Here is a 56,599-nt window from a genome sequence, read left to right on the forward strand (position 1 = left end):
CGACTACGTGCTCGCGGCCAAGGCGCTCGGGGTGTCGCGATTCCGGATCCTGGTGCGGCACATCATCCCCAACGCGCTCGGACCGGTCATCGTGGTGACCACCATCTGGCTGGGCGTCTTCATCGTCACCGAGGCCACCCTGTCGTTCCTCGGCGTCGGACTGCCGCCCACCGAAGTGTCCTGGGGCGCGGACATCGCGGCCGGCCAGCGGCAACTGCGCGCCGGATCGCTCATCCTGTTCTACCCGGCCACCGCACTGGCGCTGACCGTGCTCGGCTTCATCATGCTCGGCGACGCGCTGCGCGACGCACTCGACCCCAAGGAGCGGCGATGACCGAGCCCGTGCTCGACATCCGGGACCTGCGAGTGTGTTTCGGATCCGGGGACAACCGGGTCGAGGCGGTGCGCGGGGTGAACCTCACCGTGTACCCCGGCCAGACCGTGGCCATCGTGGGGGAGTCCGGGTCCGGGAAATCCACCACCGCGCACGCCGTCATCGGACTGCTGCCCGGCGGCGGGCGCGTCGAATCCGGCAGCATCCTGTTCCAGGGGCGGGATCTCGCGGGAGCATCCGACTCGGAGCTGGTCGCGGTGCGCGGCAATGGGATCGGATTCGTGCCGCAGGACCCCATGTCCAACCTCGACCCGGTGTGGAAAGTCGGATTCCAGATCTCGGAAACCCTGGCCGCCAACGGCATCGCGCGCGGACGGGCCGCACGGCAGCGAGCCGTGGAACTGCTCGCCGAGGCGGGGATCAAGGAACCCGAACGGCGCGCCGGCCAGTACCCGCACGAATACTCCGGCGGGATGCGGCAGCGCGCGCTCATCGCCATCGGGCTCTCGGCGCGGCCGAAACTGCTCATCGCCGACGAACCGACCTCCGCGCTCGACGTCACCGTGCAACGCCAGATCCTCGACCACATCGACGAACTGACCCGCGAACTCGGCACCGCGCTGCTGCTCATCACCCACGACCTCGGGCTCGCCGCCGAACGCGCCGAACACCTGGTGGTCATGTACCGCGGGCGGGTGGTGGAATCCGGACCGGCCGCGGAGATCCTGCGCGATCCCCGCCACGAATACACCCGGCGACTGGTGGCCGCGGCGCCCTCGCTGGCGGCTCGGCGCAGCGCCACCACCACCGAACGCGCCGCCTACCGGGACCTCGCCATCGATGTGGCCGACGCCGAAGCGGCCGACGTACCCGACGACATCGTGGTCGCCGAGGGGCTCACCAAGCAGTATCGGGTGCGCGGGTCGGTGCCGTGGAAGCACACGGAATTCACCGCGGCCGAAGACGTCTCGTTCCGGCTGCGGCGGGGGACCACCACCGCGCTGGTCGGGGAATCGGGCTCCGGCAAGACGACGGTGGCGTCGCTGGTGCTCGGATTGGACACGCCCACAGCGGGTTCGGTGCATTTCGACGGCAAGGACGTCGCCGAGCTCGCCCGCCGGACGCCGCTCGCCTTCCGGCGGCGGATCCAGCCGATCTTCCAGAACCCGTACGGGTCACTGGATCCCACCTACTCGATCCATCGCGCCATCGCCGAACCGCTGCGCACCCACCGCATCGGCACCCGGGAGTCGCGCGACGCCCGCGTCCGGGAACTCCTGGACCTGGTGGCCCTGCCGTCCGCCGTGGCCGCCCGCTATCCGCGCGAATTGTCCGGCGGCCAAAGGCAACGCGTCGCCATCGCCCGCGCGCTGGCGCTGGAACCCGAGCTGATCGTGTGCGACGAGGCGGTGTCCGCGCTCGACGTCCTGGTGCAGGACCAGATCCTCGAGCTGCTCAACACGCTGCAGGCCGAATTCGGGCTCTCCTACCTGTTCATCACCCACGACCTCGCGGTGGTGCGGCAGATCGCCGATTCGGTCCTGGTCATGCAGGACGGCAAGGTGGCCGAATCGGCGTCCACCACCGACCTGTTCGCGAACCCGCGGTCGCCGTATACCCAGCGCCTGCTCGAAGCCATCCCCGGCCGCGATCTGCACGTGAGCTGACGGGGCCGGGGCGCGAGGTGGTGGCCGGGGCGCTGGTGACCAGCCAGTAGCCTCGTATCTCGTGACCGACCCGCTGCAGCCCCTCGTCGACCTGCCCGGCGTGCGCGACGCCGCCGACAAGGCCCGTGACGCCCTCGCCGAGGTGCACCGCCACCGGGCGAACCGGCGCGGCTGGCCTACCACCGCCGCCGAGGCCGCCGTCCGCGCGGCCCGCTCGTCGGCCGCCATCGAGGGCGGCACCATCGACCTGCCCGCCGACGGCAATGTCGAGGACCCGATTCTCGCCGGCTCGCTGCGCGTCGGGCAGGCGCTGGACGCGGAAGCCCTCACCAACCTGGTCGGCGTCTGGCAGCGCGCACCTCTCCAGGCCCTGGCCCGCCTGCACCTGCTCGCCGCGGCCGACATGGTCGAGGACCAGCAGCAGCTGGGCCGCCCGCGCAACGTGCCCGGAGTCGCCGAGCGCCTGGACCTGCTCGCCCAGACCGTCACCACGACCAAAGCCCCCGCGCCGGTCATCGCGGCCGTCGTCCACGGTGAGCTGCTCTCACTGCGGCCTTTCGGCACCGCCGACGGGATCGTCGCCCGTGCCGCCTCCCGGCTCGTCGCGGTGTCCAGCGGTCTTGACCCCCACAGCCTCGGCGTTCCCGAGGTTTTCTGGCTCCGCCGCCGTCAGGCGTATCTGGACGCGGCGGCCTCCTTCGGCATGGGCACCCCCGACGGGGTCGGCGGCTGGGTGATCTTCACCTGCGGCGCGCTCGAGGACGGCGCGCGCGAAGCCCGGTCGATCGCGGACGCGGCCTCGGGATAAACACCCCCGACATCGAAAATGCGTGTGCACCACTGTGATTCGAGGTTCCACACGCATTAAGAGCGGGCGGCGTTGTCGCGATTGCGACCTCACCGCCCGCTAGCACGGACTACCCGGTTACCAAGCGTGCTTTTCGGGATGTGTTCTCTTCGGCCTCGGCGAGCTCTCCGGGATCCGGTGGTTCATCCCCGCATTGGATGCGAGGCCCTCGCCCTCGAAATCCCGGATAACGCAGGCCCACAACTATCCGTGCCCTTGTCGCGGCGTGCTCCGCGTGGGTGCCTGGTGTCCGTGCTGGGAAGGGTGGGATGGGAGGTCGAATCTTCTCTTCCGATCCGATCTTGGCCTTCCGTCCTTCCGTGCCTCCATTGTTACCCCGTGACCGCCGTCACATCAAGACCTGCGGAAACTTTCCAATCCCGGCGCGTCCGCCTCGTTTCATACCCGGCGTTTCGGACGAATGACCGGGTCAGCGTCGCCGGCGCAGCAGCCGGTAGCTCAGTGCTCCGGCCGCCACGGCGCTCAAGCCGACCGCGACCGTCGCGGCCACCGTGGTGGTCGTCGGCGCCGGGATCCGGGCCCACAGCGACACCGGGTTCGAGAAGGCCAGCACCGGCCAGCCGCGGGCGGCGGCCTCGCGCCGCAGACCCCGGTCCGGGTTCACCGCGGTCGGGTGGCCGACCACCTCCAGCATCGGCAGGTCGGTCACCGAGTCGGAGTAGGCGTAGCAGCGGTCCAGGTCGTAATCGTAGTGCGCGGCAAGCTTTTCGATCGCCTCGACCTTGCCGGGGCCATAACAGTAGAACTCCACCTCGCCCGCGTACCGGCCGTCTTCGATCACCATGCGGGTGGCGGCGAAATGATCCGCGCCCAGGGCGGCCGCGATCGGGGCCACCACCTCCTCGCCGGAGGCGGAGACGATCACCACGTCGTGTCCCCGAATCCGGTGGTCCGCAATGAGATCCGCGGCTTCGGCGTAGATCAGCGGGTCCACGATGTCGTGCAGGGTCTCGGCGACGATCGAGCGCACCTGGTCGACATCCCAGCCGGCGCACATCTTGGTGAGGTGCTCGCGCATGCGCTCCATCTGGTCGTGATCAGCGCCGGACAACAGGAACAGGAAGTGCGCGTAGCTGCTCTCCAACACCGCGCGCCGGCTGAGCAGCCCCTGGTCCAGGAACGGCTTGCTGAAGACGAAGGCGCTCGACCGGGCGATCACTGTCTTGTCGAGATCGAAGAAGGCGGCGACTCGTCCGCGTTCGGCTGTCACGGGTCCAGGATATGGTTCCGTGCCGCGCGGCGGGCGTCATGGGTCGTCCCGCGCGGGTCCCCGATGCGCCGGGGTCCTTCATGTGACTCGGTCGGCGACCATGGTCGACGTCACGTTCGAACCGGGGTTCGCCGGGGTTAGCCAGCTGGAAGCCGGGCGGTCAGGACGGGAAAAAGACTCGCCGGGCGGACTTGCAATACGGCCGGGGCTTGGGTGTAGTATCGCAGTTACCTGGACATGGTCCAGGCGCGTTCAGCCCGACCCCCCGGGGCTGAACCCGACGGCCCCAGCCTCCTCCCCCCCCGGCTGGGGCCGTCCTCTATTTCAGGCGGTTTCGGATCCGCCCACGCTTCCCGAATTGTGCACAGGCCGCGTGTTATCCACACTCGCCGTCGGGCCGCTGTCGCCGCTTCGTCAATCAGGCGACGCTGACCTGCATGAACTCCGATGTCGCCACCCCACCCGCGCTCGCGCTGGTCGCCGATCCCCGTCTGCGCGAGGAGATCCGCCGCATCGCCGCCGCGGCCGACCGCCCGCTCGACGAACGCGTGCCACCCCCGGGTCGACACCCCTGGACAGCCGCGTCCGTCATCATCCTCGACACCGCCGCCGCGCATAGCTGCGTATCCGCCGGGCACCCCCGCCGCCCGGGGATCCTCCTGGTGACCGACGGCGAGCCGAGTTTGCTCGACTGGCAAGCAGCCACCGCGGCGGGCGCCGAACAAGTCCTTCCCCTGCCGGCCGCGGCCGACGCCTTGATCGCCGCCTTCGCCGCCCACGACGGCCGCCGTCCCGGCGACGGCGCGGTCCTCGCGGTCGCGGGCGCGGGCGCCGGTGCGGGCGCCTCGGTGCTCGCCGCCGCCGTAGCCCTCACCGCCGCAGGGCGTTTCCGCGACCGCACGCTGCTCGTCGACTGCGCGCCCTACGGCGGCGGCCTCGATCTGCTGCTCGGTCTGGAGAAGCACGCGGGCCTGCGCTGGCCCGACCTCACCATCGAACACGGCCGTGTCGCCGCATCGGCGCTGCACGAGGCCCTGCCCAGCGCCTTCGGGCTGGCGGTCCTCTCGTGTGGAAGAGCCACTCCCGCAGGGGAACTCGATGCGGAGGGCTGCGAGATCGATCGCGGCGAGATGACCGGGTGCTCCGGAATCTCCGGAGTGGCAACCGAACTCGGCTCCGGATCGAAGGCGTCGGGCGGCGCGTGGGCGGATGGCGGTCGGGCGAATTCGCCGCTGGCGCCGACGGCGGTGCGCGCCGTCCTGGAGGGCGGTCGCGCGGCCGGTGATCTGGTGGTCGCCGACCTGTCCAGCGATCATGGTCCGCACACGGATCAGGTTCTCGATCTGGCGGATCTGGTGGTGCTGGTGACGCCGGCGCGGCTGCGTTCGATCGCGGCGGCGGAGTCCGCGGCGGCCTACCTGAAGGCTCGAAACCCGCATGTGCGCTTGATCATCCGCGGACCGGCCCCCGGCGGCCTCACGCCCACCGAAATCGCGGAGACCCTCGCGCTGCCACTGCTGTCGGCCGTTCCCTCCCAGCCGGGGCTGACCGAACGCCTGGAACGGGGTGGCCTCACCGTGCGCCGTCGCGGTCCGCTCCGCACCGCCGCCGAGTCCGCGCTGACGGCCTTGTTCGCCGGTGGCCCCGGCCATGACCGCGCAGCGCGCCACCCGGGCCCGTTCTGGTGGAGTCTCGCCCGGGCCCGTGGCACCCACGCGGGGGCACAGGCGTCAGCGCAGGTGGGCCGATGATGCCGGGGTGCGGGCGCTGCCGGTTGCAGCGGGTGCTCGTGGGCATCTGGCCGGATGCGCGCACCTCACGGGCAGCGGGCGGGGGTCCGCTGTCACACGCGCGATCGACCGCCGGGCGATTGACCTACTGCCGTATCGGGTCCGGGCCCGGCTGCCGGTGGCTCGCGTTCGATGTGGAGGTGCGCGATGAGTGAGCTGGTGACGGCCGAACTGCTGGAGCGCGTGCGGGAGCGGCTGGCCGACGGGGCCGCCGATCCGGATCCGGCTCGCGTGGCGGCGGCCATCCGGACCGAGGCCGGCGGGGTGCTGGCCGACGCGGATCTGTTGCGCGCCTTGCGAATGCTGCAGACCGAGATGACCGGAGCCGGGGTGCTGGAACCGCTGCTGCGCGATCCCGAGGTGGCTGATGTGCTGGTCACCGGACCGGAGTCGGTGTGGGTGGATCGCGGGCGGGGGCTGCGACGCACGTCGATCCGATTCCCGGACGAAGCGGCGGTGCGGCGCCTGGCCCAGCGGCTCGCACTGGCGGCCGGACGCAGGCTGGACGACGCGCAGCCGTGGGTGGACGGTAGGCTGCCGGGAATCGGTGCGGCACAAGGGGATTCGTTCGGCGTCCGATTGCACGCGGTGCTCTCGCCGATCGCGCACGGCGGCACCTGCCTGTCCCTGCGGGTGCTGCGGCCCGCCACCCTGGGCCTGGATGCCCTCGCGGCGGCCGGGGCGGTGAACTCCGACGCGAAGTCGCTGCTGGAGCGCATCATTCGCGCTCGGCTCGCGTTCCTGGTGGTGGGCGGGACCGGATCGGGCAAGACAACCCTGCTGTCGAGCTTGCTGGCCATGGTCGATCCGGCCGAGCGCATCGTCTGTGTCGAGGACGCGGCCGAGCTCGCGCCGCCGCATCCGCACGTGGTCCGCCTGGTGGCCCGGCCCGCCAATGTCGAAGGCGCGGGCCAGGTCACGATGCGCGACCTGGTCCGCCAGGCGCTCCGCATGCGGCCCGACCGCATCGTCGTCGGGGAGGTCCGCGGCGCGGAGGTGGTGGACCTCCTGACGGCCCTGAACACCGGACACGACGGCGGGGCGGGCACGGTGCACGCGAACTCGCCCGGCGAGGTCCCGGCCCGCCTGGAGGCGTTGGCCGCCCTCGGCGGCCTGCCCGCGGCCGCCCTGCACAGCCAGCTGGCGGCGGCGATCCAGGTGGTCCTGCACGTTCACCGCCATCCCGACGGCCGCCGCACGCTTCGCGAGATCGGCCTGGTGACGGCCGACAGCGGCCGGGTGCGGCTCGTCCCCGCGTGGACCGCCGACGATCGTCCAGCCCCGGCGGCATCCGCCCTGCTGACCCTGCTCGAGGAAAGGACTCCTGATGATTCCCGCGAGTGACGAGTGCTCGGGTTCGTGCGGGTGCCCGGGGCCCGGAGCGGTCCCGCGCGTCCGCCTGGAGAAGACCTACCCGGTTCCGGTCGGTAATGCGCCGTGCTGCAATCCATTCGGGGTGCATGGGTCGCGGTTTCCGGGTCTCGGGCTGGCCTGGCCCGCTGGATGTGGTCGCCATACGAGCGGTGATTCGACTGGGGCACAGGAAGAGTCGCCCACCTCGCTGAGCGAAGGAAACTGATGCCGACCTGCGTCGGCCAGCCGGTTTCCGTGCTGGTGTGCGTCGCGATCGCGCTCTTCTTGTTGCCGCCGCCCATCGCCCGACGGCGGTTGCGCAGGTTGTTCGATCAACCTGCGGGTGCGCGAAAGGCTCAGCGCACCTCGATTGTTCGCACACTTCCGTTCGCTGCCGCACCTCTGCTGCTGTTCGCCGGTCCGGGACCTGTGCTGGCCGGCTTGCTGGTGTCCGCGACGCTCGTGGTCCGCTATCGCCGGGCCCGCCGTGAGCGGTCGCGGATCGACGCCACGGCACAGCTGCTGGAGGGGTTGGAGGCGGTGATCGGTGAACTGCGCATCGGGGCTCATCCGAGTGCGGCGGCCGCGGTGGCCGCGGTCGAGACCGAGGGCGAGGTGGCCAGGGCTTTCGCGGTCAGCGCCGCGCGCAGCCGACTGGGCGGGTCGGGTGCGGAGGGCCTGCGCCGCCCCGATTCGGTGGTGGCACGGGAACTGTCCCGGGTGTCCGGTGCCTGGCGGGTGGCGGAGCGGCACGGCCTCGCGTTGGCCGAGCTGTTGACGGCCGCCCGTCTGGATCTGCTGGGCCGCAAACGCTTCCGGGACCGCACGGCCGCGGCACTGGCCGGAGCCCGGGCGACAGCGGTGGTTTTGGCCCTGCTTCCGGTCCTCGGCATCGGCCTGGGGCAGCTGATGGGCGCGGCCCCACTGCGGGTGCTGTTCCTGTCCCCGGCGGGAACAGCCTTGCTGCCGTTGGGTTCCGCCCTCACCTGTGCCGGTCTGCTGTGGTCCGACGCCATCGCGGGCAAGGTGCTGCGATGAGTCCCGCTGTCGCCGTGCTGGCGGCCCTCGCCCTGCTGGTCCTGCCGGGCCGGGTCGGCGCGATGCGCAGGCTGCGCTGGATGCGTGACTCCACGTCGGCGGAACCGCCGATGCCATCGGCTTTTCCGGCCGATCCGGACGTGCTGGGCGTCGCCTCGGCGCTCGATCTGCTCGCGGCCTGCCTGCGATCCGGACTGCCCACCGCACGGGCAGCCGCCGCGGTGGCCGCCGAATCGCCCGAGCCGTTGGCGTCGGTCCTGTCCCGGGTCTCGGATCTGCTGGTGTTGGGCGCGGATCCGGCGAGCGCCTGGGCGCAGGCCACCGAGGGTGTCGCCGACGACGCGGTGGCGGCGCTGGCCCGGATGGCCCGCCGGTCGGCGCGCTCGGGAACCGGATTGGCCACCGCCGTCACCGAATTGGCGGAACGCCGCCGCGGGGAGCTCGAGGATGCCGCCGCCGCCCGCGCCGAGCGGGCCGGAGTGCTCATCGGCGGCCCGCTCGGCCTCTGCTTCCTGCCCGCCTTCGTATGCCTGGGCATCGTCCCGGTGGTACTGGGTCTGGCGGGCCGGGTACTGGACGGCGGTCTGCTGTGACCGCCGACGACTGTGCCGGCGCGGAACGGCCGCGCGGCGACGAGGGAGGGAGAAACCATGGGAACGACCATCCGACACCTGTGCTGGGAACTGCGCGCCCGACTGCTGTGCGCCCTGACCGCCGACTCCGGCATGAGCACCGCCGAGTACGCGATCGGCACCATCGCGGCCGCGGCCTTCGGCGCGGTGCTCTACACCGTGGTCACCGGGAACAGCATCGTGAGCGCGCTGACGGCCATCATCGACCGAGCCCTGAAGACTCCCGTCAAGTGACGTATGCCACACCACCTGATCATGCCGAGGCGGGGATGGCGACCGTTGAGGCGGCGATCGCGCTGGCCACGCTGGTCGCGGTGGTGATTCTCGGTGTCGGCGCCCTGCTGGCGGTGTCGGCGCAGGTGCGTTGTGTCGACGCCGCCCGTGAGGCGGCCCGGCTCGCGGCCCGCGGCGAGACCGACGCCGGCGTCGCGACTGCCCGGCGGCTGGCGCCGGCCGATGCCCGGATCGTCGTCCGGTCCGAGGGGGAGCTCGTGGTGGCCGAGGTGAGCGCCCACGCCGCGCTGGTCCCGGTCACGCTGCACGCGGCGGCGGTCGCGGCTCGGGAACCGGGGGAGTCGCCATGACCCGCCCGCGGCGGGATTCGGGCGGGGTGACGGTGACCGCGTGCCTGGCGCTGATCGGCCTGTTCGCGGTGACGATCCTGGTCGCGCAGGTCGGGGTGGCGGTCGCGGCGCGGCATCGGGTGCAGGCCGCCGCGGATCTGGGCGCGCTCGCGGCGGCGGGTGCCCTGGACGGCGGTGTGGATGCCGCGTGTCGCCGGGCCGCCGAGATCGCGGACCGCATGGGTGTCCGGTCCGTCGGGTGCGAAGCGCTGGGGTGGGACGTGACGGTGACCGTCGTCGGGCGGGTGTCGCTCGGGCCGCTCGGGGACCGGGATGTCCGGGCGGCCGCTCGGGCGGGCTTGGGGGATGACCTGGGGTTGCGAGGGGATATCTCGTACCGATCGGTTGGTTAAAATTGTGATGGCGCGGGCCACATCGGTGGTCGATCAATGCGGAAATTCGATGAAAGCTTTAGCCGAATTGAAGAGGTGTCGATTGCATTGCAATTCGTCGCCCGAGACTCATTCGAATGAATGCACAGGTAAATCCACGGGTGACATATTCGAGTGGAGCAACCCCTCAGTTAACAGGATCACATCCCTTTTTAATCGACTCGAGGCCTCGGCGTGTCGTCCCACCCTCCAGCATCCGGATTCGGCCCGATATCTGCCAGTTGACGACGCCGACCGGTTGGTCGGATGGCGCTCCGGTCTCACCGCGGCGACGGCGGCGTCACGGTTCGGGAGTGCCGTCGTCACCTTCGCCGAGATCGGCCAGAACCGCCCAGAGGAGCCGGGCGGCCCCGGCCTTGTCCAGGGGATTGTTGCCGTTCCCGCACTTGGGTGACTGCACGCAGGACGGGCACCCGGCGGCGCAGCCGCAGGAGTCGATCACGCCCAGCGTGGCGGTCAGCCAGTGGCGTAGTCGCAGGAACCCACGTTCGGCGAATCCGGCCCCGCCGGGATGTCCGTCGTAGACGAATACTGTCGGCAGGCCGGTGTCGGCATGTTCGGCCGTCGACACTCCGCCGATGTCCCACCGATCGCAGGTCGCGACCAGCGGCAGCATGCCGATGGCGGCGTGTTCGGCCGCGTGCAGCGCGCCCGCGGCGTGTCGCGCGTCGATCCCGGCCCGGGCCAGCAGGTCCGGCGTGACGGTGTAGTACACCGCCCGGGTGGGCAGGGTCTGGGCGGGCATGTCCAGCGGGATCAGGTCCAGCACCTCGCCGCTGGGCAGTCTGCGCAGGTAGGCGACGACCTGCCGGGTGACCAGCACCTGGGCCAAACCCGTGGTGACCGAGCCGTACCGCCGTTCCTCGGTGACCGCCTCGATCTCCAGCGTGGTGACCGCCCGCGCGCTGGTGCTCCACCCCGGCGTGTCGGCGCGGACCAGGGCGACACCCTCGTCCAGGTCCAGCTCGTCGACCACGTAGCTCTCGCCCTGATGCAGGTGCACCGCGCCCGGGTGCAGGGTCGCGGGGGCGCGTCCGGCGTCGGTGGTGCCCAGCATGCGCCCCGATTCGACGTCCACCACCGCGATCGCGGTGCCGATGCCGCCGCGCACGTCCACCGCGTCGTGCGGGTGCGCGTCGGCCGTCACGAACCAGCGCGCCGACCCGTCCCGCGCCACGCCCGCCCGCCGCCGGATCAGACCCTGTTCGGCCAGGTCGGAGAGCAGTTCCCAGGCTTCGAAGGCGTGCACTTCGGCATCGCTGAGCGGCTGTTCCAGCGCGGCGCACAGCAGGTGCGGCCCAAGCACGTACGGATTGTGCGGATCGGTGATGGTCGCTTCCAGCGGCCGCCCGAGCAGCGCTTCCGGGTGGTGCACGAGGTAGGTGTCCAGCGGGTCGTCACGGGCGATGAGCAGCACCAACGACCCCTGTGTGCGGCGTCCGGCCCGTCCGGCCTGCTGCCAGAACGAGGCGACCGTCCCCGGATATCCCGCCACCACGACGGCGTCCAGTCCGGCGATGTCCACGCCCAGTTCCAGGGCATTCGTGGTGGCGGCCCCCAGCAGTGTGCCCTCCGACAGGGCCGCTTCCAGGGCGCGCCGGTCCTCGGCCAGATATCCGGCCCGATAGGCCGCGACACGCCCGGGCAGTCCCGCATCCACATCGGCGAGCAGCCGCCGGGTGTCCATGGCGATGAGTTCCGCGCCGCGCCGGGACCGCACGAAGGTCAGGGTGCGGGCGCCCTCGGCGACCAGGTCGGCCATCACGGTGGCCGCTTCCGCTCCCGCCGAACGCCGCAGCGCCGCACCGTTTTCCCCGGTCACTCCGCTCCCGACGAGCGGCGGCTCCCACAGCGCCACGGTCCGCGCGCCCTGTGGCGACCCGTCCTCGGTGACCGCGACACACGGTGCCCCGATGAGTTTCTCGGCGGTGGCGGCGGGGTCGGCGGCCGTCGCGGAGCACAGCACGAAGACCGGATCGGCCCCGTACCGCTCGGCGAGTCGCCGGAGTCGGCGCAGCACCAGCGCCACGTGCGACCCGAAAACCCCGCGGTAGATATGGCATTCGTCGACGACGATGTACCTGAGCTGGCGAAACAGCCGCGCCCACCGCTGATGCGACCGCAACATGCCGACATGCAGCATGTCCGGATTCGTGAAGACCCAGCGCGCGTGCGCCCGCACCCACTGCCGGATCTCCGCCGGCGTGTCGCCGTCGTAGGGTGCGGGATGGATGCTCCGCAGCGGATCTTCGCTGGTCAGCTCATTGACCATGCGTAGCTGGTCGGCTCCCAGCGCTTTGGTCGGCGCGAGATACAACGCGGTGGCCCGCGGATCCTCCTGCAGCGCGGTCAGCACCGGCAGCTGATACGCCAGCGACTTTCCAGACGCCGTTCCGGTCGACACCACTACGTGCCGGCCCGCCGCGGCGAGGTCCGCGGCCCGGCTCTGGTGGCTCCACGGCTCCGTGACCCCGGCCGCCTGAACTGCGGCGATGACGTCGGGAGATATCCATTCGGGCCATTTCGTGACCTGCGCCGCGCGCGGTGGTAGCTCGCGAACATGAGTGAGTCGGGGGTCACCTGAAACAGGGCCGTTTAGGACACGATTCAGCAACGATCTCCCGTAGCTGATGTCGCTCGCATCTCCGGATCGCGGCGCTGGATCTCGATCAATCATCGAAGCGCCATCGCGACACGCCGAAGGGGTGCGAAACGTGTGTGCGTCCGCCGCTCTACCTGCCATTTCACTACAGGGTAGCGACCTGCCTCACACCCTGTTTGCCAGATGCTCGCTCTGTTATCCGGAAGCAAACCAACTTCAAGTACGGATTTGGGCATTATGCCCCTCACCTGCGCATTCGCAAGATCAACTTTTTTGCAAATTGTGGGTAACTCCGCTGTTGAATTGCCCGAAGACATGGTTCACTGGTCCCTGGTCGCAAGCTTCTGTGTTCGAGGGAACGGATCTAAAGTCCAAACCATCAGCAGGATCGATGTTGCGAACGGTGTACTAGGTGCTTTCCTGCAGGGGGAACAGAGTACAGCGGTCTCAACGGACCCGGTGGATGAACCCAGTTGTCCGCCGTTCCGGTATGGAAAGAGAAGGAACAGAATGGCACAGGGAACTGTGAAGTGGTTCAACGCGGAGAAGGGGTTCGGCTTCATCGCGCCCGAGGACGGCTCAGCTGACGTCTTCGTCCACTACTCCGAGATCCAGGGGTCGGGCTTCCGCACCCTCGAGGAGAACCAGAAGGTCGAGTTCGAGGTTGGTCAGGGCACCAAGGGCCCGCAGGCCACCGGTGTTCGCGCGCTCTGAGCGAGCCAACCCCTAAGGTTCCGTCCCCCATCGCCCCCGGCGGTGGGGGACGACCCATATCTTGACCCATTACACTCGATCACGATCAGGGGCTACATCGTCGCCGCGCACCAGCCGCGGCCTTTGAACACGGTATAAACGTTGCTGGCAGCGATATCGGACATCGCAGCCGCTTTGCCCCAGCCGCGTAGAGCGCGTACACCAAGCTCCGGCGCGGATCGAGACGAAAGGTGTGTTCGCCGGTGGCAACACGAGACCGCGGTGCAGCGCCGAACCCCGAGGCAGCGCCCGACCAGGGCCGTTCCCTGCGTCGTCTCGTGATCGTCGAGTCGCCGACGAAGGCCAAGAAGATCGCCCCGTATCTGGGCCGCGGTTATGTGGTGGAGGCGTCGGTCGGCCACATTCGGGACCTGCCGCGTGGTGCGGCGGATGTGCCCGCCAAATACAAAGGACAACAGTGGGCGCGGCTCGGCGTCGACGTCGATCATGATTTCGAGCCCATCTATGTTGTCAGCCCCGAAAAGAAGGGGAAGGTCAGCGAGCTGAAGAGCCTGCTGGCCGACGCCGACGAGCTCTACCTCGCCACCGACCCCGACCGCGAGGGCGAGGCCATCGCCTGGCATCTGCTCGAAACCCTCAAGCCCAAGGTGCCGGTCCGGCGCATGGTGTTCCACGAGATCACCGAGCCCGCGATCCGCGCGGCCGCCGCCGACACCCGGGAACTGGACCAGGATCTGGTCGACGCGCAGGAGACGCGGCGCATCCTGGACCGGCTCTACGGCTATGAAGTGTCGCCGGTGCTGTGGAAGAAGGTCATGCCGCGTTTGTCGGCGGGCCGCGTGCAGTCGGTGGCGACCCGAGTCATCGTGCAGCGCGAGCGGGAGCGCATGGCGTTCCGGTCCGCGGAGTACTGGGACATCGCGGCCAAGCTGGACGCCGGCGGCAAGGAGGACGGCGGGAATCCGCGGGTCTTCGGCGCGCGCCTGGTCAGCGTCGACGGTCTGCGGGTCGCGACCGGTCGAGATTTCGGCGCCGACGGGCAGCTGAAGTCGCAGGCCGACGCACCGACCGTTCGGGTGCTGAACGCGGCGGCCGCCCAGCATCTGGCCGAGTCGCTGCACGGCGTGAATCTCTCTGTCACCTCGGTGGAGTCCAAGCCGTACACGCGAAAGCCGTACGCGCCGTTCATGACCTCGACGCTGCAGCAGGAGGCGGCACGCAAGCTGCGTTTCACCTCCGAGCGCACCATGCGGGTGGCGCAGCGGTTGTACGAGAACGGTTACATCACCTATATGCGTACCGACTCGACGACGTTGTCGGAGTCGGCGATTCAGGCGGCCCGGTCGCAGGCCACCCAGTTGTACGGCGCGGAGTACGTGAGCCCCACGCCCCGGCAGTACACGCGCAAGGTCAAGAACGCGCAGGAAGCGCACGAGGCGATTCGTCCCGCGGGTGACACCTTCGCCACGCCGGGCCAGTTGCACAACAAGGTCGACAACGACGAATTCCGTTTGTACGAGCTGATCTGGCAGCGCACCGTGGCGTCGCAGATGCAGGACGCGCGCGGCACCACGCTGACCGTCCGCATCACCGGTGTCGCGAATTCCGGTGAGGAGTGCGTGTTCTCGGCGTCGGGCCGGACCATCACCTTCGCGGGCTTCCTCAAGGCGTACGTGGAGAGTGTCGACGAGGAGGCGGGCGGCCAGTCCGATGACGCCGAATCGCGGCTGCCCGCGCTGACCGAGGGCCAGGGCGTCACCGCCATCGAGCTGCTGCCGGACGGGCACACCACCAATCCGCCCGCGCGATTCACCGAAGCCTCGCTGATCAAGGCGCTGGAAGACCTCGGCATCGGCCGTCCGTCCACCTACTCCTCGATCATCAAGACCATTCTCGACCGCGGTTACGTGTACAAGCGCGGTAGCGCGCTGGTGCCGTCGTGGGTGGCGTTCGCGGTGATCGGGCTGCTGGAGGAACACTTCGGGCGGCTGGTGGACTTCGACTTCACCGCGGCCATGGAAGATGACCTCGACGCCATCGCCGGCGGCCGCGAGCAGCGCGGAAACTGGTTGTCCTCCTTCTATTTCGGTGGCGATCACGGCGCGCAGGGTTCGGTCGCGCGCGAGGGTGGCCTGAAAAAGATGGTGGGCGAACGGCTCGACGGCATCGACGCGCGAGAAGTCAACTCCATCAAGCTCTTCGCCGACGAGGAGGGCCGCGATGTGGTGGTCCGGGTCGGCAAGTTCGGGCCGTACCTGGAGCGCATGGTCGTCAATCCCGATGACCCGGACGGGGATCCGGTCTCGCAGCGCGCCAACCTGCCTGACGATCTGCCGCCGGACGAGCTGACCCCGGAGGTCGCGGAGAAGCTGTTCGCGACGCCGCAGGAGGGTCGCTCGCTGGGCGTGGATCCGGAGTCGGGACACGAAATCGTCGCCAAGGAAGGACGTTTCGGCCCGTACGTCACCGAGGTCCTGCCCGAGCCGGTCGAGGAAGCCGACACCGGCGCGAAGAAGACCAAGAAGGCGGCCGACAAGCCGAAGCCGCGCACCGGCTCGCTGTTCAAGTCCATGAGCGTGGAGACGGTGACGCTGGACGAGGCGCTGCGGCTGCTGTCGCTGCCGCGCGTGGTCGGTGTCGACCCGGCTTCCGGGGACGAGATCACCTCGCAGAACGGTCGTTACGGGCCGTATCTGAAGAAGGGCACCGATTCGCGGTCGCTCACCAGTGAGGACCAGATCTTCACGGTGACCCTCGAGGAGGCGCTCAAGATCTACGCCGAGCCCAAGCGGCGCGGCGGGCAGGCGGCGAGCGCGCCGCCGCTGCGAGAACTGGGCGTCGACCCGGTGTCGGAGAAGCCGATGGTGATCAAGGACGGGCGTTTCGGCCCGTACGTCACCGACGGCGAGACCAATGCCAGCCTGCGCAAGGGCGACGAGGTCGAATCCATCACCGACGCCCGGGCTTCGGAGCTGCTGGCGGACCGGCGGGCCCGCGGCCCGGTGAAGAAGGCCGCGAAGAAGACGGCCAAGAAGGCGGCGGCGAAGAAGACCCCGGCCAAGAAGACGGCGGTGGCCAAGACCGTGGTCAAGAAGGCGGCGGCGAAGAAGGCGGCGGCCAAGACGGCCGACGGCGTCACCACCAAGAAGGCCGCGGCGGCGAAGAAGGCCCCGGTCAAGAAGGCCGCGACGAAGAGCGCCGCGTCGGCGCAATCCTGACGATTGTCGATGCCCTGCCGTAGCGTGCTGTTCTGAACACGCACCAGCGGAAGGGCATTCGAGGATGGTCGACCACGAGCGGGAAGAGCTGATCAAGGTTCTCGCGAGCCAGCGGGACCTGTTCCGGATCACTGTCCGGGGAATCGACGACGAGCAGGCGCGTCAGCGCAGCACGATCAGTGAACTCACCCTCGGCGGGCTGCTCAGTCATTGCGTGAATGTCGAGCGGCACTGGACCACCATCCTGGCCGAGCGGGACCCGAACTCCGAATTCGACATCTCCCGAATGGATTCCGAGTACCGGCTGGACGCGGACCAGACGGTCGCGGGGTTGCTCGCCGAGTGGGAGGCGGTGGCCGAGCACACCGCGAAGCTGATCCGCGAACTACCGAACCTCGAGGATTCGGTGCCGACGCCGACCGCCCCGTGGGCGCCGGAGCGGGAGTGGCTGACCGTGCGCTACATCCTGCTGCACATCCTGCGGGAGATCGCGCACCATTCCGGTCACGCGGACATCATCCGCGAGGCGCTGGACGGCGCGAACACGACATATCAGCGCGCGAACTGACACTCGGCGGCGCTGTCGGAGGTGGCCGCTAAGGTGGTCGGCGTGGCGGGTGTCTTCGATCGGCTGGTCGGCCAGGGTGCGGTCGAGTCCGAGTTGACGGCTGCGGCGGTGGCGGCGCGGGGTGGGGCCGGATCGTCGTCGGCCATGACGCATTCCTGGTTGTTCACCGGTCCGCCCGGTTCGGGGCGGTCGGTGGCGGCGCTGTGTTTCGCGGCCGCTCTGCAGTGCACGGACGAGGGGATGCCCGGCTGCGGCCGCTGCCACGCCTGCACCACCACCATGGCCGGCACCCACGGCGATGTGCGCCGGGTGGTGCCGGAGGGTTTGAGCATCGGCACCAAGGAGATGCGCGAGATCGTGCAGGTGGCGTCGCGGCGGCCGAGTACCGGCCGCTGGCAGGTCGTGGTGGTGGAGGATGCGGACCGGCTGACCGAGGCGGCGGGCAATGTGCTGCTGAAGGTGGTCGAGGAGCCGCCGGCCCGTACGGTCTTCCTGCTCTGCGCGCCGTCGGTGGATCCGGAGGACATCTCGGTGACGCTGCGATCCCGCTGCCGCCACGTGCATTTGGCGACGCCGTCGGTGGAATCGATCGCCCGGGTGCTGCGTGAGCGGGACGGGTTGGACGACAAGGTCGCCGGTTGGGCGGCCTCGGTGAGCGGCGGCCACGTCGGTCGCGCCCGCCGGCTGGCCACCGATGACGACGCCCGTGCGCGTCGTCGCCGGGCCCTGGCCCTGGTCGCGGCGACCGCTCGCCCCGCTCAGGCCTATGCGGCCGCCGATGAGCTGGTGAAGTCCGCCGACGACGAGGCCAAGCTGGTCAGCGCCGACCGCGATGAGAAGGAACGCGACGCCCTGGCCACCGCGCTGGGCGCGGGCGGCACCGGCAAGGGCACCGCCTCGGCGACCCGGGGGTCCGCGGGAGCATTGAAAGACCTGGAAAAACGCCAGAAATCACGCGCCACCCGCACCGGCCGCGACGCCTTGGACCGGTCCCTGATCGATGTGGCGGGCCTCTACCGCGACGCCCTGGCCGTCCGTTTCGGCGCGGCCGCCGCCGATTCTTCGTCCGGCGTCACCCTCACCCACCCCGATATGGCCGACCAGATCCGCGAACTGGCCACCGACGTCCGCCCCGAAGGTCTGCTCCTCTCCATCCAGGCGGTCCTCGACTGCCGCGAGGCCCTCGAAACCAACGTGAAGCCCCGCTTCGCCCTCGCCGCCATGGTCGCCGCCCTGATGGCAGCCCGTTCCGCTTGACCGCCGAGTGTGGTTGGTCACCGTGAACACACGTTTTCGCGATTCGGGCACGAGACGATAGACTCGCAGCGCCGGAAGGCACGCCGCCTTAGCTCAGTCGGTAGAGCGCTTCACTCGTAATGAAAAGGTCGGGGGTTCGATTCCCCCAGGCGGCTCCAAACAAGCAGGTGGAGAGCGATCGTCGCTCTCCACCTGTTGTCGTTTCGGGATCATCCGCCGCTACTTCCCGATCACCAGGGGCGTGCTTGTGGCGTCGTGGATTCCGCGGGCTTCGGCAACGCCTGGTCCACCTCCGGTCCCGCCGTGTTCGCCGTTGTCGGTGCAGCCGTTCCCGGTCTCGCTGGGATCGGTGCAGGTCTTCTCGCCCCCGTCGCTCTCCCCGCAGTTTTCGTTGTCGCAGCCATGGGGCGGGACGGGCGGAGGTGGCGGAACCGGCTCGGCGAGATTACCGGACCACCCCCCAGCCCGATCGACCTGCACGACGCCGGACACCGCATCAGACGCGGCCACGGCTGGAACCGCCGCTGTCGCGGGAAACGCCATCACCACCCCTGCCAACACGAACGGGGTGAACAGCTGACGTGTGACATTTCGGTAAGTCTCGTTGGTCATGATCATTGCCTCTCCGGCGGACTCGGTGCCGACTACTGCGACTGATCGATCTCGTCACCTCGCACATCTCGTTCGGGCAACTACTACGTCGTCGTGACCATCCGGGGGCATATGTCCAGGGGCGCCGTCCAGGAGATACCCCCATCTGCGATCGCCCTGATCAGAATCCTACTCAGGTGATCAACGGCGCTGAAGCGTGTGGCGCAGTCGTGACCTGCCGTTATGAAAGATCGGGGGTCATTCCCCCGGGCGGCTCAAACGACAAAGGTGAGGACCATCGTGGCCCTCACCGTGTCGTTGGTGGGTCAGGAGACCAGGCCGCGGCCGGTGGTCAGGGGGAGGTCCATGGCTGTCAGGAGGCCGGGGCGGGCTTGGACTACGGCGGGGATGGTGCTGACCAGGCGGGCGGCGGTGCCGACCACTCCGGCTTCGGCGTGGTCGCCGTTGCTGTAGAGCTGGAGGTCGAGCAGGTAGTCGGGTTCGCCCTTGATTTCCACTCGGTAGCAACCCGATCCGGCTGGCTGGGGCCAGTCGGGGGCCAGGTCGGGGTGGAGGCGGGTGACGTGTTCGAGGGTGAGGATTTCGCGGCCGTCGCGGATGCCGTGGATCTGGAAGCGGAGGGCCGCGGCGGTGCCTTCCTCGATGGTGTGGGCGCCGATGCGGATCGGTTCCGTCGCGGGGAGACGCTCGAAATGCTGTGTCACCGAGTCGAGTTCGATGTCGAGGGCGGCGGCGAGCTGACGGATGACGCTGCCCCAGGCGAGGGTGAGAATGCCGGGCTGCAGGAGCAGGGGGAGGTCGTCGAGCTTGCTGCCGAAGCCCATGATGTCGAAGACGACCTTCGGGTTGTCGTAGGTCGAATAGTCCATGATCTCCGAGCAGATGACCCGGTCGATGCGTTCGGAGCCGCTGGACAGGAGCAGCGGCAGCCAGTCGTTGGCCCAGCCGGGGTCGATGCCGTTGACCCACAGGGACGCGCCGCCCTCCTCCGCGGCCTCGACGATGGGGGCGATGGCCTCGTCGGGGAGGGTGCCGTAAGGGAATTGGAGGAAGACGGGACTGCTGGAGACGACATTGATGCCGGCGCGGAGGAAGGTCTTCAGGTCCTCGACGGCCTCCATCAGGCGGTCGTCGGCCATGGCGGTGTGGACGATGCAGTCGGGCTTCAGGGCCAGCAGGGCCTCGGCGTCCCGGGTGGCCAGGACACCGGTCTCGCGGTCGAGACCGGCCAGTTCACCGGCATCCTTGCCGGCCTTCTCGGCGCTGGACACCCAGACTCCGACCAGTTCGAGTTCGGGGCGGTTGATGATGGAGCGCAGGGCGCGGCGGCCGACATTGCCTGTGCTCCACTGGACTACGCGGTAGGTCATGGAAAACTCCTGGGGCGCGGCGGATTACAGGTCGGGGATGGGGAGGGTCAGGTTGGGGGCGTCGATGCCGCCGTCCACCTCGAGCACCTTGCCGGTGATGTAGCCGCCCGCACGGGAGCTCAGGTAGACGATGGCGGCGGCGATCTCCCACGGTTCGCCGAGGCGATGCAGCGGGGTGGCGTCCTCCATCTGCTGCTTGATCTCCGGCTGCTGCGCAACGACTTCCAGCGCCGAGGTGAGCACCGAGCCGACCGCGATGGCGTTCACCCGGATGCGCGGGGACAGGTCGGCGGCGGCCAGCTTGGTCCAGTGCGCGAGCGCGGCCTTGGCGGTGCCGTAGGCCAGGAAGCCGCGGCCCGCGCTGATGCCCATGCGCGAGGAGATGTTCACGACCGAGCCGCCGCCGCTCTTCAGCATGTACGGCACCGCGGCCTGGGTGAGGGCGTGCGCGGTCGACACGTTGAACCGGAACGCCTCCTCCAGGAACTCGGGGGTGCTGGTGAGGAAGGTGTTGGGCATGGTGCCGCCGACATTGTTGACCACGATGTCGATGCCGCCCAGCTCGGCGGCGGCGGTCTCGGCCAGCGCGGTCACGGCCGAGAGGTCCGACAGGTCCGCGGGGACGGTGACGCAACGGCGGCCCAGCGCGCGGATCTTGCCGGCGACCTCGTCGAGCTGGGCGGCGGTGCGGGCCGAAATGGCCACGTCCGCACCGGCTTCGGCGAGCGCGAGAGCGGTGGCGGCGCCGATGCCGCGGCCCGCGCCGGTCACGACGGCGACGCGGCCGTCCAGTCGGAAGGTATCCAGGATCATCGCTAAATCAGTCCTTCGAGGGTGACGACAGTCACTCGACACTTTTAAGCATTAGTTCTTAACCGTCAAGGAGAAGTTCTTTATCCCCAGGTGAACGGCTACAGTGCAGGCTGTGCACAAGGAGGGTGGCGGTACTCGAATGACAGTCACGGGGGCGCGCGAGCGCATCATCCTGGCGGCGGAACAGCTGATCGCCGAGCGCGGGCCGGCGGTGCCGCTGCGCGATATCGCCGCGGTCGCCGAACAGCGCAACAACTCCGCGGTCCAATACCACTTCGGCTCCCGCGACGGGCTCATCGAGGCGGTGGTCGAACACCGGCTCGCCACCCTGGAGATCCGGCGGCTGGAGCTGCTGGCCGAACAGGCCGGGACCGGCGTGACCAGCGTCCACGACCTGCTCGAAGCACTGGTCATCCCCATGCTCGAACTGGGGGACCGGCACGGGATCCACCATTACGCCCGCTTCCTGGAACAGATCCACACCCATCGAGCCGTCACCGACGCCGCGAATCTGGCCTCCGCCCAGCGCACCTCGGTGCGCGTGATCATGCAGCAGCTCGATCGGGAACTCGCCGACCTGCCGAAACGCTTGCGGCTGCGGCGGTTGCGCGCGTTGCCGACCGTACTGTTCGCGCTACTGGCCGATCACGAACGCGCGGTCGAGGCGGGCAAGGTCGCCGCGGGGGATGTGGATGCCTGGGGAGAAATCGTGGACATGCTCGCGGGCGTGCTCACCGCCCCGGTCGTGGAACGCGCCCCGATCCGCTGAGGCCGCAACGCAATCGGGTGTGAACCCGCGCGACCAGGGTGCGAAGTTCGCCGCGACCTGGCAGGTGCGCGGTGGCCCGGCTACCGTTGATTCTCGTGGACACCACGGCAGCAATACCGACGGCGGGAGCCGAACCAGGGCCTACGCGCCCGCGACGGCTCGGCGTCGGACTCCCGCTGCTGAGCGGTGCGGCCGTGGCCGGCGGCCTGGCGCTGCTGCACTTCCGGGACCCGCACGTGCAGGGGGCCTACGGGTTCTGCCCGTTCTACGAACTGACCGGGTACTGGTGTCCCGGCTGCGGCGGCCTCCGCGGCCTGCACAATCTGACCGATGGCCGGTTCCTCGACGCCATCCACAGCAATGTGCTGCTGCTGCCGTTGACGCTCGGCTTCCTCGCCTGGTGGGGCACCTGGCTGGTGCGCGCTTGGCGGGGCCGGGCGACGCCGCCGCGACTACCGCGGATTCTGCCCAGGTCGGCGCTGTGGATCGCGGTGGCCTTCCTCGTCGTGTTCACGGTCGTGCGGAACACGCCGTGGGGTACCTGGATCGCACCCGTCTGAGGCGGAGGATGCTCTTGATATGAGCGAATCGCTGAAGGAACGGGTGCGGAACAAGCTGCTCCGCCAGCTCGAAGAGGACGGACCGCCCGATCCGGAGCTGCAGGACACCCGGCAGGTGTGGGTCCAGAACGATCTGGACCGGCTCGAAGCCGTCAGCGAGGACGACCCGTTCGTCGAGGAGCTCGCGGCTCGCTACATGGTGCCCTGACCCGCTCCCGCGATTCAGAATCCGCAGGGCGCTCCGCCGTCCGCCGAACCGCCGAAGGGCCGGGTTTCCGGGACCGGGTTCCAGTGGCCGTCGGTGCGGGCGTAATCCCAGCTCGGACCATGCTCGACCAGGGTGGCGATCGCGTCGATGAGGCGGTCCACGTCGGCGGCGGTGGTGCCGAGTCCGATGCTGGCGCGCAGCGCCGCGTCCACCCCGAGCCGCGACAGCAGCGGGTGCGCGCAGAACCGTCCGTCGCGCACCCCGATCCCATGCTCGGCGGAGAGATACGCGGCCACCTGGCCGGGCTCGAAACCGTCGACCGTGAAGGCGACGATGCCGACGGCGTCGGTGCTGTCGCGCCACACCCGCAGGAAGTTCACGCCCGGAACGGTTTTCAGCCCGTAGCGCAGCCGGTGGGTGAGGTACTGCTCATGCTCGACGACGGTGGTCTCGTCCAGGTCGGCGAGCGCGTCGCAGGCGGCGGCCAGGGCGGCCACCCCGAGCACGTTCGGGGAACCGGCCTCGTGGCGCTGCGGCGCGCTCGCCCACTCCACGCGGTCGGCGGCGACCGAACGCACCGCGCCGCCGCCCGCCAGATACGGCTCCGCGGCGTCGAGCCAGTCCCGGCGGCCGACCAGGACGCCCGCGCCGAACGGCGCGTACGCCTTGTGCCCGGAGAAGGCCAAGTAGTCGATGCCGGTGGTGCGCAGGTCGATCCGTCGGTGCGGGGCCAGCTGGGCGGCGTCGACCAGGATGCGGGTCCCGCACTGGTGTGCGATCCAGGCCAGCCGTTCCAGCGGCAGCAGTTCGCCGGTCACATTGGAGGCGCCGGTAACCGCCAGCAGCGCAGCGGGTTTCGAGCACAGTTCCGCGACCAGCCGCTGAATGGTCTCCTCGATGGTGTCGGCGACCGGCACCACGCGGCGGCCGTGCCGGGTCCAGGGCAGGAAGTTGGCGTGGTGTTCGACATCCAGCACCACGGTGTCACCGGGCACGCACGCGGCCAGCAGATTCAGCGAGTCGGTGGTGTTGCGGGTGAACACCACCACCTGGTCGTCGGCGGCGTTGAGGAAGCGGGCGACCGAGCCGCGGGCCGACTCGTAGCAGTCGGTGGAGACGCGGGAGGCGTATCCGGCGCCGCGGTGGACGCTGGCGTAGAACGGCAGCAGGTCGGCGACCCGGTCGGTGACCTGCCGCAACGCGGGGGCGCTGGCGGCGTAGTCGAAGTTGGCGTAGCCGGTGGTCCCGCCCTGGACCAGCGGAACCCGGAGGTCACAGCCGGACACGGTGGCGAGGGGAGCACAGGTCTGGTCGGCGAAAGCGGTCATCACAAATCCCATCGGATTCAGGGGACCACGCGATCGGAAGACAGGAATCGATCGTGAGTCCGCGCTTGCCGTGCCCGGTCGGGCGACGGCCCGGTCGTCACCCGGAGCACCCCGCCGCGGTGGAGGGTTGCCGACCAGCTAGCCGGGGCTTAGCGCTGGTACTCATGACCTGATTGCAGAGACTGGCAGACGCTTCGCGGGCTTGTCAACCCTCGGCGGCGATGGTGACGCGGTGTGACCAACGGCACCGGCGGGGCGGAAAAATCATCCGAAAGTTGGAGTGGGTGGGCCGCAAAGTTCGAATCGCGCGATCGTTGCTGGGGCGTAGGGTCGATGAGGAAGTTAGGGTAGCCAAAGTGTGGTGCCCCCGGAGTTGACCACGAGGAGCCCGACCATGTTGGACACGGACACCGCCGCCCCGTTCTCGACGCTCATTCGCACCGCGACCGAGCAGCAGCACAGCGAGGCCGAGCACTCCACGTTCATGCGTGACCTGCTCACCGGTCAGCTCGGCGTCGAGGCCTTCCTCCGCTACACCGGACAGCTCTGGTTCGTCTACGAGGCCCTCGAAAAGCATTCCGCCACACTGGCGTCCGACTCCGTCGCGGGTCCGTTCGTGAAGCCGGAACTGGCGCGTCTGGCCGCGCTCGAGACCGATCTGGCCCACCTCGGCGGCGCGAACTGGCGCGATGAACTACAGCCGCTGCCTTCGACCGCCGCCTACGCGGCCCGCATCGAGGAGTGCGCGCAGGAGTGGCCGGCCGGGTACGTCGTCCACCACTACACCCGCTACCTGGGTGATCTCTCCGGCGGCCAGGTCATCCGCGGCACCGCCGAGAAGCTGTGGGACCTGCCCAAGAAGGGCGACGGCGTGCGCTTCTACGTCTTCGACGAGATCACCAATCCGGCCGCGTTCAAGCGCGAGTACCGCGAGGCCCTGGACCAGCTTCCCCTCGAAGGTTCCGAAGTCGATCGCGTGCTCGACGAGGCGCGACTGGCGTTCACGATGAACACCGACCTGTTCCGTGAGCTGGGTGCGGAGTACTCTTCCGCCCCGCGTAACTAGCGGGCGGCCGAGAGCCGTCGGAATTGGCAACCCGTGCCGGCGGTTCGGACCCGAAACAGTTGTGGACGTACCCGGTGAATTACCCGCGCCTCACGAGATCGGTTGTCGCGTTGGGTTACCCGGGCGTGGCCCGATGGGTCGCTGACCTGCTCGTCGGGGGCAAGTCAGCGGTGGCGGAGTTCATGCCGGTCGGGCTTGCGTCCCGGTGCTGTCCTGGGTTGCCATGGAGGGCATGAGTCTTCCGCTGCTGTTGAGTTTCGCCGGGTTGTGCGTGCTGCTGGCGCTCACGCCGGGCCCCGATACCTTTCTGGTGCTGCGATTCTCGATGGCCGGACCGCGACCCGGGATCGCGGCGGCGGTGGGCTCGGCGTTCGGCGGGATCGTCTGGGCGACGGTGGTGGCGGCCGGGGTGGCGGCGCTGCTGGAACAGTCGGCCACGGCGTATCGCACGCTGAAGGTGATCGGCGGAATCTACCTGCTGTACCTGGGGATTCGGGCGCTGGTCGAGCAGCGGCGGGCGCGGAACGCGGAGGCCGAGCCCCAGGCCGCGGTCGCGCAGGGCACGCCCGCGTCGATGCGCTCGGCGTTCGCTGCCGGATTGCTGTCCTGTGTTTTCAACCCGAAGGTGGGTTTGTTCTACCTCGCGGTGCTGCCGCAGTTCCTGACCGAGGTGACCTTCCTGAACACGCTCACTCTCGGCGCCATCGAATCCAGCATCGCGGCCGTCGAGATGATCCTGCTCGCGGTGGCCGCCGCCCGCGCGGTCACCCTGTTGCAGCGGCCGCGGATCCGGGCCCGGCTGGAACAGGCGAGCGCGGCGATCCTGGCGGCGCTGGGCATCGGCACCGCGGCCTCGGCGGCCTGAGGTCAGTCGGCGATCTCGGCGCGGTGATACGCGCCGTTGTAGTACACCAGCGGGCCGGCCGCGGGCGAGCTCTCGGTGTTGTCGTGCACCTGTGTGACCAGTCCGATCACCAGTGTGTGATCGCCGATCGGGATCAGCTGGTGCACGGTCGCGCGCACCCAGATCGGGGTGCCGTGCAGGATCGGTTCGCCGGAGCCGAGCGTGGCCCACAAGGACTTGTCGGTGAAGCGCTCCTCGGCGGACCGGCTGAACCGCTGCGCCAGATGCTTCTGATGCTCGCCGAGGAAGTGCACCACCACCGATTCGGCCCCGAGCATGGCCTCGATGCTGGAGGAGGTCTCGGCGATATTGAACGAGATGAGCGGCGGCTGCGCGGAGAGCGAGGCGAACGAGGTCGCGGTGAAACCGACCGGACCCTGCGCGGAGTTCAGCGTGACGATGGTGACGCCCGCCGGATAGTGCCGCATGGCGGCACGGTATTGCTGCGCGGTGATGCCGCTCAGGTCGTCGGGCACGTGTAGCTCGGCGCCGGGCGTCGGAGAATCGGTCACGTCAAGAACCTACGTGGTCGCGGGCCCCGGTATTCCACGCTGTTGGAAAACCCCGTCGACGGCGGTCAGTCCACGTCGATGGCCAGGCCCGCGGTGATCCGGACCAGCTCGCCGAAGGTCGTGCGGAACAGGGTGTTCGGGTGCCCGCCCGCCGCCCACAGCTCCCGGTACTGGGCCAGCGCGTTGTCGACGAAGGTGGGCAGGTTGGTGGGGTGCCCGAGCGGGGCGACGCCGCCGATGGGCTGTCCGGTCACCTCCTGGACCATGGCCGCGGGCGCCCGGCTGAGCGTGCCCTCCAGGCGTTGCCCGGTGCGCGCCAGATGCACCTGGTGCGCGCCGGAGACGAGCAGCAGCACGGGGTCGTCGTCGAGCAGGAACACCAGGGATTTGGTGATGGCCCCGACGGTGACGCCGACCGCGTCGGCCGCATCGCGCGCGGTGGGGGTGGGTGTGGGCTGGGTGATGATCACCCCGTGATGGCCGCGCGCGATCAAGGTGTCGGAAACCTTCGACGCGACCGGTGGCAGGGACCTGCGCATGCCAACCAGGGTAGAGCGATTGCGGTGGATGTGCGGGGGGATCAGTAGTCGGGGTAGCCCTCCTCGGGGCCCAGCATCGTGGTCAGGCGGGCCGACACGATCGGGGCCAGCTCGTCGACGGTGCGCTCCGAAACCGGCTGGTGCGCACAGGAATCGAAGACCCGTTCCAGATCGACGGCGGACATGGCGCGCAGTTCCGCCGCGGCCGCGGTCTGCAACGCGGCGTGGCCCGGGTAGGGGCGGCCGTCGGCGATCTTCTGCGCCCAGGTGACATTGCAGCAGCATTCGTACAGGGCATGAATCGCGCGACGGCGGGGGAGGGCGTTGAAGCGGTCGAGGCCGACTCCGTGATGCATCATCGTGACCTCACACACAGGAGGAGCAGTTTGTGCGGACGCGATAATCGTCCGCCTCCGGGCGCCGCGAAAACGCTGGGACGCAGCAGATTTAGCACAGGGTTTACACCGGCCAACCTACTCGCGAGTAACCCCTATACGCTGGACCAATGACCGAATGGAAGGCTTTCGACGTCGAAAGCAAGGACCACATCGCGACGGTGACGCTCACCGGTCCTGGCAAGGGCAATGCCATGGGCCCCGACTTCTGGCGTGAGCTACCGCTCATCTTCGCCGAGCTCGACGCCGACCCCGACATCCGGGCCATCGTGCTCACCGGCGCCGGGAAGCACTTCTCCTACGGACTGGACCTGCCGGCCATGAGCCCGCTGTTCGGGCCGCTGCTGGCGGACAAGGCGCTCGCCGGGCCCCGCACCGACTTCCTCAAGCACGTGCGCGGCATGCAGGACTCGGTGACCGCGGTCGCCGACTGCGTGAAGCCCGTCATCGCGGCCGTCTCCGGCTGGTGCATCGGCGGCGGACTGGACCTCATCGCCGCCGCCGACGTCCGGCTGGCCAGCGCCGACGCCAAGTTCAGCCTGCGCGAGGCCAAGGTGGCCATCGTGGCCGACATCGGCTCGCTGCACCGGCTGCCGGGCATCATCGGTGAGGGGCACGTGCGCGAACTCGCCTACACCGGCAAGGACATCGACGCCGCCCGCGCCGAGAAGATCGGGCTGGTCAACGACGTCTACGCCGATCAGGAAGCCGTGCTGGACGCCGCCTACGCCATGGCGCGCGAGATCGCGGCCAACCCGCCGCTGGTCGTGCAGGGCATCAAGGACGTCCTGGACCAGCCCAAGCGCGGCAAGATCGCCGACGGCCTGCGCTACGTCTCCGCCTGGAACTCGGCGTTCCTGCCCTCGGAGGACCTGACCGAGGCCATCCAGGCCGTCTTCGAGAAGCGCGACCCGCAGTTCAAAGGCAAGTAACCCCTTCGGGTTACCGCCAAAAAAGGACCCCATGCCTCCGGTTCCCGGCCTATCGTTTTGGTCGGGGCTGGAGGTTTGGCATGGCGACATCCGAAGTGGGCGAAGCGACCGGCGAGGGCGGCTTCACGCATCGGCAGATACTGGTGATCCTCTCCGGGCTGCTGCTGGGCATTCTGCTCGCGGCGCTGGATCAGACCATCGTGTCCACGGCGATCCGCACCATCGCCGATGACCTGAACGGGTATTCGCTGCAGGCCTGGGCGACCACCGCGTACCTGATCACCGCGACGCTGGCCACGCCGCTCTACGGCAAGCTCTCGGACATGTACGGGCGCAAGCCCTTCTACCTGGCCTCCATCACCATCTTCGTGACCGGTTCGCTGCTGTGCACCTTCGCGCAGTCCATGTACGAGCTGGCGGTGTTCCGGGCATTGCAAGGGCTGGGCGCGGGCGGGTTGATGTCGCTGGCGCTGACCATCGTCGGCGATATCGTGAGCCCGCGCGAAAGGTCCAGGTACCAAGGGTATTTCCTGGCCGTGTTCGGCACCTCCAGCGTGATCGGGCCGGTGCTGGGCGGGCTGTTCGCGGGGCAGCACAGCATTCTGGGGATCGCGGGCTGGCGGTGGGTGTTCCTGGTGAACGTTCCCATCGGACTGTTCACGCTGGTCGTGGTGACCCGCGTGCTGCGGCTGCCGCCGCGCGAGAAATCCCGTGACCGCGTGGACTATTGGGGCGCGCTCGCCTTGATCGTCGCCATGAGCCCGCTACTGATCGTGGCCCAGCAGGGGCGCGAATGGGGGTGGAGCAGCGGGAGATCCGTGGCCTGCTACCTGATCGGCGCGCTCGGTGTCGCCGCGTTCGTGCTGATCGAGCGCGCGCTGGGGGATGCGGCGCTGATCCCGCTGCGCATCTTCGCCAATCGCACCTTCGCGCTCGGCGTGGTCATCTCGTTCGTGGTCGGTGCGGGCATGTTCGGGGGCATCCTGCTGCTACCCCAGTACTTGCAGGCCGACCGGGGCGCCAGTCCGATGCTGGGCGGCTTGCAGATGATTCCCATGGTGCTGGGCATGATGATCGGGTCGGTGCTGTCGGGCCAATTGATCTCGCGCACCGGGCATTACCGGATCTATACGCTGCTCGGCGCGGCCATGATCACCCTCGGACTTTTCCTGCTGCACTATCTGAAGGCCGATACCGCGTTCTGGATCGTGGTCCTGTTCATGTTGTGCGTGGGATTCGGACTGGGAAATCTCATGCAGCCGCTCATCGTGGCATTGCAGAATGCGTTGCCGCCCAAGGATATGGGCGTCTCCACCGCGTCGGCCACCTTCTTCCGGCAGATCGGCGGCACCCTCGGCGCGGCGGTCTTCCTGTCCATCCTGTTCGACCGGCTGGGGACCGATATTCGCGCTCAACTGGAGGCGTCCAGCACCGACCCGAATTTCCAGAAGGCCGTGGTGAGCGCCGCGCACGACGGGAATCCGGCGGATATGGCACTGGCGCAGGGATTCCTGAACCACGACACTTCGGCGGCACAGAGCGTGCTGAAGGACAGCTCGATCATTCAGAAGCTGAATCCCGTCCTGGCGCATCCGTTCAAGGTCGGATTCGCGGAATCGCTGTCCACGGTGTTCCTGACGACCTCCGCGGTCGCGTTCGTCGCGCTCGTCCTGGTGATGTTCTGGAAGGAAGTCCCGCTCCGCACCACCGCGGGACTGGATTCCGTTCCCGAGTAAAAGCGAAGGGGCGGCACGGAATCCGTGCCGCCCCTCACTCGGCGTGACCTAGTGGCCCTGCTCCTTCAGACGGGCGTAGGCCTCGTCGACGAGCTTCTCGGCCTTCTCGCGGCCCTCCCAGCCCTCGACCTTGACCCACTTGCCGGGCTCCAGGTCCTTGTAGCGCTCGAAGAAGTGCGCGATCTCCTTGCGCTGGAATTCCGGGATGTCCTCGACGTCCTGGATGTGGTCCCAGCGCTTGTCCTTGTTGGGGACCGCGACCAGCTTCTCGTCGGTGCCGGCCTCGTCGCTCATGATGAGCACGCCGACCGGGCGGGCCTCGACCAGCACACCCGGGAACACCGGCTCGGGCAGCAGGACCATGCAGTCCAGCGGGTCGCCGTCGCCGCCCAGGGTGTTCTCGATGTAGCCGTAGTCGGCCGGGTACATCATCGGCGTGTACAGGTAGCGGTCCAGCCGCACGCGTCCGGTCTCGTGATCGACCTCGTACTTGTTGCGCTGACCCCGGGGGATCTCGATGGTGACGTCGAACTCCACGTCATCTCCTTTTCGGTGGGCGGTAAGGCTGCCGACTCGCCAGCACGTTCGGGGGAACGACTGCGCAACGAGGATAGTGTGGACCGCGGTAGAGCCATCAGCCCCACCACAGGTATCAGGGAGACAGCGGCAGGTGTTTGGTCGGAACAAGCAGAACATCGGTGGTCTGGAGGCCAAGCGGCGACGCAGAACCTGGATCATGGTGTCATCGGTGCTGGTCGTCATGCTGGTGGCGGCCACGGCCGTGGTGCTGATCCTGAAGCCCTGGACCGAGGAGTTCCAGCACGGGGGGTTGACGATCGCCGACCCGCCCGCGCCGGTGAAGCCGATCCCGCAGGTCGCGCCCGCCCCCGAGACCGCGCCCGCCGCGAGCACCGCCGGTCTGGCGGCCGCACTCGCGCCCGTCGTCGGCAACCCGGACCTGGGCGCGTTCGCCGCCTCGGTGTCCGACGGGGACACCGGCACGGTGCTGTGGACGCTGGACCCGGACAAGGCCATGATCCCGTCCTCCACCGCCAAGATCCTCACCGTCGCGGCCGCCCTGCTGGCGCTGCCCGCCGACCACCGGGTCACCACCAAGGTGGTGACCGGTGCGGCTCCCGGCGAGATCGTGCTGGTCGGCGGCGGCGACCCCACCATCACCGCGCAGCCCGACGGCAAGGGCTACTACCCGGGCGCCCCGCGCCTGCAGGACCTGGTCGCGCAGATCAAGGCCACCGGACAGCGGGTGGACTCGATCACCGTCGACACCTCCGCCTACCCGGGACCGAACTTCGCGCCCGGCTGGGACGCCGCCGACATCGGGGGCGGCTCCATCGCGCCCATGGACGCGGTGATGATCGACGGCGGCCGCCTGGACCCCCTGGTCGAATACTCGCCCCGCACCGCCACTCCGGCTCTCGACGCGGGCCGCAGGATGGCCGCCGAACTGGGCGTGGACGGTTCGAAGGTGAAGGCGGGCAGCGCGCCCGCGACCGCCACCCAGCTGGCCGCGGTGCAGTCCGCGCCGCTGCGGGACCGCCTGCTGCAGGCCATGGTGCACTCGGACAACGTACTGGCCGAGGCGATCGGCCGCGAGGTCGCGGTGGCCGGCGGGCAGGAGGCCTCCTTCACCGGCGCGGTCACCGCCATGAACACCGTGCTGCAGGCCGCCGGGTTCGATCTCGCCGGCCTGAAAATGGCCGACAACAGCGGACTCTCGACCGACGACCGGATCCCGCCGCGCCTGCTCAACCGGGTGCTGACGGTGGCCGCGCTGCCCAACGGCGCTGCTCCGCAAGGCAATTCGACCGTCGATCCGGCCGCGGTCACCACCCCCGGCTCCCCGCTCGCCCCGCTGCTGGACTATCTGCCGGTCGCGGGCGGCACCGGCTCGCTGGCGAGCCGATATGTGGACCGCGATCGCGAGGGCGCGGGTTGGATACGGGCCAAAACAGGAACTCTGTCCGTATCGAGTGCGTTGGTCGGTTATGTGCTGGACCGTGACGGACGCGTCCTGACGTTCGCGCTCATGTCGAATGATCGGCCGCCGGAGGTGAGCCGACCCGCGCTGGACGCCGTCGCCAACGCACTGCGCAACTGTGGCTGCTCCTGACGGGTGGATGAACATGACCGGATCCGATAGCCCCGCCGCCCCTGCCCGCACCCGGACCACGCTGACCGGGTCGGTCGACTGGAACGTGGCCGCCCGCACCGGCGCCGCCCTGGTCCCGGCCGGGCCGCGCACCTCCCGGTATTCGGCCGAGCACGCGGTCGCCGAACTCGCCGCCGCCTCGGTCCGCGCCGAGGTGCCGGTGCGTGAGGTCAGCGGGCTCGACGACGGCTCGGTGGTGCCCGACGCGCTGATCGTGGACCGGCCGGGCTGGATCCGGGCCGCCGCCGACTCCATGGCCCAGCTCACCGGCAGCGGCATCGAACCCGGCGAGAAGGGCAAGCTGGTCGGCAAACCGGCCGGACTGCAGGCCGGGGCCATGCTGGCCTTCCTGTCCACCGCCATCCTCGGCCAGTACGACCCGTTCACCGGGCCGGACGGCACGCTGCTGCTGGTGGCGCCCAACATCATGGCGGTGGAACGCGCACTGGGCGTGCCGCCCAGCGACTTCCGGCTCTGGGTGTGCCTGCACGAGGTCACCCACCGGGTCCAATTCTCGTCCGCCCCTTGGATCGCCGACTACATGCGCCGCAATGTCGAGACCCTGGGTGAGGCGGGCGACGAGCCGCTCGCCGACATCCTCGCCCGGCTCGCCGACGCCGTGAAGGAACGCCGCCGCGGCGTCGAGGACCCCGCGGGCGGTGTCATCGGGCTGCTGCGAGCCACCCAGGCCGAACCCCAGCGGCTGGCCCTGGACCGACTACTCATGCTCGGCACCCTGCTCGAGGGCCACGCCGACCACGTCATGGACGCCGTCGGCCCGGCCGTGGTCCCCTCCGTCACCCGTATTCGCGCCGCCTTCGATCAGCGTCGCAAGCGGCCCGCCAACCCGATCCAGCGCCTGCTGCGCGCCCTGCTCGGCATGGACGCCAAGGTCGCCCAGTACGTGCGCGGCAAGGCCTTCGTCGACGAGGTGGTCGACACCGTCGGCATGGCCCGCTTCAACACCATCTGGACCGAGCCGGAAACCCTGCCCCGCACCGACGAGATCGGCGAACCGCAACGGTGGGTCACCCGGGTCCTGGGCTGATCCACGGCCCTCGTCCCTCCGGAGCGCTTGCGCCACGCCGGAATTCGGGACGTACCCGGCAGGAATCCTCGCCGCACGGCGCCGCCCCCCGGCCGCGTGCGACGATCGGGACGTGAACGAACGGCCCCGACTACCCGAGACGCGCGCCGCGCTGGAGCTGCGCCGCGCCGTCCGGGAGTGGCTGGGCCGCTACGCGCCCGAGGGTGTGGTCCGCGTGGCCCTCTCCGGCGGCGCGGACTCCCTGGCCCTGACCGCCGCCGCCTGCGTCGAAGCCGACGTGGTCGACGCGCTGATCGTGGACCACGGCCTGCAGGACGGCTCGGCCGAGGTGGCGGATCGCGCCGCGGCCACCGCGCTGGGCCTCGGCTGCAGGTCTGCCCGGGTGTTGCGCGTTCAGGTCGAGCGCAGCGCGCCGAACGGGGCGATCCGGCCGGTGTGGTCGGCGGATCCGACCGCGGCCGTCGTACCGACACCCGAGAACGGTTCGCCCCTCGAGGGCGGGGCCGTTCCGGTGGCGGAGTGGGCGGCCGGGGAGGAACCGGCGGGCAGCGGTCCCGTGGGCAACAGGTTCCCGGGCGGGCCCGAGGCGGCCGCGCGGCGGGCCCGATACGACGCGTTGCGGGCGGCCCGCGAAGGCAAGCCGGTGCTGCTCGGGCACACGCTCGACGACCAGGCCGAGACCGTGTTGCTGGGCCTCGGGCGCGGGTCGGGGGCGCGATCGATCAGGGGGATGGGGGAGTACGACGAGCCGTGGGGGCGGCCGCTGCTGGGAGTGCGGCGGAGCACGACCCGGGAGCTGTGCGCGGATCTGGGGCTCGAGGCCTGGGAGGATCCGCACAACAGCGCACCGGAGTTCACCCGGGTGCGGCTGCGTGCCGAGGTGCTGCCGTTGCTCGAGGAGGTGCTCGGGGGCGGGGTGGCCGAGGCGCTGGCGCGGACGGCGGCGCAGCTGCGGGAGGACTCGGCGGTGCTGGACGCGCTCGCCGGGCAGTTGCTGGCGGCGGCGCGGGCGGGCGACGGGCTGGGGATCGAGACGCTCGCCACTGCCGAACCCGCGATCCGGCGCCGCGTCATTCGCGCGTGGCTGCTCGAGCGTGGCGCAAAATCATTGACGGACAGCAATTTACGTGCGGTGGAGGCGCTGGTCACGCGGTGGCGTGGGCAGGGCGGGGTCGCGGTGGGGGGTTCACCCAGCGGGACGAGGTTGGTTGCCGCGCGTGAACATGGCAGGCTCATACTCGGGTCGGAGTGAACCCGTTTTTTGAAAGAGTCACAGTCGGGTCGACTGAAGGGAAACCAGCGGACGTGTACGGGGACGACATCGCGTCGGTGCTGATCAGCGAGGAAGAGATCGCCGCCAAGGTCGAGGAACTGGCCGAACTGGTCGCCAAGCGTTATCCCGCCGATGCCCCCGAGGGTGACCTGCTGCTGGTGGGCGTGCTCAAGGGCGCGATCTTCTTCATGACCGATCTGGCCAAGAAGCTCACCGTGCCGACGCAGATGGAGTTCATGGCCGTCTCGTCCTACGGCTCCTCCACCTCGTCCTCGGGCGTGGTGCGCATCATGAAGGACCTGGACAAGGACATCGCCGGGCGCAATGTGCTGATCGTCGAGGACATCATCGACTCCGGTCTGACGCTGTCGTGGCTGCTGCGCAATCTGTCCAGTCGCAACCCGGCCTCGCTCGAGGTGGTGACGCTGCTGCGCAAGCCCGACGCGCTGCGCACCCAGGTGGACGTGATGGCCGTCGGCTTCGACATCCCGAACGAGTTCGTGGTCGGCTACGGCCTCGACTACGCCGAGCGGTACCGCGATCTGCCGTACATCGGCACCCTGGATCCGAAGGTCTACGGCGGGGAGTAACCGCCGCCTCACCGGCTCGAAAAACAGGCCGCCTTCCACTGTGGGAGGCGGTCTTTTGCCGTATTGTGACCAAACTCACTCGATCGGCTGGTTTGGGGTGTGGGCCGGGGCGGAGCGTTGTTGCTGAAGGTCAGCGCTCGGATCGCTTTCGGATCGCGGATTGAACAAGATCGTGAATCAATGCTGGTCAAGTGTCCGTTTCGAGGCGCGTGGGGGAGTGCTGGCAAATGGCCAGGAATTCGCGAGTCCGGTTAACGGAATGTTGAACCGGCGTCATATGCTGTCCGTAACAAACCTGACGGCTGTTTTCTGATCCTGTTGCAAACTTTTGGGTCGGATACGGCTGGAAAATCAAGACCGATTCTGATAGCAAGGGGCTATGGACCCGCATTTGCGCGACCTGCGGTATTTCGTCGCCGTCGCTGAGGAACTGCATTTCACCAACGCGGCGCAACGGCTGCACATCGCTCAACCCACCCTGTCACGACAGATCCGGCAGCTGGAACGCCAGCTGGACGTCGTGCTGTTCGACCGCAACCAGCGCAGCGTGGCCCTGACCGTCGCCGGCAAGGAACTGCTCGAAGGCGCCCGGAAGATCCTCGAACTCTGGGAAGTCACCAATGTCGCCCTGCAGGAGGCCGGTGAGGTGCTGCGCGTCGGCATCCAGTCCTCCATCGGCCGCGGCCTGATCACCGACCTGGAGAGCGCCAGCGGCCACCGGCTCGCCCTGCACTCCGCGTCCTGGACCGACCCGTCCAGCGGCCTCGCGGGCCGCCAGGCGGACCTGGCGCTCATGTGGCTGCCCGTGCCCGACACCAGCCGCTACCGCTGGCAGGTGCTGCGCACCGAGCCGCGCTGGGTGCTGCTGCCCGAGAACCACGCCCTCGCCGGCCAGGAGAGCATCGACTTCGCCGACCTGATCGACGAGCCCTTCGTCGCCATGCCCGCCGAAGCCGGTGCGGCCCGCGACTTCTGGCTCGGCGCCGACTCCCGCGGCGGCCGCCAGGCCAAGATCGGTGCGGAAGCCGCCACCGCGGAGGAACGCCTCGAGGCGGTCAGCCTCGGCCTGGGCGTCTGCCTGCTGGCCGAGAACAACGTCCCCATGTACCGCTGGCCGGGCCTGACCGCCCGCCCGGTGACCGGCCTGGCCCCGTGTGAACTCGCGGTCGCCTGGCGCGCCGACGACGACCGCCCGACCATTCTCGAGTTCGCGGCCCGCGTGCTCGACGGCGGCTTCGCCGAACAGGAACCGCTCGCGGCCGTTTAGGCCCGAGGGAAGGACAGTCCGAGACGGGCGGCGGCAGAGGGTCGGAGGTTGCCGCGGTCGGTCCGGGCAGTGTGGGCCCGGCACAACGGCGTGCGGGATCGGCACGAAGACAGCGCCGCGTCACTTCGGTGACGCGGCGCTGTCGTGTGTCCGGAGACGGTCAGGAGGCGGTGCCCCGTGTCAGGAGACGGTGTCCGATCTCGTCAGGACGCAGTGTCCGATCTCGTCAGGAGACAGTCCGCTGCCAGGGGTGGGCGGCCTCGATCTGGGCGGCCAGCCGCAGGATGGTGGCCTCGCTGCCGGGCGGGCCCGCGATCTGCGCCGCCACCGGGGTGCCGGAGCGCGGGTGCAGGCCCATCGGAATGGAGATGGCCGGCCAGCCGACCAGATTCCACAGCGGCGTGAACGGCGAGAACTTCACGTTGGCAAGCGCATTCGCCAGCCACGGCCGTGAATGCCAGCGGCGGGCGCGCGGCGCGGGGGTGGCCAGCGTCGGTGTGATGACCACGTCGTAGCGCTCGAAGTAGTCCAGCAGCCGCGATTCCACCCGGTCGACCTGCGAGGCCCGCAGCAGACCCGACTTCAGCACCATCCGGCCCAGCGCCACGTGGGTGCGGGTACGGCGCTGCAGCCGGTCGGGGTGCGGCACGGTCGCGGCCTCGCGGGCGGCATTGGCCAGCCAGCGCAGCAGCAGCGCGAAAGTCACGCCCTGGTACGGGAGTTCGGCCACGCCGATGATGTGCCCGGCCAGCGAGGCCGCCGCGGCGGCCTTGTCGGCGGCCGCGGTCCAGGCCAGATCGACGTGGGCGAGCGGCATCGGGGTCGCGGTCGCCAGGCCGATGCGCAGGGTCTGCGGGGTGTCCAGGTCGGCCAGGTCGGGGCGGTCCGCCAGCACCGACAGCATGAGCGCCGTATCGGCGACAGTCGTTGCGAGAACGCCGTTTTCGGTCATTCCGCCCCAGGAGTCGATGCCCACGTCCGCGGGCACCAGGCCGCGTCCCGGCTTCAGGCCGACCACGCCGGAGCAGGCCGCCGGGATGCGCACCGAGCCGAGTCCGTCGTTGCCGTGCGCGATCGGCACCATGCCGGAGCCGACCGCCGCGCCGGAGCCACCCGACGAACCGCCCGCGGAGTAGCGGGTGTTCCAGGGACTGCGGGTGATGCTGCCCGGCTCGTCGGTGACGCCCCACAGCCCGAACTCGGGAACGTGGGTGAGCCCGACGACCACCGCGCCCGCCGCCCGCAGCCGCCGCACCACGGCGTGATCGGCGGTGGCGGCCAGATCGGACCCGGACAGCGACCCGCCTCGGGTCACCTCACCCGCGACGTCGATGTTGTTCTTGACCGCGATGGGCACCCCCGCCAGCGGCAGCATGTCCAGGTCGGCCCGCTCGGCGACGGCGCGGGCCTCGGCGCGCGCGGCCTCCTCCCGGACCAGGCTGAAGGCGTTCAGCTTCCGGTCGCGGGCGCGAATCCGGGTCAGCGCGGCCTCGACGGCGTCCTCGGGGGACAGGGTGCCGTTCTGGACCGCGGTGGCGATGCCGATCGCCGTGGTCGGATCCACCGGGGGACGGTCGGACGGCGTGTCGGAATCGGGCATGTCGGCTCCCCCGTCTCGCGCGTTTAGCGCCACCGCTTCCTCCTCGGCGGCTCCGGCCGCGGCGATGTCCGCCGCTAATGCCGTGCCCTCGTCGTACATGCTCGTCGTCCCCCGTCGCATCGTGTCGAAATCGGGTGATCCGCTCGTGGCCCGCAAGTTATCATTCCGGCTATTGGTCGGGGATGATGGTGCTGGGTGTGGCGGGTTCTTTGTCCGAAGATCGGAATCCACGACATCCCCGGATCGACCGTGCGGATCGACGACATCCGTGCCGAGCCAGAATGGGTGCGGACATGGCTTCTGGTTCCGACTACCGTTCCGGCGCGTACTCTGCCGGAACCGAATCGAGTGCGGTCGTCGCTTTCGCGGCGGCCTGGGACTCCGCTGCGTCACCACCCGTTATCGCCGACTATCTGCCCGACGCCAGCACGCTGCGCCGGGGCGCGCTGCTGGAGCTGATCCGCGTCGACATGCGTCACCGGTGGCTGCGCCGCACGACCGGGGAACCGGCCACCCCGCCCAAACGACTGCGCGACTACAGCGCCGAATTCCCCGAGCTCGCGGTGGCCGATCTGCCCGCCGGGCTGGTGTACGAGGAGTTCGTCATCCGCCGCCACAGCGGCGAGCGCGTGGATCCGCGCGACTGCCTGCGCGAATACCCGGATCAGGCGAGCGAACTGCGGCAGCTGCTCAATGCCGACGATGAGGACCAGAGCACCCGCCGCGCCGGGCCCGATGAATCCACCCGCGGCGATTTCGAGCTCGACGCCACCCGCGGCGCCTGGCTCGACGAATCCACCCGGCTGCCGGTCGAGGCCACCACCCGCACCGGTCAGCCGATCGACGGCGACACCACCCGGGTGCCCGACGCGAGCGAGCTGACCCAGTACGAGGACCCCTCGCAGTTGGTCAGCGACCCGGCCGACCCCACCCGCGTCACCGACGGAGTCGCCACCACGCCCGACACCGGCGCGCTGCTCGATCGCATCGAGATCGGCCAGCGCATCGATGATTTCGACCTGCTGACCAGCCTCGGTTCCGGGGCGTTCGCCCGCGTCTTCCTGGCCCGGCAACGCTCCCTGCAACGCCTGGTCGCGGTGAAGATCTCCGCCGACCACGGCACCGAACCGCAGACCCTGGCCCAGCTCGACCACGACTACATCGTGCGCGTCTTCGACCAGCGGCTGCTCTCGGACGTGCGCACCGAATCCGGGCGGCGGCTGCGGCTGCTGTACATGCAGTTCCTGCCCGGTGGCACCCTGCTCGGCGTGCTGCGCTGGGTGCGCGCCACCCCGCCCGCCGAACGCAGCGGGCAGCTGCTGCTGGACGCGGTGGACGCCGCCATGGAGGAGAAGGGCGAGATCCGGCCCACCGACTCCAGTGTGCGCGCCGAACTGGCCGGGCTGAGCTGGCCGGAAACCGTCGCGTGGCTGGGCCGCAGGCTGGCCGAGGCGCTGGACTACGCGGACTCGCACGGGGTGCTGCACCGCGACGTGAAGCCCGCGAACGTGCTGCTCACCGCCGAGGCCGTGCCGAAGCTGGCCGACTTCAATATCAGTTTCAGCCGCAATCTGGACAGTTCCAGCCCGGTCTCCTACTTCGGTGGTTCGCTGTCCTACATGTCCCCGGAACAGCTGGAAGCCTGCCATCCGGCGGCCGCGACCAGTGCCGCCGACCTGGACACCCGGGCCGACATCTTCTCCCTCGGCGTGGTGCTGTGGGAGCTGCTCACCGGGGCCAAACCCTTCGACGACACCACCGCCGGACCCGGCGACCACGGCGACCGCACCACCCTCGAGGCCATGCTCACCCGCCGCCGCCACGGCGTCGACACCGTGGCCCTGGACCGGGTGCCGCCCGACTGCCCGGCCGCGCTGCGCCGGGTCCTGCTCACCTGCCTCGAACCGTCCCGCGAGCAGCGTTGGAGCAGCGGCGCCGTCCTCGCCTCCCAGCTCGACCTGTGCCTGGACGAACGCGCCCGCGACCTGGTCGACCCGCCGCCGCACAGTTGGCGGAAACGGATGCGGCCGTGGCTGATGCCGCTGGTCATCCTGGCCGTGGCGATCCCGAACACCCTCGCCTCGCTGTACAACATCGCGCACAATCGGGCCTTCATCATCAGCCACCTGTCCGAGTCCGCCATGCGTACTTTCTTCCTCACCACCTCGTTGGTGAACCTGGTCTTCTTCCCCCTCGGCACGGCCATCATCGCCTACCTGTGCCGCTCGGTGATCGTGGTGCCGCGCGGCCTGCGCAAAGGCCGCGAATACGACGCCGAGACGCTACGCAGAGCCCGGGCGGACGTCCTGCTGGCCGGGGAACGCATCTCCCTGGTGGTGTTCTCGCTGTGGGTCATCGCGGGCTTCACCTTCCCGATGGTGCTGCGGATGACCGCCACCGACCTCCCGGCTCGCGGGATCGTGCACTTCCTGGTGTCGCTGGTGGTGTGCGGTGCGATCGCGGTGGCGTACCCGTTCTTCCTGGTCGCCTTTTACCTGGTGCGGTGCATCTATCCGATGTACCTGCGGCACGGGGACATCAGCGGCGAGGACGCGGTGTGGTTGCACCGGCTGGGACGACGCTGCACCACCTATCTGGCGGTGGCGGCGTCGGTGCCGCTGCTGGCGGTCGCGGGCGTGACGTTCCTGCCGCCGGAGGACATCCCCAAGGTGATCGTGGCGGTGCGCGTGCTCAGCGTCGGCGGGATCGCCGCGTTCGTGCTGATCTACATCATCTTCCGGGCCCTCGAAGCGGACCTGGCGGCGCTGGAACGGGTGGTCGCCCCGGCCCGTTCGGTGCACGAGACCGTCAAGGCCACGGAATCCGGCGACGGCGGTGACCCGGGTGCCGAGCCGTGAGTGAACTCTCGGCCCGAGCTCTCGCCCGCTTTGCCGCCGACTGGGAATCGACCCTGCGCGGTGACCGCCAGGAACCGCCGCCCCTGGCCGGGTACCTGCCCGACGGGCGCGCGGTCCGGCTCGAGGTCCTCACCGACCTGGTCCGTGTCGACATGCGGCAGCGCTGGCGCCGCGCCGGACTGGAGAAGCGGATCACGGAGTACCGCGACGAATTCCCGGAGATGGGAGCCAGCCCGGCCTTCGCCGACCTGGTGTGCGACGAGTACCTGGCCCGCAGCCGCTTCCGGCCCCTCGACGTGGACAGCTTCACCGCCGAATACCCCGAGGTCGCCACCGAGATCCGCCGCCGCTTCACCGGCGAGACCCCGCCGCCGCCTCCGCCGGTGCTGCCCGAGGGCATCGAAACCGGCCGCCGCCTCGACGATTTCGATCTACTCACCGATCTCGGCGGCGCCGACTACAGCCGCATGTTCCTGGCCCGGCAGCGCTCCATGCAGCGACTGGTCGCGGTCCGGGTGGAGGCGGGCACGGACAGCGACACCGACACCGTCGCCCAGCTCGACCACCAGTACATCGTGCGCGTCTTCGACCAGCGGCTGATCGCGGACGGCAGCACCGGGAAACCGCTGCGGCTGCTGTACATGCAGTACGTGCCCGGCGGCACCGCCGAGGGCGTGCTCGCCCAGCTGCGCCGCGAAGCCAGGACGGCGGGCAATGGCGGCAAACCCGGAGGCCGCGTGATCCACCGCGCCGCCCCCGCCACGAACGGGCTGCCCGACGGCGGATTGCTGCTGCGCGCCATCGATTCCGCCATGGAGGCCAAGGGCGAGAGCCGCCCGTCCGGATCGCCGGTACGGACCGACATCGCCGCCCTGAGCTGGCCCGAAACCGTGGCCTGGGTGGGGAGACGGCTCGCCGAGGCACTCGAATACGGGGAACGGCAAGGGGTGCTGCACCACGACATCCGGCCGGCCAATGTGCTGTTCACGGCCGAAGGGGTGCCGAAGCTCGCGGATTTCGCACTGGGGCCGATGTATTGGAGCACGGGCTTCATCGGGACGCGCGGCGCGACCGCGAATGGTGAGGGGGCACTGCGGTATCGGTCGCCGGAGGCGCTGCGGGCCCTGCTGGATTCGGCCGCGCCGTCACCCGGTCCGGCCAGCGACATCTACTCGCTCGGTGTGGTGCTGTGGGAAATGCTCACCGGCGCACTGCCGTTCGACGATACCGAGGCGAGGGCCGAGGCTGGACACGACACCACCGCCGAACCGGGGGCCGGAGCCGACCACGAGACCGCCCCCGAGCACGGGACCGTGGTTGAGCACGGGACCGGAGCCGAACGGGGGACTACTGCTGATCAGGGGGCCGGAGTCGAGCTGAAACCCGCGGCCGAGCCGGTGGCCACGGCCGAAGCGGAGGCCGGGACCGGGACCGAGGCCGTGCGGGCGATGCTGGCCCGCCGCATGGCCGGGGTGCCCGCGGCGGCGTTGGACAACCTGCCCCCGGACACTCCCGCCACCCTGCGGCGCGTGTTGCTGGAATGCCTGCGCCCCGACGCGTCCCGGCGCTGGCAGAGCGGCGCCCAGCTGGCCGGTCAGTTGGATCTGTGCCTGGATCCCGATGCCCGGGATCTGATCGACCCGCCCGCGCACAGTCTGTGGGCGCGGTTGCGGAGCTGGCCGGTGCCGATCGCGATGCTGTGCGTGGGCCTGCCGAACGCACTGGCCAGCTGGTTCAACATCCGGATCAACAAGAGCCTCATCGTGGATGAGCTGTCGGCGCCGGACCAGAACCGGTTCGAACAGGTGGCGCTGATCAACAATCTGGCGACTTTCCCGATGGCCGCGCTGCTGTTGTTGTGGCTGGCGCGGCGACCGTTGACGGTCTCGTATCGGCTGGGCCGTGGGCACGAGTACACCCCGGATCAGCTGGCCCGTGCCCGCGCCGACACCCTGCTGCTCGGAGAGCGGGTGGTGTGGGTGCCGTTCGCGTTGTGGCTGATAGCCGGAATCGCGTGGCCGCTGGCGCTGGCCGGAGCGGGAGCGCGTCTGCCGCACATGGCTTTCGCGCACTTCTTCACCGCGCAGGTGGTGTGCGCGACCATCGCGCTGGCCTATCCGTTCTTCCTGATCATGGTGTATTCGGTGCGGTCGCTGTATCCGCAGTTGTTGGCGCGCGGTTCGGTGGGGCACGAAGATCGGCGGCAGCTGGCGGCGCTGGCGCGGCGCAGCAATTTCTATCTGGCCGCGGCGGCGTCGGTGCCGCTGCTGGGTGTGGCGTCGGTGACCTTCGTGGCGACCGACGATCTGGGGTTGGTGATCGTGCCGCTGCGCATCCTCAGCGTGGGCGGGGTGCTGGCGTTCGTGGTGATCTACCAGTTGTCACGAATGCTGGAAGCCGATCTGGGAGCGCTGGTTCGCGCCATTCCCGAAGGCGGGCGCTGATTCCCCGTAGGCTCGTGGGGTGGCGATACGTGGCAGTGTCGAAACCTCCTTGGCGGAGTTGGCGGCGCGTGTCCGCCGGCGTGCTGAAGGTCATTCCGGTCGGTTTCTGCTGGGGATCGCGGGTCCGCCCGGGGCTGGCAAATCCACCCTCGCCCGCGGCCTCCGCGACGAACTGAACCTCGCCGCCGGGACCGCCATCGCCGAAGTCGCGCCCATGGACGGCTTCCACCTCACCAACGACCAGCTCCGCGCCGCCGGAATCCTGGACCGCAAGGGCGAACCGGAGACGTTCGACGCCGAAGGTTATGTGGCGCTGCTCCGAACGCTCCGCGACGCCGCCCCCGGCACCCCCGTGCCCTGGCCCACCTACGACCGCGACCTGCACGAACCGGTGCCCGGCGGCGTCGTCTTCGACCACCACGGCATCGTCGTCACCGAAGGCAACTACTTGCTCCTCGACGACCGCGCCCACCCGGGCTGGGCCGCCGTCCGCCCCCAGCTCGACGAGGCCTGGTACCTGGACGTGCCGCGCCCGATCATCGAACAACGCCTGCTGCGCCGACATATTCGCGGCGGCCGCACTCCCGCGGCCGCCCGCGACAAGGTGACCAACAGCGACCTGCGCAATGCGGTCCTGGTCGAATCCACCCGCGTCCGAGCCGATCTGGTGCTCCGCAAAGCAGGTCGCGGCTACCGCATCGACTGACCGGTTACCGCGCCGGCCGAGTGTCGAAGTGCCGCATCCATTCCCGGGTGCCGAGGTAGCGACACGAGGCGCCGGCCACGACGGCCGCTTCGCGCAGTGCCGCCGGGAAGTCCGCGCCGCGCTCGTGGAAGTGGCAGAACGCGCCGTGCAGGATGTCACCCGCCCCGAGCGTATCGATCGCGGGTTCGGCGGGAACCTGGACCTCACCGCGGCCGCCCGGCATCGAATAGCGGATCGGGCCGCCGCCCCCGGTGACCGCCACCAGCGCCGGGCCCATCGCGTGCAGGTGGTCGAACACCTCATGCACCGAATTCGCCGCTACCCCAGGCGGAGTGAAGGCACTAGAGCAGATCGCGATGTCCACGACGGGCAGCAGTCCGGCATGTACCGGTCGCCAGCGTCCGGCATCGAGCACTACCGGCACACCCGCCGCTCGAGCCGCCGTCGCGAGCCGCACGGCATGGTCGGGATAGTGGCCGTCCACCAGCAGCAGTGACGCGTCCGCGACCGTCTCGGCCGTCGAGTCGTCGAGACCCGGATGGATCCGCGAGCCGTCCAGCGACACGATGGTCCGGGTGGCCGCCCCGGTCGCGACGATGATCGAGGACACCGGCGGCTGCTGATCACCGTCCGGGGTGAGGTCCACGGCGGTGACGCCGTGCTGCCGCAGATCACCCCGGATCAGTTCCGCCAGTGGGTGTTTCCCCAGCGCGGTGACCAGCGCGGGGTGTGCGCCGGACAGGAACGCGTACGCGACCGCCGCATTGGCGGCCGGTCCGCCCGCGCCGAGGAACAGGTCGGCGGCCTGGGTCTTGGAGTCCTCGGCGGGATACCGGTCGACGGCATAGGCGAGATCCAGTGTCGACAATCCGGCGAAAACCGCACTCCTGCTTCCCATGCCGCCGACCCTACGGCGAGCTAGTCGCGCACCCGGTGCTCGTACGCCTTGCGCGCGTCGCCGTCCACGTCGTCGAGGAAGGCGGTCTGTGAGCCCAGCGCCCGCCCGATGGCGTCACCCACGGCCTGCGGCAGCAGCCCCACGGCCTGTGCGATGATCCCCGCCACCGCGGTGACCCGCGCCTTCGCCTTGGGCGCCACGATCAGCTTGGCGATGGCGTCGGCGATCTCCTCCGGTTCGGCGGCGCGCAACAGCTTGGGCAGTGAAACCCCGGAGCCCAGTTCGGTTTTGGTGAGCGTGGGCAGCACCGAGGAGAACTCGAGTCCGGTACCCCGGTACTCCTCGCGCAGGGTGTCGGTGAAGCCGAGCACCGCGTGCTTGCTGGCGTTGTAGGTGGCCAGGCCGGGAATATGGCTCTCGCCCGCCAGCGACGCGATATTGATGACGTGCCCGCGGCCGCGCGGCAGCATGCGGGCGATGGCCAGTTTGGAGCCGAGGATCACGCCGTAGACATTGATGTCGAGGATGCGGCGGGTGATCTGGTCGGGCTCGTCCACCACGCGCCCGGTGGGCATGATCCCGGCATTGTTGATCAGCACGTCGATCGGTCCGAGGCGGCGTTCCACCTCGTCGAGGAAGCCCTCGAAGGACTGCTGGTCGGTGACGTCCAGCTTGTCGTAGACGTCGAAATCCCGTGCCGCGCCGGACTCTTTGACGGTGGTCTCGTCGATGTCGCCGATGGCGATCTTCGCGCCGAGCGCCTGCAGCGCGGTGGCGGTGGCCAGGCCGATGCCGCGCGCGCCGCCGGTGATCACCACGACCTTGCCGGTGATGGTTCCGAAGTTGGTCATCACTGCCCCCGCACGGTCTTGACGATGGCGGGCACGTTCAGACGCCGCAGCCCGCGGGTGCCCGCGGCCCGCATGGCGCTCATGGCGAACATCAGCTTGGGCGGCGAATACGGGAACCACAGGGGTTCCTTGGTCATGGTGGGCAGGATCGGCTTGGTGATGGCCTGCTGGCGGCAGTACTTGCGCACGCCGTTGGGGCCGCCCCAGCGCGCGCCGGTGCCGGACAGGCCCCAGCCGCCCATGGGCAGCGCGAAGCTGAACATATTGGCGAACACGTCGTTGATATTGACCGCGCCGGCGTTCAGCTGGCGCGCAACGCGTTCGGCGCGATCGTTGTCGCCCGACCACACCGACGCGGACAGGCCGTAGATCGAATCATTGGCCAGCCGAATGGCTTCCGCCTCGTTGGCGACCTTCATGACCGGCAGTGTGGGGCCGAAGGTCTCCTCGGTCATGCAGGTCATGGTGTGGTCCACGTCGGCGAGCACGGTCGGCTCGAACAGCGTGCCGACGCCGGTCCGCTTGCCGCCGGTGGTGATTCGCGCACCCGCCTTGACGGCCTCCTCGACATGCCGCTGGACGATCTGGGCCTGGTTCTCGTTGGCCAGCGCGCCCATGTCGAACTGCGGCTTGCGGCCGTCGACGCCCTGGCGGACCTCCTTGACCGCGGCGGTCAGCTTCGCCAGGAACTCGTCGTACACGGCGGCTTCCACGTACACGCGCTCCACCGAGATACAGACCTGTCCGGCGTTGAACAGCCCGCCGAAGGCGATGCCGTGCGCCGCCCGGTCCAGGTCGGCGTCGGCCAGCACGATGGCCGGGTCCTTGCCGCCGAGCTCCAGGCTGAACGGGATCATCCGCTCGGTGCAGGCCGCGGCGATCTTGCGGCCGGTGGCGGTGGAACCGGTGAACTGGATGTAGTCGGCGTTGCCGACCACGGCCGCGCCGGTCTCGCCCGCGCCGGTGACGACCTCGAAAACCGGGGGCGCGCCGATCTCACGCCAGCCGCGCGCCAGTTCGACGGCCGAGAGGGGGGTCACCTCGGAGGGCTTGAGGATGACCGCCGCGCCCGCGGCCAGCGCCGGGATCACGTCGATGACCGGCATGGCCAGCGGGAAGTTCCACGGGGTGATCACGCCGACCACCGGGTACGGGCGGAAGACGGTGGTCAGCTGCTTGACCCGGGCCAGCGGGCTGTGCGGCGAAGGGTGTTCGTCGGCGAGGAATTTCGCGGCGCGGCGGGCGTAGTAGCCGGTCAGGTCGACCGAGAAGGCCGGGTCGATGAGCGAGTCCACGCGGGCCTTGCCGGTCTCGGACTGCAGCACGTCGGCCAGGTGGTCGGTGTTGTCGACCAGCCAGTCCTGGAGCTTGAGCAGCCACTCCTTGCGGCCGTCGGGGCCCAGGGCCTCCCAGGCGGGCTGATGTGCGCGCAGCTCGCGGACCTTGGCCGCGATGGTGTCGGCCGAGTCGATCGGGACCGTCCCGGCGAGCGCCCCGGTCGCGGGGTTGCGGACCTCGAGCTCGGTGGCCGGCGTCGGGGCCTGGGGCTGCGGGGCGGCCTTGGTCGCGGTCCCGGCTGCCTTGCGGGTCCCGGTCTTGCGAGCGGTGCCCGCGGCGGGTTCGGTATTGGTCACGATGTGCCTCTCCCCATGCGCTACGTTGCGATCGCGAGCTGTGTGCCAGCTCACCGGACTATGATCGTGACACAATTTCGCGAGCCCATGCTTGGCCAATCGGGTCAATAGTTCCGGTCGGTTTTGTGCTCGGAGTACAAACCCCGGAGGTGCCCCGTGACGACGACGCTGAACAGCGCCGAGCTTCGGCAATGGATCGCCGATTTCGTCGCCGAGACCCTGCCCGCCGAAACCCTCGAACAGGTCGTCACCCGCCTCGACAACGCGATCATCGCCCGCATCCCCGAACTGCGCGACCGCGATATGCGCCGCGACCTGGCCGCCAGCAGCCGCGCCCACGCCGTCGCCGTGCTCAGCGGCCTCACCCAGGACCGCTTCGACTACCCGGTCCCCGAGGAAGCCCACGCTTTCGCCCGCACCGTCGCCCGCCGCGGCTACGACGTGCGCCTGCTGCTGCGCGTTTACCACCTCGGCCAGGAGGCCTGCATCGACTACATGACCGAGGTGCTCGAACAGCGGCAGCTGCCCCGCGATATCGAAAGATCGCTGCTGCTACGGCTTTTCGACCGAACCACGCGCTGGGTCAGCACCTCGGTCGAAACTCTCACCGACACCTACATGGCCGAACGCGAACGCGGCCTGCGCGCCGCTCTCACCCAGCGCGCCGAGATCGTGCGCAGCCTGCTCGACGGGGCCGACGTGGACACCGAGAGCGCCTCGGCCCGGCTCGGATACCGGCTCGGGCAACGGCATCTGGCGCTCGTGGTGTGGACCGACGAGGATGCCGCGCCGTTGCCGTCCGACGGCAGCGGTGAGGCGGTGGGCCGGCTCGACCGGATCGTGGCCCGATTCGCGGGCACGATCGGCAACGGCAGCCTGCTCACCGTGCCCTCCGGCGCGGCCGCGCTGTGGGCCTGGATCGGCGTGGACGGCGACGGAGTGTCCGGCCCGGCGATTCCCGGGCCGGACGATCCGGTGTGGTCGGTGGACGCGCCCGTGCGCGTCGCGGTCGGCGTGCCCGCCACGCACACCACCGGATTCCGGGCCAGCCACCGCGAGGCGGTCGCGGCCCGGCAGGTCGCCGAACGGGCCCGGCCGGATACGCCGCGGGTGCTGCACTACTCGGAGGTGGAGGTCGCCTACCTAGCGGGAACCGATGAGGCCGCGATGCGATCACTCATCACACGGGAACTGGGCGCACTCGTCGCGCCCGACCCGCAGTCGGCGCGATTGCGCGAAACCTTGCATGCCTATCTCCGAGCCCGGCGCAGCCCCGACGCGGCCGCGAAAATGCTCGGCGTGCACAAGAACACGGTGCGATACCGCGTTCAGCGCATAGAAGAACTACTCGGTCACTCACTCGACCAGCGCGGACCTCGGCTGGAGATCGCGCTCGACTGCGTGGCGGTGTATGGGGTGTGATTCGGCGAGCCTCAGCTCGCCTCCTCCGCGATGGCCTCCCGGGCGGCCCGGCGACGGGTGGGCGGTTCGCCCTCCGAGGCCCGGCGTTCCGGTAATTCGGCCAGCAATTGGGTAGTGGCCGCGGCGATTGCCGCGACCGCCTTGTCCACCGCCGTCTTGGTGGCCGTTGTCAATCCCGACACCCCGCCGACTTTCCGCACGTATTCCTGTGCGGCGGCATAGATTTCCTGCTCGGTGGCGGCCGGTGTGAGACCGCGCAGCAGGGTGATGTTCCCACTCATGCCCCCAGAGGTTAGCGTCGGATTACCCGCTGTGACAGGGCAAGATTCAGACAATTGCGTGACTGTGTCGTGCCGGGCCGCCGAAATTACGGACCGAATGGTTTGCCGATTATTCGCACCCGCCGCGACGGGTGTGGCAGACGCGATCGGCGAATAGGCGGCCACTCCAAGATCGATGGGGAACAATCGGGTTATGCCCGCCCGCGACGTACCCACGCTGACCACATTTCCCTATCCGGAGCTGGACCAGCGCGAAGACGATCATTGGTCCGGTGCGCAGGTCTCGGACGACGAACTGCGCGCACTGGCGCTCGGCGGCTTCTATTCAGCGCGCTGGGACGCCTTCCACGACGCGCTGCTGCTCGGACCCGAACGCGACCACCCCTTGGGCGATCGCCGCGAACTTGCCATCGACACCCTCACCGGAGCCTGGGGCATCACCGACGGCACCGAGGCCATGGCCTCGATGGAACAGCTGCTCGATGGCATGCACGGCCCGCTCTACGCGCTCGTGCATCCGCTCGTCATGGCGGCGATCAACTCCCCTGAACGCGACCGCTTCGGCGAACGCGCGGATCGTCATCGCGCCTTCCTACGCCAGGTCGGATCTTTCCGCGGCATGGAGAATCCCGAAGCCCTGGTCCGCGATTACGATATCTGGTCGCAGGCCATCAAACTCGGTCTCACCGACCACCTGGTCCGCCCGCTGCCCACCGATATCCAGGCCTGGGATCTGGCCCGTGTGGTGGCTGTCGCCCGCATGGCCTATACCGCCGGCTACCTCGACGCCGACGTCGCCTGGGACTACCTGATGCGGGCCCTGCCCCCGGCCCAGCGCAAATACCGCAACTGGCGGCAATTCGGCGACGCCTATCTGGCCGGGTGGACCTACTGGCAGGCCTGCGAGGACCTCGCGGAACTGAAATCCGGTGGCGTGGATCGGCGCATGGAATTGCTACGCCTGTGGATGCGTCCGACCAGCCCGTGGCGGCGGATCACGCTGCAGCCGGACGAATGACATCCCCGGTTCGGGGGCCATTCGCCCCCAAACCCGTGCCGCGGTCCGGCGGTGTCGATCAGTCCGGCAGGGACCGCAGAATTCCGCGGCCGTAACGCTGGAACTGCGCGTCGTCGACCATGCCGAGCGAATGGCGCTCGACCAGCAATTCCCACTCCGAGTACAGCTTCGCCACGCCCGGATCGGCCGGCCCGGCCGCACCGTCGGCGACCTCGCGCTGAATGGCGAAATTCAACGCGCCCGCGACCCGATCGGTATCGGCGCGATCGGTGCCGAGGAAATTCCAGATCAGATTGCCGTCACTGACCTCGAGACCGTATTCGCCCGGAGCGGAGTCCGCCGCGTCCTCGTCGTCGGTGGTGCGCGCCCACAGCAGGGTCGCGATCGGTAGCTCGTGGGCGAAACGCTTGCCCAGCCCGAGGGCCACGAAGATCAGCCGCGTGGTGGTGACCGCGAGCAGGCCGGTGGCCTTGGGCGCGGGCGCCTGCGCGGTGACCAGGGCGGTCTCCAGTACGTACTCGCCGGGCGTGACGAACCGCTGCAATGCCGCGATCGCGGGCTTGACGTCCCGCTTGGGGGCCATGCGCCGCACCGCGCGGTCCACGTCGGCGCGAGCGGGTCCGCTGCGACCCCAGGAGGGCGCGGGCGGGGTCAGATCGGGGGCGGCCACGTCCAGCCGCTGGGTGGCCAGGATCTGGTTGTTGATCCGCTCGACGATGACGGTCGCGGCGGGCACATCGTGTTCGGCGATGAGCACCGGCAGCGGGGTCCGGTCGGCGGGGACTCCGGTCAGGACCGGGGTGGGGTAGCGGAGATAGATCTCGATGACGACGGCGTCATCGGCGCGCCGGTTCAAACGAACCTTCAGCAGGTCGCTCACCGGCACGTCGAGCACGCGCTCGCCGTCCGTTCCAGGTCGCAGCACCGTCAACCGCCCGTTGCCATGACGCACAATCGCCGTGGGTGTCCGTAGCTCGACTATGTCCATACCCCCTGCGCTCTGTTGTGTCGCCACTCACGATGTAACGACCATGCCATGATTGTGACCACGAGGTCCGACACCAGGGGGTGATCGAACCGACGTGTTGCCGCAAGTGGTCGGGGAACCACCCGCGTTCTCCAGCCGTTTACCTGTTGAACTGCACTAGCTGCCGAACTGCGCGATGTAACGACTAGACCGTACGCGGTACCGTGGCATGTCCGCATCCGTTCGCCGGAACGGGCGTGCCCCGAAAGCACAGCAGGCAACCGGATACACCCCCCGGAAAGGACTGGCCTCCGGCCGACGCTCTATGACCCGCAAGAATGTGTTCCGCAACCTGGCCATAGTCGCGGGCTTTCTGCTCGTGATCTGGTTGGTCAGCTATTTCAGCAACGACACGCGCGGCTGGCATAGCGTCGATACTTCGGTGGCGCTGTCCCAGCTGCAGGACAAGCAGAATGTCGAATCGGTTCAGATCGACGACAAAGAACAGCAGTTGCGCATCACGCTGAAGAATCCCACCGACGCGACCAAGGGCGAGACCAAGCTGCTCGCCAAGTATCCGGGCGGCGGTGAGGTGTCCGCGCAGATGTTCAAGGCCGCACAGGATTCCGGCGCCAAGGTGAACACCTCGGTCAAGCAGGACTCGTGGCTGAGCCAGATCCTGCTCTTCATGCTGCCCATGGTGATCCTGCTGGGCCTGTTCATCTTCGTGATGTCGCGCATGCAGGGCGGCGGCCGCGGCGGCATGATGGGCTTCGGCAAGTCGAAGGCCAAGCTGCTGTCGAAGGACATGCCCAAGACCACGTTCCAGGATGTGGCGGGCGCCGACGAGGCCATCGAAGAGCTCGAGGAGATCAAGGACTTCCTGCAGCAGCCGGCGCGCTACCAGGCGCTGGGCGCGAAGATCCCCAAGGGCGTGCTGCTCTACGGCCCGCCCGGCACCGGAAAGACGTTGCTGGCCAAGGCCGTTGCCGGTGAGGCGGGCGTGCCGTTCTTCACCATCTCCGGTTCGGACTTCGTCGAGATGTTCGTCGGTGTCGGCGCATCCCGCGTGCGTGACCTGTTCGATCAGGCGAAGCAGAACAGCCCCTGCATCATCTTCGTCGACGAGATCGACGCGGTCGGCCGCCAGCGCGGCGCGGGCCTGGGCGGCGGTCACGACGAGCGTGAACAGACCCTGAACCAGCTGCTGGTCGAGATGGACGGCTTCGGTGAGCGCACCGGCGTCATCATCATGGCGGCCACCAACCGGCCCGACATCCTGGACCCGGCGTTGCTGCGTCCGGGTCGTTTCGACCGGCAGATCCCGGTCGGCAACCCGGACCTCAAGGGCCGCCGCGCGATTCTGGCCGTGCACTCCAAGGGCAAGCCGATCTCGCCGGAAGCCGACCTGGACGGGCTGGCCAAGCGCACCGTCGGCATGTCGGGCGCGGATCTGGCGAACGTCATCAACGAGGCCGCGCTGCTCACCGCGCGCGTGCACGGCACCGTGATCACCGGTGCGGCCCTGGAGGAGTCGGTCGACCGCGTCATCGGCGGCCCCCGCCGCAAGTCGCGGGTGATCAGCGAGCACGAGAAGAAGATCACCGCCTACCACGAGGCCGGTCACACCCTGGCCGCCTGGGCGATGCCCGATATCGAGCCCGTCTACAAGGTCACCATCCTGGCTCGCGGCCGCACCGGCGGCCACGCCATGACCGTGCCCGAGGACGACAAGGGCCTGATGACCCGCTCGGAGATGATCGCCCGCCTGGTGTTCGCCATGGGTGGTCGCGCGGCCGAGGAACTGGTGTTCCACGAGCCGACCACGGGTGCGTCGTCCGATATCGACCAGGCCACCAAGACCGCGAAGGCCATGGTGACCGAGTACGGCATGAGCGCCCGCCTGGGCGCGGTCCGCTACGGCCAGGAGCAGGGCGACCCGTTCCTGGGCCGGTCCATGGGCATGGGTTCGGACTACTCGCACGAGGTGGCCCGCGAGATCGACGAGGAGGTGCGCAACCTCATCGAGGCCGCGCACACCGAGGCCTGGTCGGTGCTCAACGACTACCGCGACGAGCTGGACTCGCTGGCCACCGCGCTGCTGGAACGCGAGACCCTGCACCGCAAGGACCTCGAGACCATCCTCGCCACCGTCGAGAAGCGGCCGCGCATCACGGCTTTCAACGATTTCGGTGAGCGCAAGCCCTCCGACCGCCCGCCGGTGAAGACGCCGCGCGAGCTGGCCGCCGAGCGCGGTGAGCCGTTCCCGGAGGAGGAGTCGCGCCCGGCGGCGCAGCCCGCCAACGGGTACCCGGATCCGGCCTACGCCGGTGCGCAGCCGCAGTACGGCGGCGGCTATCCGGCCCCCGCGCCGCAGGGCTACCCGGTGGCGCCGCAGGCTCCGGCCTACCCCCGCCACGGCACGCCCACGCACGGTTCGCGTCCGGACTACGGCGCTCCGGCCGGCTGGTCCGCGCCGGGCTGGCCGCCGCAGGAGGACGAGGGTCAGGCCCCGCAGCCGCGCGGCGCGTACGGCGGCTGGGCGCCCGCGGGTAACCAGCGGTATCAGCCGGGCGGTCAGTACCAGCCGGGCTATCAGCAGCCGGAGTCCCCGGCCGCGTCGCCCGCCGCCGGGAATGACGAGGACGAGAAGAACGGTTGGGACGGACCGAACGGTCGTCGCTGACCGCGGTCCCGATACGCTCTAGGGGTTCGCGGCCCGGCTCGGGCGAGTTCGTTCGCGGGGCGATTGCCCACGCGAAGGACTCGCCCGAGTGGCACGGCGACCGCGTCCAGGCCGCGTCTGTATGTGCGGCAAGTCAACACAGGAGGTGTCGATTGTCGGCCACCAACAATCGTGTCGTATCCGGCCCGATCGCGCTCGACACCGGTCGGCAGTTCGATCAGGAGCGTGCCGAGGCCGCTGTCCGCGAACTGCTGATCGCGGTCGGCGAGGACCCGGACCGTCCCGGTCTCGCCGATACCCCGGCCCGGGTGGCCCGGGCCTACCGCGAGATGTTCGCGGGCTTGTTCACCAATCCGTCCGACGTCCTCAACACCACCTTCGAGGAAGGGCACCAGGAACTGGTGCTGGTGCGCGACATCCCCATGTACTCGACCTGTGAACACCACCTGGTGGCGTTCCACGGCGTCGCGCACGTCGGCTACATCCCCGGCCCGCACGGCCGGGTGACCGGTCTGTCCAAGCTGGCCCGTCTGGTCGACCTCTACGCCAAGCGCCCGCAGGTGCAGGAGCGGCTCACCTCCCAGATCGCCGACGCGGTGATGGAGAAGCTGGATCCGCGCGGCGCGATCGTGGTGATCGAGGCCGAGCACCTGTGCATGGCGATGCGCGGCATCCGCAAGCCGGGCGCGTCCACCACCACCTCGGCCGTGCGCGGCATGCTGCAGAGCAATGCCTCCTCGCGCGCCGAGGCCCTGGACCTCATTCTCCGAAAGTGAGCGGGCTGACCATGGCCGAGAGCGGTACGCGGGGGGCCGAATTGGTTGTTCCTCGTGGGGGCCGCTCGTGCGTGGTCATGGGCGTCGTGAACGTCACCAGCGATTCGTTCTCCGATGGCGGCCGCTACCTGGATCCGGGTCTGGCGGTGGCGCACGGGCTCGAGCTGTACGAGATGGGCGCGGACATCGTCGATGTCGGCGGTGAGTCGACGCGGCCGGGCGCAATCCGGATCGATCCGGAAACCGAAGCGGCGCGGGTGGTTCCGGTGATCCGGGAGCTGGCCGCGGCGGGTGTGCCGACCAGCGTGGACACCATGCGGTCCGATGTGGCCGCGGCGGCGATCGCGGCGGGCGTGACCATGGTCAACGACGTGTCCGGCGGTCGCGCCGACACGAACATGGTGAAAGTGGTCGCGGAGTCCGGGATTCCGTGGATCCTCATGCACTGGCGCGCCGAGGCGGACTACCGGCACGCCGGGCCCGCCGAGCAGTACGACGACGTGGTGTCGAAGGTGTGGGAGGAGCTCAACGCCCAGGTCGAGTTCGCGCTCGCCGGCGGCGTCGCCCCGGAACAGCTGGTGCTGGATCCGGGTCTGGGCTTCGCCAAGAACGCCGACCACAACTGGGAGTTGCTGGGCGGCTTGTTCTATCGCATGACCGAGATGATGGACGCCGGGATCCCGATCCTGATCGGGGCCTCCCGCAAGCGTTTCCTCGGCGCGCTGCTGGCCGAGGGCGAGACCCCGCGTCCGCCCGACGGCCGCGAGGTGGCCACGGCCACGATCTCCGCGCTGGCCGCCGAGCACGGCGCGTGGGGCGTGCGGGTGCACGACGTGCGGTCGTCTCTGGACGCGATTTCGGTGGTGGACGCCACCACCCGGGCCGCGCGGCGGCTGCGGGAGCGGTATCGGCGGGAAGCGGGGCAGCGGCAGTGAGCGGGGACCGGATCGAATTGCGCGGCCTGCGCGTCTTCGGCCACCACGGGGTGTTCGACTTCGAGAAGCGCGACGGCCAGGAGTTCGTCGTGGATCTCACGCTCTGGACCGACTTCTCGGTCGCCGCGAAATCCGACGACATCGCCGACACCATCCACTACGGCGAACTCGCCGAGCAGGTGGTGGCCATCGTGGCGGGCGAGCCGAAGGACCTGATCGAGACGGTGGTCTCGAACATCGCCGACGAGGTGATGGCCGATTCCCGCATCCAGGCGCTGGAAGTGGTGCTGCACAAGCCTTTCGCGCCGATTCCGCATACCTTCGAAGACGTCCGGGTAGTCACGTCCCGTCGGCGCGCAGCAGACCCTGAGGGAGCGGAGGAGTAGCGGTGACCCGCGTAGTCCTGTCCATCGGATCCAATCTCGGCGACCGGCTGGCGCATCTGCGCAGTGTCGTGGAGGCACTGGGCCCGCGCCTGGTGGCGGTCTCGTCGGTGTACTCGACGCCGCCCTGGGGCGGGGTGCCGCAGCAGGACTACCTGAATGCCGTCCTGGTGGCCGACGATCCGGCATTGGAACCCTCGGACTGGCTACGCCTGGGCCAGGAGCTGGAGCAGGCGGCGGGCCGGGTCCGGGAAGTCCGCTGGGGCGCGCGCACTCTCGACGTGGACGTGGTGTCCGCCGAGCAGCGCCGCCGCGACGGCCGGACCGTGGTGCGCAGTCTGGATCCGGTGCTGACGCTGCCGCACCCGCAGGCGCATCACCGGGCGTTCGTGCTGGTGCCGTGGCTCGAGGTGGAGCCGGACGCGGAACTGGAGGCGGCCGGGGCGCTGCGCTCGCTGCGAGAGTGGCTGTCCGCCTTGGACGGCGCCGAGGTGCTGGGCGTGCGCCGCACCGAGTTGACGTTGGGCTGGACGCCGCGGTGAAGCCGACTCGCATTCTCGATCTGTGCGCGAACGTGCTGCTGGCCGCGGTGGTGGCGTGGATCGCCACCAATGTGGCGTACTCCAGCTTCCCGCCGATCTCGGTGTTCTCGGGCGCGTCGCTGCTGCCGGTGGCGCTGCTGGAGGTGGTGCTCGCCTTCGTGATCCGGCAGCGTAAGGACAATCACGGGATCGGTCCCGGTTCGGGGCAGCTGCATCCGATCACGGCGGCCCGCGCGGTGG

Annotated in this window: 53 protein-coding genes, 1 tRNA gene and 1 riboswitch (2 of these 55 running past the window's edge); of the genes, 38 read left to right on the plus strand and 16 right to left on the minus strand. The window is 69.5% G+C overall.

Features of this window, described 5'->3' with window-relative positions:
* The 3 genes from ABZ412_RS03115 to ABZ412_RS03125 all read left to right on the plus strand — a co-directional run.
* Positions 1–334, plus strand: partial view of an ABC transporter permease gene (locus ABZ412_RS03115; RefSeq protein ID WP_357275594.1) — the 3' end only. The gene continues 626 nt to the left of window position 1, outside the view; only the last 334 of its 960 coding nucleotides appear in the window; the start codon falls outside the window, past its left edge; it ends in the stop codon at positions 332–334.
* Complete coding sequence (locus ABZ412_RS03120; protein WP_357275596.1) at positions 331–2,001, plus strand: ABC transporter ATP-binding protein; 1,671 nt, start codon at positions 331–333, stop codon at positions 1,999–2,001. Before ABZ412_RS03115 ends, ABZ412_RS03120 begins: the two co-directional genes overlap by 4 nt.
* A 61-nt stretch (positions 2,002–2,062) precedes the next feature.
* Positions 2,063–2,809: an oxidoreductase gene (locus ABZ412_RS03125; RefSeq protein WP_357275598.1), complete on the plus strand. Its 747-nt coding sequence runs from the start codon at positions 2,063–2,065 to the stop codon at positions 2,807–2,809.
* Between the two features lie 469 nt (positions 2,810–3,278).
* Here ABZ412_RS03125 and ABZ412_RS03130 read toward each other — a convergent pair whose 3' ends face one another.
* Positions 3,279–4,079, minus strand: a complete 801-nt coding sequence (locus ABZ412_RS03130; RefSeq protein ID WP_357275601.1) for an HAD-IB family hydrolase — start codon at positions 4,077–4,079, stop codon at positions 3,279–3,281.
* A 437-nt stretch (positions 4,080–4,516) separates the two neighbouring features.
* Between ABZ412_RS03130 and ssd the strand changes: the two genes are divergently transcribed.
* The 7 genes from ssd to ABZ412_RS03165 all read left to right on the plus strand — a co-directional run bounded on the left by ssd (position 4,517) and on the right by ABZ412_RS03165 (position 9,868).
* Positions 4,517–5,830, plus strand: coding sequence for a septum site-determining protein Ssd (gene ssd, locus ABZ412_RS03135; protein WP_357275602.1), 1,314 nt, complete (start codon positions 4,517–4,519; stop codon positions 5,828–5,830).
* A gap of 186 nt (positions 5,831–6,016) precedes the next feature.
* The gene (locus ABZ412_RS03140; RefSeq protein ID WP_357275605.1) at positions 6,017–7,213 is read left to right on the plus strand and encodes a TadA family conjugal transfer-associated ATPase; all 1,197 of its coding nucleotides are present in this window, start codon (positions 6,017–6,019) and stop codon (positions 7,211–7,213) included.
* A 234-nt stretch (positions 7,214–7,447) separates the two neighbouring features.
* Positions 7,448–8,260 carry a hypothetical protein gene (locus tag ABZ412_RS03145; protein ID WP_357275606.1) on the plus strand — a complete coding sequence of 271 codons (813 nt, stop codon included), beginning with the start codon at positions 7,448–7,450 and terminating at the stop codon, positions 8,258–8,260.
* Complete coding sequence (locus ABZ412_RS03150; protein WP_357275608.1) at positions 8,257–8,853, plus strand: type II secretion system F family protein; 597 nt, start codon at positions 8,257–8,259, stop codon at positions 8,851–8,853. Before ABZ412_RS03145 ends, ABZ412_RS03150 begins: the two co-directional genes overlap by 4 nt.
* A gap of 57 nt (positions 8,854–8,910) precedes the next feature.
* Entirely contained in the window at positions 8,911–9,126 is a 216-nt protein-coding gene (locus ABZ412_RS03155; RefSeq protein WP_357275611.1) for a DUF4244 domain-containing protein, read from the plus strand.
* Between the two features lie 35 nt (positions 9,127–9,161).
* The gene (locus tag ABZ412_RS03160) at positions 9,162–9,476 is read left to right on the plus strand and encodes a TadE family type IV pilus minor pilin (protein ID WP_357275613.1); all 315 of its coding nucleotides are present in this window, start codon (positions 9,162–9,164) and stop codon (positions 9,474–9,476) included.
* A complete protein-coding gene (locus ABZ412_RS03165) occupies positions 9,473–9,868 on the plus strand; it encodes an Rv3654c family TadE-like protein (protein WP_357275616.1) in 396 nt (131 codons plus the stop codon). Before ABZ412_RS03160 ends, ABZ412_RS03165 begins: the two co-directional genes overlap by 4 nt.
* 319 nt (positions 9,869–10,187) lie before the next feature.
* Here ABZ412_RS03165 and ABZ412_RS03170 read toward each other — a convergent pair whose 3' ends face one another.
* A complete protein-coding gene (locus ABZ412_RS03170; protein ID WP_357275618.1) occupies positions 10,188–12,584 on the minus strand; it encodes a DEAD/DEAH box helicase in 2,397 nt (798 codons plus the stop codon).
* A gap of 435 nt (positions 12,585–13,019) precedes the next feature.
* Here ABZ412_RS03170 and ABZ412_RS03175 point away from each other — a divergent pair, with 435 nt between their 5' ends.
* The 5 genes from ABZ412_RS03175 (at position 13,020) to ABZ412_RS03195 (ending at position 18,424) form a co-directional block, all read left to right on the plus strand.
* On the plus strand, positions 13,020–13,223 hold the full coding sequence (locus ABZ412_RS03175; RefSeq protein ID WP_029925108.1) for a cold-shock protein: 204 nt from the start codon (positions 13,020–13,022) through the stop codon (positions 13,221–13,223).
* 317 nt (positions 13,224–13,540) lie between these two features.
* Complete coding sequence (gene topA / locus ABZ412_RS03180; RefSeq protein WP_357275955.1) at positions 13,541–16,441, plus strand: type I DNA topoisomerase; 2,901 nt, start codon at positions 13,541–13,543, stop codon at positions 16,439–16,441.
* A gap of 64 nt (positions 16,442–16,505) precedes the next feature.
* Complete coding sequence (locus ABZ412_RS03185) at positions 16,506–17,009, plus strand: DinB family protein (protein WP_357275620.1); 504 nt, start codon at positions 16,506–16,508, stop codon at positions 17,007–17,009.
* A gap of 42 nt (positions 17,010–17,051) precedes the next feature.
* Positions 17,052–18,266, plus strand: a complete 1,215-nt coding sequence (locus ABZ412_RS03190; protein WP_357275622.1) for a DNA polymerase III subunit delta' — start codon at positions 17,052–17,054, stop codon at positions 18,264–18,266.
* A gap of 82 nt (positions 18,267–18,348) precedes the next feature.
* Positions 18,349–18,424: transfer RNA gene (locus ABZ412_RS03195), tRNA-Thr, on the plus strand.
* A gap of 61 nt (positions 18,425–18,485) precedes the next feature.
* Here the strand turns inward: ABZ412_RS03195 and ABZ412_RS03200 are convergent.
* The 3 genes from ABZ412_RS03200 to ABZ412_RS03210 all read right to left on the minus strand — a co-directional run bounded on the left by ABZ412_RS03200 (position 18,486) and on the right by ABZ412_RS03210 (position 21,061).
* Entirely contained in the window at positions 18,486–18,884 is a 399-nt protein-coding gene (locus tag ABZ412_RS03200) for a hypothetical protein (RefSeq protein ID WP_357275624.1), read from the minus strand.
* 299 nt (positions 18,885–19,183) lie between these two features.
* Entirely contained in the window at positions 19,184–20,248 is a 1,065-nt protein-coding gene (locus ABZ412_RS03205; protein WP_357275626.1) for a diacylglycerol kinase, read from the minus strand.
* A 24-nt stretch (positions 20,249–20,272) separates the two neighbouring features.
* Positions 20,273–21,061 (minus strand): SDR family oxidoreductase, encoded by a 789-nt coding sequence (locus ABZ412_RS03210; RefSeq protein WP_357275629.1) that lies wholly within the window; start codon positions 21,059–21,061, stop codon positions 20,273–20,275.
* Between the two features lie 139 nt (positions 21,062–21,200).
* Here ABZ412_RS03210 and ABZ412_RS03215 point away from each other — a divergent pair, with 139 nt between their 5' ends.
* The 3 genes from ABZ412_RS03215 (at position 21,201) to ABZ412_RS03225 (ending at position 22,598) form a co-directional block, all read left to right on the plus strand.
* Entirely contained in the window at positions 21,201–21,830 is a 630-nt protein-coding gene (locus ABZ412_RS03215) for a TetR/AcrR family transcriptional regulator (protein ID WP_357275631.1), read from the plus strand.
* A gap of 95 nt (positions 21,831–21,925) precedes the next feature.
* On the plus strand, positions 21,926–22,390 hold the full coding sequence (locus tag ABZ412_RS03220) for a DUF2752 domain-containing protein (RefSeq protein WP_357275633.1): 465 nt from the start codon (positions 21,926–21,928) through the stop codon (positions 22,388–22,390).
* A 19-nt stretch (positions 22,391–22,409) separates the two neighbouring features.
* Entirely contained in the window at positions 22,410–22,598 is a 189-nt protein-coding gene (locus tag ABZ412_RS03225; protein WP_357275634.1) for a hypothetical protein, read from the plus strand.
* Positions 22,599–22,612: 14 nt separating this feature from the next.
* On the opposite strand, the gene ABZ412_RS03230 is transcribed toward ABZ412_RS03225, so the two are convergent.
* On the minus strand, positions 22,613–23,926 hold the full coding sequence (locus tag ABZ412_RS03230; RefSeq protein ID WP_357275636.1) for an aminotransferase class V-fold PLP-dependent enzyme: 1,314 nt from the start codon (positions 23,924–23,926) through the stop codon (positions 22,613–22,615).
* A 56-nt stretch (positions 23,927–23,982) separates the two neighbouring features.
* Positions 23,983–24,096, minus strand: a riboswitch (SAM riboswitch).
* Between the two features lie 224 nt (positions 24,097–24,320).
* Here ABZ412_RS03230 and ABZ412_RS03235 point away from each other — a divergent pair.
* Positions 24,321–24,992: a biliverdin-producing heme oxygenase gene (locus ABZ412_RS03235; RefSeq protein ID WP_357275638.1), complete on the plus strand. Its 672-nt coding sequence runs from the start codon at positions 24,321–24,323 to the stop codon at positions 24,990–24,992.
* A 232-nt stretch (positions 24,993–25,224) separates the two neighbouring features.
* Complete coding sequence (locus tag ABZ412_RS03240; protein ID WP_357275640.1) at positions 25,225–25,857, plus strand: LysE family translocator; 633 nt, start codon at positions 25,225–25,227, stop codon at positions 25,855–25,857.
* Between the two features lie 2 nt (positions 25,858–25,859).
* Here ABZ412_RS03240 and ABZ412_RS03245 read toward each other — a convergent pair whose 3' ends face one another.
* The 3 genes from ABZ412_RS03245 to ABZ412_RS03255 form a co-directional block, all read right to left on the minus strand.
* Positions 25,860–26,408 (minus strand): flavin reductase family protein, encoded by a 549-nt coding sequence (locus ABZ412_RS03245; RefSeq protein ID WP_357275643.1) that lies wholly within the window; start codon positions 26,406–26,408, stop codon positions 25,860–25,862.
* Between the two features lie 65 nt (positions 26,409–26,473).
* Positions 26,474–26,947, minus strand: a complete 474-nt coding sequence (locus ABZ412_RS03250; RefSeq protein ID WP_357087551.1) for a YbaK/EbsC family protein — start codon at positions 26,945–26,947, stop codon at positions 26,474–26,476.
* A 41-nt stretch (positions 26,948–26,988) separates the two neighbouring features.
* On the minus strand, positions 26,989–27,306 hold the full coding sequence (locus ABZ412_RS03255) for a 2-oxo-4-hydroxy-4-carboxy-5-ureidoimidazoline decarboxylase (protein WP_357275645.1): 318 nt from the start codon (positions 27,304–27,306) through the stop codon (positions 26,989–26,991).
* Between the two features lie 146 nt (positions 27,307–27,452).
* On the opposite strand from ABZ412_RS03255, the gene ABZ412_RS03260 reads away from it, so the two are divergent.
* Complete coding sequence (locus ABZ412_RS03260) at positions 27,453–28,274, plus strand: crotonase/enoyl-CoA hydratase family protein (RefSeq protein WP_357275647.1); 822 nt, start codon at positions 27,453–27,455, stop codon at positions 28,272–28,274.
* Between the two features lie 80 nt (positions 28,275–28,354).
* Positions 28,355–30,010, plus strand: coding sequence for an MDR family MFS transporter (locus ABZ412_RS03265; RefSeq protein WP_357275649.1), 1,656 nt, complete (start codon positions 28,355–28,357; stop codon positions 30,008–30,010).
* Positions 30,011–30,058: 48 nt separating this feature from the next.
* Here the strand turns inward: ABZ412_RS03265 and ppa are convergent, their stop codons facing one another.
* Positions 30,059–30,547: an inorganic diphosphatase gene (gene ppa, locus ABZ412_RS03270; protein ID WP_357275651.1), complete on the minus strand. Its 489-nt coding sequence runs from the start codon at positions 30,545–30,547 to the stop codon at positions 30,059–30,061.
* A 133-nt stretch (positions 30,548–30,680) separates the two neighbouring features.
* Between ppa and dacB the strand changes: the two genes are divergently transcribed.
* From dacB to ABZ412_RS03295, 5 genes are all read left to right on the plus strand, one after another.
* Positions 30,681–32,141: a D-alanyl-D-alanine carboxypeptidase/D-alanyl-D-alanine-endopeptidase gene (gene dacB / locus ABZ412_RS03275; protein WP_357275653.1), complete on the plus strand. Its 1,461-nt coding sequence runs from the start codon at positions 30,681–30,683 to the stop codon at positions 32,139–32,141.
* A gap of 13 nt (positions 32,142–32,154) precedes the next feature.
* Positions 32,155–33,228: a zinc-dependent metalloprotease gene (locus ABZ412_RS03280; protein WP_357275655.1), complete on the plus strand. Its 1,074-nt coding sequence runs from the start codon at positions 32,155–32,157 to the stop codon at positions 33,226–33,228.
* 112 nt (positions 33,229–33,340) lie between these two features.
* On the plus strand, positions 33,341–34,480 hold the full coding sequence (locus ABZ412_RS03285; RefSeq protein WP_357275658.1) for a tRNA lysidine(34) synthetase TilS: 1,140 nt from the start codon (positions 33,341–33,343) through the stop codon (positions 34,478–34,480).
* A 53-nt stretch (positions 34,481–34,533) separates the two neighbouring features.
* Entirely contained in the window at positions 34,534–35,091 is a 558-nt protein-coding gene (gene hpt / locus ABZ412_RS03290; protein ID WP_357087534.1) for a hypoxanthine phosphoribosyltransferase, read from the plus strand.
* A gap of 379 nt (positions 35,092–35,470) precedes the next feature.
* Complete coding sequence (locus ABZ412_RS03295) at positions 35,471–36,358, plus strand: LysR substrate-binding domain-containing protein (RefSeq protein ID WP_357275660.1); 888 nt, start codon at positions 35,471–35,473, stop codon at positions 36,356–36,358.
* Between the two features lie 226 nt (positions 36,359–36,584).
* Here the strand turns inward: ABZ412_RS03295 and ABZ412_RS03300 are convergent, their stop codons facing one another.
* Entirely contained in the window at positions 36,585–37,958 is a 1,374-nt protein-coding gene (locus ABZ412_RS03300) for an amidase (RefSeq protein WP_357275662.1), read from the minus strand.
* 293 nt (positions 37,959–38,251) lie between these two features.
* Here ABZ412_RS03300 and ABZ412_RS03305 point away from each other — a divergent pair, with 293 nt between their 5' ends.
* Genes ABZ412_RS03305 through ABZ412_RS03315 form a run of 3 tightly spaced genes read left to right on the plus strand, consistent with a single transcriptional unit; the run spans position 38,252 to position 43,966 of the window.
* On the plus strand, positions 38,252–40,816 hold the full coding sequence (locus tag ABZ412_RS03305) for a protein kinase (protein ID WP_357275665.1): 2,565 nt from the start codon (positions 38,252–38,254) through the stop codon (positions 40,814–40,816).
* A complete protein-coding gene (locus tag ABZ412_RS03310; protein WP_357275667.1) occupies positions 40,813–43,260 on the plus strand; it encodes a protein kinase in 2,448 nt (815 codons plus the stop codon). The genes ABZ412_RS03305 and ABZ412_RS03310 overlap by 4 nt, the downstream gene beginning before the upstream one ends.
* A gap of 19 nt (positions 43,261–43,279) precedes the next feature.
* Entirely contained in the window at positions 43,280–43,966 is a 687-nt protein-coding gene (locus ABZ412_RS03315) for a nucleoside/nucleotide kinase family protein (protein ID WP_357275669.1), read from the plus strand.
* A gap of 4 nt (positions 43,967–43,970) precedes the next feature.
* On the opposite strand, the gene ABZ412_RS03320 is transcribed toward ABZ412_RS03315, so the two are convergent.
* Genes ABZ412_RS03320 through ABZ412_RS03330 form a run of 3 tightly spaced genes read right to left on the minus strand, consistent with a single transcriptional unit; the run spans position 43,971 to position 47,349 of the window.
* Complete coding sequence (locus ABZ412_RS03320; RefSeq protein ID WP_357275672.1) at positions 43,971–44,864, minus strand: PfkB family carbohydrate kinase; 894 nt, start codon at positions 44,862–44,864, stop codon at positions 43,971–43,973.
* Positions 44,865–44,884: 20 nt separating this feature from the next.
* Positions 44,885–45,715: an SDR family oxidoreductase gene (locus ABZ412_RS03325; protein ID WP_357275674.1), complete on the minus strand. Its 831-nt coding sequence runs from the start codon at positions 45,713–45,715 to the stop codon at positions 44,885–44,887.
* Positions 45,715–47,349 (minus strand): aldehyde dehydrogenase family protein, encoded by a 1,635-nt coding sequence (locus tag ABZ412_RS03330; RefSeq protein WP_357275676.1) that lies wholly within the window; start codon positions 47,347–47,349, stop codon positions 45,715–45,717. The genes ABZ412_RS03325 and ABZ412_RS03330 overlap by 1 nt, the downstream gene beginning before the upstream one ends.
* A 156-nt stretch (positions 47,350–47,505) precedes the next feature.
* On the opposite strand from ABZ412_RS03330, the gene ABZ412_RS03335 reads away from it, so the two are divergent.
* The gene (locus tag ABZ412_RS03335; RefSeq protein ID WP_357275678.1) at positions 47,506–48,771 is read left to right on the plus strand and encodes a helix-turn-helix domain-containing protein; all 1,266 of its coding nucleotides are present in this window, start codon (positions 47,506–47,508) and stop codon (positions 48,769–48,771) included.
* An 11-nt stretch (positions 48,772–48,782) separates the two neighbouring features.
* On the opposite strand, the gene ABZ412_RS03340 is transcribed toward ABZ412_RS03335, so the two are convergent.
* Positions 48,783–49,052 carry a DUF2277 family protein gene (locus ABZ412_RS03340; RefSeq protein ID WP_357275681.1) on the minus strand — a complete coding sequence of 90 codons (270 nt, stop codon included), beginning with the start codon at positions 49,050–49,052 and terminating at the stop codon, positions 48,783–48,785.
* 193 nt (positions 49,053–49,245) lie between these two features.
* On the opposite strand from ABZ412_RS03340, the gene ABZ412_RS03345 reads away from it, so the two are divergent.
* The gene (locus ABZ412_RS03345) at positions 49,246–50,070 is read left to right on the plus strand and encodes a DUF1266 domain-containing protein (protein ID WP_357087511.1); all 825 of its coding nucleotides are present in this window, start codon (positions 49,246–49,248) and stop codon (positions 50,068–50,070) included.
* Between the two features lie 58 nt (positions 50,071–50,128).
* Here ABZ412_RS03345 and ABZ412_RS03350 read toward each other — a convergent pair whose 3' ends face one another.
* Entirely contained in the window at positions 50,129–50,995 is an 867-nt protein-coding gene (locus tag ABZ412_RS03350) for a hypothetical protein (protein ID WP_357275683.1), read from the minus strand.
* A gap of 367 nt (positions 50,996–51,362) precedes the next feature.
* Here ABZ412_RS03350 and ftsH point away from each other — a divergent pair, with 367 nt between their 5' ends.
* The 6 genes from ftsH to ABZ412_RS03380 form a co-directional block, all read left to right on the plus strand.
* On the plus strand, positions 51,363–53,723 hold the full coding sequence (gene ftsH / locus ABZ412_RS03355) for an ATP-dependent zinc metalloprotease FtsH (RefSeq protein ID WP_357275685.1): 2,361 nt from the start codon (positions 51,363–51,365) through the stop codon (positions 53,721–53,723).
* A gap of 152 nt (positions 53,724–53,875) precedes the next feature.
* Positions 53,876–54,499, plus strand: a complete 624-nt coding sequence (gene folE / locus ABZ412_RS03360; RefSeq protein WP_357275688.1) for a GTP cyclohydrolase I FolE — start codon at positions 53,876–53,878, stop codon at positions 54,497–54,499.
* Positions 54,500–54,576: 77 nt separating this feature from the next.
* Positions 54,577–55,434 (plus strand): dihydropteroate synthase, encoded by an 858-nt coding sequence (folP, locus tag ABZ412_RS03365; protein WP_357275958.1) that lies wholly within the window; start codon positions 54,577–54,579, stop codon positions 55,432–55,434.
* Complete coding sequence (folB, locus tag ABZ412_RS03370; RefSeq protein WP_357275690.1) at positions 55,431–55,820, plus strand: dihydroneopterin aldolase; 390 nt, start codon at positions 55,431–55,433, stop codon at positions 55,818–55,820. Before folP ends, folB begins: the two co-directional genes overlap by 4 nt.
* 2 nt (positions 55,821–55,822) lie before the next feature.
* A complete protein-coding gene (folK, locus tag ABZ412_RS03375; RefSeq protein ID WP_357275692.1) occupies positions 55,823–56,359 on the plus strand; it encodes a 2-amino-4-hydroxy-6-hydroxymethyldihydropteridine diphosphokinase in 537 nt (178 codons plus the stop codon).
* Positions 56,356–56,599, plus strand: the 5' portion of a protein-coding gene (locus tag ABZ412_RS03380) for a DUF3180 domain-containing protein (protein WP_357275695.1). The gene runs 224 nt beyond the window's last position; the window shows 244 of its 468 coding nt (coding positions 1–244); its start codon is at positions 56,356–56,358; the stop codon falls past the right edge of the window. Before folK ends, ABZ412_RS03380 begins: the two co-directional genes overlap by 4 nt.

The organism is Nocardia sp. NPDC005746 (assembly GCF_040630785.1).
Taxonomy (GTDB): domain Bacteria; phylum Actinomycetota; class Actinomycetes; order Mycobacteriales; family Mycobacteriaceae; genus Nocardia.

Bases quoted from the DNA above. Each gene is read 5' to 3' on its own strand.
- ABZ412_RS03120 (WP_357275596.1), top strand. From the start codon at position 331: ATGACCGAGCCCGTGCTCGACATCCGGGACCTGCGAGTGTGTTTCGGA.
- ssd (WP_357275602.1), top strand. From the start codon at position 4,517: ATGAACTCCGATGTCGCCACCCCACCCGCGCTCGCGCTGGTCGCCGAT.
- ABZ412_RS03140 (WP_357275605.1), top strand. From the start codon at position 6,017: ATGAGTGAGCTGGTGACGGCCGAACTGCTGGAGCGCGTGCGGGAGCGG.
- ABZ412_RS03145 (WP_357275606.1), top strand. From the start codon at position 7,448: ATGCCGACCTGCGTCGGCCAGCCGGTTTCCGTGCTGGTGTGCGTCGCG.
- ABZ412_RS03150 (WP_357275608.1), top strand. From the start codon at position 8,257: ATGAGTCCCGCTGTCGCCGTGCTGGCGGCCCTCGCCCTGCTGGTCCTG.
- ABZ412_RS03155 (WP_357275611.1), top strand. From the start codon at position 8,911: ATGGGAACGACCATCCGACACCTGTGCTGGGAACTGCGCGCCCGACTG.
- ABZ412_RS03160 (WP_357275613.1), top strand. From the start codon at position 9,162: ATGGCGACCGTTGAGGCGGCGATCGCGCTGGCCACGCTGGTCGCGGTG.
- ABZ412_RS03165 (WP_357275616.1), top strand. From the start codon at position 9,473: ATGACCCGCCCGCGGCGGGATTCGGGCGGGGTGACGGTGACCGCGTGC.
- ABZ412_RS03170 (WP_357275618.1), bottom strand. From the start codon at position 12,584: ATGATTGATCGAGATCCAGCGCCGCGATCCGGAGATGCGAGCGACATC.
- ABZ412_RS03175 (WP_029925108.1), top strand. From the start codon at position 13,020: ATGGCACAGGGAACTGTGAAGTGGTTCAACGCGGAGAAGGGGTTCGGC.
- ABZ412_RS03185 (WP_357275620.1), top strand. From the start codon at position 16,506: ATGGTCGACCACGAGCGGGAAGAGCTGATCAAGGTTCTCGCGAGCCAG.
- ABZ412_RS03200 (WP_357275624.1), bottom strand. From the start codon at position 18,884: ATGATCATGACCAACGAGACTTACCGAAATGTCACACGTCAGCTGTTC.
- ABZ412_RS03205 (WP_357275626.1), bottom strand. From the start codon at position 20,248: ATGACCTACCGCGTAGTCCAGTGGAGCACAGGCAATGTCGGCCGCCGC.
- ABZ412_RS03210 (WP_357275629.1), bottom strand. From the start codon at position 21,061: ATGATCCTGGATACCTTCCGACTGGACGGCCGCGTCGCCGTCGTGACC.
- ABZ412_RS03215 (WP_357275631.1), top strand. From the start codon at position 21,201: ATGACAGTCACGGGGGCGCGCGAGCGCATCATCCTGGCGGCGGAACAG.
- ABZ412_RS03225 (WP_357275634.1), top strand. From the start codon at position 22,410: ATGAGCGAATCGCTGAAGGAACGGGTGCGGAACAAGCTGCTCCGCCAG.
- ABZ412_RS03230 (WP_357275636.1), bottom strand. From the start codon at position 23,926: ATGACCGCTTTCGCCGACCAGACCTGTGCTCCCCTCGCCACCGTGTCC.
- ABZ412_RS03235 (WP_357275638.1), top strand. From the start codon at position 24,321: ATGTTGGACACGGACACCGCCGCCCCGTTCTCGACGCTCATTCGCACC.
- ABZ412_RS03240 (WP_357275640.1), top strand. From the start codon at position 25,225: ATGAGTCTTCCGCTGCTGTTGAGTTTCGCCGGGTTGTGCGTGCTGCTG.
- ABZ412_RS03250 (WP_357087551.1), bottom strand. From the start codon at position 26,947: ATGCGCAGGTCCCTGCCACCGGTCGCGTCGAAGGTTTCCGACACCTTG.
- ABZ412_RS03255 (WP_357275645.1), bottom strand. From the start codon at position 27,306: ATGATGCATCACGGAGTCGGCCTCGACCGCTTCAACGCCCTCCCCCGC.
- ABZ412_RS03260 (WP_357275647.1), top strand. From the start codon at position 27,453: ATGACCGAATGGAAGGCTTTCGACGTCGAAAGCAAGGACCACATCGCG.
- ABZ412_RS03265 (WP_357275649.1), top strand. From the start codon at position 28,355: ATGGCGACATCCGAAGTGGGCGAAGCGACCGGCGAGGGCGGCTTCACG.
- ABZ412_RS03280 (WP_357275655.1), top strand. From the start codon at position 32,155: ATGACCGGATCCGATAGCCCCGCCGCCCCTGCCCGCACCCGGACCACG.
- ABZ412_RS03295 (WP_357275660.1), top strand. From the start codon at position 35,471: ATGGACCCGCATTTGCGCGACCTGCGGTATTTCGTCGCCGTCGCTGAG.
- ABZ412_RS03300 (WP_357275662.1), bottom strand. From the start codon at position 37,958: ATGCCCGATTCCGACACGCCGTCCGACCGTCCCCCGGTGGATCCGACC.
- ABZ412_RS03305 (WP_357275665.1), top strand. From the start codon at position 38,252: ATGGCTTCTGGTTCCGACTACCGTTCCGGCGCGTACTCTGCCGGAACC.
- ABZ412_RS03320 (WP_357275672.1), bottom strand. From the start codon at position 44,864: ATGGGAAGCAGGAGTGCGGTTTTCGCCGGATTGTCGACACTGGATCTC.
- ABZ412_RS03325 (WP_357275674.1), bottom strand. From the start codon at position 45,715: ATGACCAACTTCGGAACCATCACCGGCAAGGTCGTGGTGATCACCGGC.
- ABZ412_RS03340 (WP_357275681.1), bottom strand. From the start codon at position 49,052: ATGAGTGGGAACATCACCCTGCTGCGCGGTCTCACACCGGCCGCCACC.
- ABZ412_RS03345 (WP_357087511.1), top strand. From the start codon at position 49,246: ATGCCCGCCCGCGACGTACCCACGCTGACCACATTTCCCTATCCGGAG.
- ftsH (WP_357275685.1), top strand. From the start codon at position 51,363: ATGACCCGCAAGAATGTGTTCCGCAACCTGGCCATAGTCGCGGGCTTT.
- folP (WP_357275958.1), top strand. From the start codon at position 54,577: ATGGGCGTCGTGAACGTCACCAGCGATTCGTTCTCCGATGGCGGCCGC.